At 56.8% G+C, this 57671-nt stretch carries 51 protein-coding genes and 5 pseudogenes; 40 read left to right on the top strand and 16 right to left on the bottom strand.

The genetic code is table 11. The annotated features are described in order from the left end of the window. Positions 1-133: 133 nt before the first annotated feature. Both QSK43_RS24430 and QSK43_RS24425 read right to left on the bottom strand, forming a co-directional pair. Positions 134-640, bottom strand: a complete 507-nt coding sequence (locus QSK43_RS24430; RefSeq protein WP_332305645.1) for an SIR2 family NAD-dependent protein deacylase — start codon at positions 638-640, stop codon at positions 134-136. A 179-nt stretch (positions 641-819) separates the two neighbouring features. Next, complete coding sequence (locus tag QSK43_RS24425) at positions 820-1011, bottom strand: hypothetical protein (RefSeq protein WP_332305644.1); 192 nt, start codon at positions 1009-1011, stop codon at positions 820-822. Positions 1012-2614: 1603 nt separating this feature from the next. Between QSK43_RS24425 and QSK43_RS24420 the strand changes: the two genes are divergently transcribed. The 4 genes from QSK43_RS24420 (at position 2615) to QSK43_RS24405 (ending at position 6262) form a co-directional block, all read left to right on the top strand. Further along, entirely contained in the window at positions 2615-3427 is an 813-nt protein-coding gene (locus QSK43_RS24420; RefSeq protein WP_332305643.1) for a sulfurtransferase/chromate resistance protein, read from the top strand. Continuing rightward, complete coding sequence (gene chrA / locus QSK43_RS24415; protein WP_425965028.1) at positions 3424-4836, top strand: chromate efflux transporter; 1413 nt, start codon at positions 3424-3426, stop codon at positions 4834-4836. The genes QSK43_RS24420 and chrA overlap by 4 nt, the downstream gene beginning before the upstream one ends. Positions 4837-4941: 105 nt before the next feature. Then, positions 4942-5310 carry a hypothetical protein gene (locus QSK43_RS24410; protein ID WP_332305641.1) on the top strand — a complete coding sequence of 123 codons (369 nt, stop codon included), beginning with the start codon at positions 4942-4944 and terminating at the stop codon, positions 5308-5310. Between the two features lies 1 nt (position 5311). Next, positions 5312-6262: an MYG1 family protein gene (locus tag QSK43_RS24405; protein ID WP_332305640.1), complete on the top strand. Its 951-nt coding sequence runs from the start codon at positions 5312-5314 to the stop codon at positions 6260-6262. Between the two features lie 225 nt (positions 6263-6487). Here the strand turns inward: QSK43_RS24405 and QSK43_RS24400 are convergent, their stop codons facing one another. From QSK43_RS24400 to QSK43_RS24390, 3 genes are read right to left on the bottom strand one after another with little or no spacing between them, the layout of a single operon-like run. Beyond that, positions 6488-7987 carry a tripartite tricarboxylate transporter permease gene (locus tag QSK43_RS24400; protein ID WP_332305639.1) on the bottom strand — a complete coding sequence of 500 codons (1500 nt, stop codon included), beginning with the start codon at positions 7985-7987 and terminating at the stop codon, positions 6488-6490. A 38-nt stretch (positions 7988-8025) separates the two neighbouring features. Further along, positions 8026-8505: a tripartite tricarboxylate transporter TctB family protein gene (locus QSK43_RS24395; protein WP_332305638.1), complete on the bottom strand. Its 480-nt coding sequence runs from the start codon at positions 8503-8505 to the stop codon at positions 8026-8028. 60 nt (positions 8506-8565) lie between these two features. After that, on the bottom strand, positions 8566-9546 hold the full coding sequence (locus tag QSK43_RS24390; protein WP_332305637.1) for a Bug family tripartite tricarboxylate transporter substrate binding protein: 981 nt from the start codon (positions 9544-9546) through the stop codon (positions 8566-8568). Between the two features lie 239 nt (positions 9547-9785). Between QSK43_RS24390 and QSK43_RS24385 the strand changes: the two genes are divergently transcribed. Continuing rightward, positions 9786-10811, top strand: a complete 1026-nt coding sequence (locus QSK43_RS24385) for a LacI family DNA-binding transcriptional regulator (protein WP_332305636.1) — start codon at positions 9786-9788, stop codon at positions 10809-10811. An 11-nt stretch (positions 10812-10822) separates the two neighbouring features. On the opposite strand, the gene QSK43_RS24380 is transcribed toward QSK43_RS24385, so the two are convergent. After that, the gene (locus tag QSK43_RS24380) at positions 10823-11995 is read right to left on the bottom strand and encodes an L-talarate/galactarate dehydratase (protein ID WP_332305635.1); all 1173 of its coding nucleotides are present in this window, start codon (positions 11993-11995) and stop codon (positions 10823-10825) included. A 113-nt stretch (positions 11996-12108) separates the two neighbouring features. Here QSK43_RS24380 and QSK43_RS24375 point away from each other — a divergent pair, with 113 nt between their 5' ends. Then, the gene (locus QSK43_RS24375) at positions 12109-12996 is read left to right on the top strand and encodes a LysR family transcriptional regulator (RefSeq protein WP_332305634.1); all 888 of its coding nucleotides are present in this window, start codon (positions 12109-12111) and stop codon (positions 12994-12996) included. Here QSK43_RS24375 and QSK43_RS24370 read toward each other — a convergent pair. The 3 genes and pseudogenes from QSK43_RS24370 to QSK43_RS24360 all read right to left on the bottom strand — a co-directional run. Beyond that, a pseudogene (locus QSK43_RS24370) lies at positions 12974-13282 on the bottom strand (hypothetical protein); the annotation flags it as partial. The gene QSK43_RS24375 and the pseudogene QSK43_RS24370 overlap by 23 nt on opposite strands. A 184-nt stretch (positions 13283-13466) precedes the next feature. After that, a complete protein-coding gene (locus QSK43_RS24365) occupies positions 13467-13967 on the bottom strand; it encodes an RES family NAD+ phosphorylase (RefSeq protein ID WP_332305633.1) in 501 nt (166 codons plus the stop codon). 5 nt (positions 13968-13972) lie between these two features. Further along, positions 13973-14275, bottom strand: coding sequence for an MbcA/ParS/Xre antitoxin family protein (locus QSK43_RS24360; protein WP_332305683.1), 303 nt, complete (start codon positions 14273-14275; stop codon positions 13973-13975). A gap of 171 nt (positions 14276-14446) precedes the next feature. On the opposite strand from QSK43_RS24360, the gene QSK43_RS24355 reads away from it, so the two are divergent. The 12 genes and pseudogenes from QSK43_RS24355 to QSK43_RS24305 all read left to right on the top strand — a co-directional run bounded on the left by QSK43_RS24355 (position 14447) and on the right by QSK43_RS24305 (position 25950). After that, a complete protein-coding gene (locus QSK43_RS24355; RefSeq protein ID WP_332305632.1) occupies positions 14447-14740 on the top strand; it encodes a hypothetical protein in 294 nt (97 codons plus the stop codon). Next, entirely contained in the window at positions 14634-14900 is a 267-nt protein-coding gene (locus QSK43_RS27230; RefSeq protein WP_442967884.1) for a DUF4167 domain-containing protein, read from the top strand. Before QSK43_RS24355 ends, QSK43_RS27230 begins: the two co-directional genes overlap by 107 nt. Further along, positions 14897-15934, top strand: a complete 1038-nt coding sequence (locus QSK43_RS24350; protein WP_332305631.1) for a fatty acid desaturase — start codon at positions 14897-14899, stop codon at positions 15932-15934. The genes QSK43_RS27230 and QSK43_RS24350 overlap by 4 nt, the downstream gene beginning before the upstream one ends. A 458-nt stretch (positions 15935-16392) precedes the next feature. After that, positions 16393-16596 (top strand): cold-shock protein, encoded by a 204-nt coding sequence (locus QSK43_RS24345; protein WP_332305630.1) that lies wholly within the window; start codon positions 16393-16395, stop codon positions 16594-16596. A gap of 849 nt (positions 16597-17445) precedes the next feature. Next, a complete protein-coding gene (locus tag QSK43_RS24340; protein ID WP_332305629.1) occupies positions 17446-18471 on the top strand; it encodes an ABC transporter substrate-binding protein in 1026 nt (341 codons plus the stop codon). A 27-nt stretch (positions 18472-18498) separates the two neighbouring features. After that, on the top strand, positions 18499-19335 hold the full coding sequence (locus tag QSK43_RS24335; RefSeq protein WP_332305628.1) for an ABC transporter permease: 837 nt from the start codon (positions 18499-18501) through the stop codon (positions 19333-19335). A 4-nt stretch (positions 19336-19339) separates the two neighbouring features. Beyond that, positions 19340-20128, top strand: coding sequence for an ABC transporter permease (locus tag QSK43_RS24330; protein ID WP_332305627.1), 789 nt, complete (start codon positions 19340-19342; stop codon positions 20126-20128). Between the two features lie 5 nt (positions 20129-20133). Then, the gene (locus QSK43_RS24325) at positions 20134-21225 is read left to right on the top strand and encodes an ABC transporter ATP-binding protein (protein WP_332305626.1); all 1092 of its coding nucleotides are present in this window, start codon (positions 20134-20136) and stop codon (positions 21223-21225) included. Continuing rightward, a pseudogene (locus tag QSK43_RS24320) lies at positions 21222-22157 on the top strand (N-carbamoyl-D-amino-acid hydrolase). The gene QSK43_RS24325 and the pseudogene QSK43_RS24320 overlap by 4 nt, the downstream one beginning before the upstream one ends. A 17-nt stretch (positions 22158-22174) precedes the next feature. Then, the gene (locus tag QSK43_RS24315) at positions 22175-22822 is read left to right on the top strand and encodes a helix-turn-helix domain-containing protein (protein WP_332305625.1); all 648 of its coding nucleotides are present in this window, start codon (positions 22175-22177) and stop codon (positions 22820-22822) included. A gap of 11 nt (positions 22823-22833) precedes the next feature. After that, on the top strand, positions 22834-24702 hold the full coding sequence (locus QSK43_RS24310; RefSeq protein ID WP_332305624.1) for an adenine deaminase: 1869 nt from the start codon (positions 22834-22836) through the stop codon (positions 24700-24702). A gap of 99 nt (positions 24703-24801) precedes the next feature. Beyond that, positions 24802-25950: an alanine racemase gene (locus QSK43_RS24305; protein ID WP_332305623.1), complete on the top strand. Its 1149-nt coding sequence runs from the start codon at positions 24802-24804 to the stop codon at positions 25948-25950. Between the two features lie 131 nt (positions 25951-26081). Here QSK43_RS24305 and QSK43_RS24300 read toward each other — a convergent pair whose 3' ends face one another. After that, the gene (locus QSK43_RS24300) at positions 26082-27452 is read right to left on the bottom strand and encodes an MmgE/PrpD family protein (protein ID WP_332305622.1); all 1371 of its coding nucleotides are present in this window, start codon (positions 27450-27452) and stop codon (positions 26082-26084) included. A 70-nt stretch (positions 27453-27522) separates the two neighbouring features. Between QSK43_RS24300 and QSK43_RS24295 the strand changes: the two are divergent. The 10 genes and pseudogenes from QSK43_RS24295 (at position 27523) to QSK43_RS24250 (ending at position 39841) form a co-directional block, all read left to right on the top strand. Continuing rightward, positions 27523-28504, top strand: a pseudogene (locus tag QSK43_RS24295) (LysR family transcriptional regulator). Between the two features lie 17 nt (positions 28505-28521). Next, complete coding sequence (locus tag QSK43_RS24290; RefSeq protein ID WP_332305682.1) at positions 28522-29430, top strand: LysR family transcriptional regulator; 909 nt, start codon at positions 28522-28524, stop codon at positions 29428-29430. A gap of 177 nt (positions 29431-29607) precedes the next feature. Further along, positions 29608-30552 (top strand): ABC transporter permease, encoded by a 945-nt coding sequence (locus tag QSK43_RS24285; protein WP_332305621.1) that lies wholly within the window; start codon positions 29608-29610, stop codon positions 30550-30552. Beyond that, entirely contained in the window at positions 30549-31367 is an 819-nt protein-coding gene (locus QSK43_RS24280) for an ABC transporter permease (protein ID WP_332305620.1), read from the top strand. The genes QSK43_RS24285 and QSK43_RS24280 overlap by 4 nt, the downstream gene beginning before the upstream one ends. Further along, positions 31364-32992, top strand: a complete 1629-nt coding sequence (locus QSK43_RS24275) for an ABC transporter ATP-binding protein (RefSeq protein WP_332305619.1) — start codon at positions 31364-31366, stop codon at positions 32990-32992. Before QSK43_RS24280 ends, QSK43_RS24275 begins: the two co-directional genes overlap by 4 nt. A 2-nt stretch (positions 32993-32994) precedes the next feature. Then, a complete protein-coding gene (locus tag QSK43_RS24270) occupies positions 32995-33864 on the top strand; it encodes a serine hydrolase (protein WP_332305618.1) in 870 nt (289 codons plus the stop codon). Positions 33865-33904: 40 nt separating this feature from the next. Next, the gene (locus tag QSK43_RS24265) at positions 33905-35449 is read left to right on the top strand and encodes an ABC transporter substrate-binding protein (RefSeq protein ID WP_332305617.1); all 1545 of its coding nucleotides are present in this window, start codon (positions 33905-33907) and stop codon (positions 35447-35449) included. 116 nt (positions 35450-35565) lie between these two features. Beyond that, the gene (locus tag QSK43_RS24260) at positions 35566-37008 is read left to right on the top strand and encodes a M20 family metallopeptidase (RefSeq protein ID WP_332305616.1); all 1443 of its coding nucleotides are present in this window, start codon (positions 35566-35568) and stop codon (positions 37006-37008) included. A 587-nt stretch (positions 37009-37595) separates the two neighbouring features. After that, positions 37596-38660, top strand: a complete 1065-nt coding sequence (locus QSK43_RS24255) for a transporter substrate-binding domain-containing protein (protein WP_332305681.1) — start codon at positions 37596-37598, stop codon at positions 38658-38660. A 539-nt stretch (positions 38661-39199) separates the two neighbouring features. Further along, the gene (locus QSK43_RS24250; protein ID WP_332305615.1) at positions 39200-39841 is read left to right on the top strand and encodes a trimeric intracellular cation channel family protein; all 642 of its coding nucleotides are present in this window, start codon (positions 39200-39202) and stop codon (positions 39839-39841) included. Positions 39842-40097: 256 nt separating this feature from the next. On the opposite strand, the gene QSK43_RS24245 is transcribed toward QSK43_RS24250, so the two are convergent. Beyond that, complete coding sequence (locus QSK43_RS24245) at positions 40098-40514, bottom strand: hypothetical protein (RefSeq protein ID WP_332305614.1); 417 nt, start codon at positions 40512-40514, stop codon at positions 40098-40100. A 620-nt stretch (positions 40515-41134) separates the two neighbouring features. Here QSK43_RS24245 and QSK43_RS24240 point away from each other — a divergent pair. Continuing rightward, positions 41135-42436, top strand: coding sequence for an alpha/beta hydrolase (locus tag QSK43_RS24240; RefSeq protein ID WP_332305680.1), 1302 nt, complete (start codon positions 41135-41137; stop codon positions 42434-42436). 48 nt (positions 42437-42484) lie between these two features. On the opposite strand, the gene QSK43_RS24235 is transcribed toward QSK43_RS24240, so the two are convergent. After that, entirely contained in the window at positions 42485-43258 is a 774-nt protein-coding gene (locus tag QSK43_RS24235; RefSeq protein WP_332305613.1) for an AraC family transcriptional regulator, read from the bottom strand. A gap of 284 nt (positions 43259-43542) precedes the next feature. On the opposite strand from QSK43_RS24235, the gene leuA reads away from it, so the two are divergent. The 3 genes from leuA to QSK43_RS24225 all read left to right on the top strand — a co-directional run bounded on the left by leuA (position 43543) and on the right by QSK43_RS24225 (position 46050). Next, positions 43543-45213 (top strand): 2-isopropylmalate synthase, encoded by a 1671-nt coding sequence (gene leuA, locus QSK43_RS24230; protein WP_332305612.1) that lies wholly within the window; start codon positions 43543-43545, stop codon positions 45211-45213. 334 nt (positions 45214-45547) lie between these two features. Beyond that, complete coding sequence (locus QSK43_RS27225) at positions 45548-45691, top strand: aminotransferase class I/II-fold pyridoxal phosphate-dependent enzyme (RefSeq protein WP_442967887.1); 144 nt, start codon at positions 45548-45550, stop codon at positions 45689-45691. Next, positions 45667-46050, top strand: a complete 384-nt coding sequence (locus QSK43_RS24225; RefSeq protein WP_442967886.1) for an FCD domain-containing protein — start codon at positions 45667-45669, stop codon at positions 46048-46050. The genes QSK43_RS27225 and QSK43_RS24225 overlap by 25 nt, the downstream gene beginning before the upstream one ends. A gap of 240 nt (positions 46051-46290) precedes the next feature. On the opposite strand, the gene QSK43_RS24220 is transcribed toward QSK43_RS24225, so the two are convergent. From QSK43_RS24220 to QSK43_RS24210, 3 genes are all read right to left on the bottom strand, one after another. Continuing rightward, entirely contained in the window at positions 46291-46596 is a 306-nt protein-coding gene (locus QSK43_RS24220) for an NIPSNAP family protein (RefSeq protein WP_332305611.1), read from the bottom strand. A gap of 130 nt (positions 46597-46726) precedes the next feature. Continuing rightward, positions 46727-47779 (bottom strand): sensor histidine kinase, encoded by a 1053-nt coding sequence (locus tag QSK43_RS24215; RefSeq protein WP_332305610.1) that lies wholly within the window; start codon positions 47777-47779, stop codon positions 46727-46729. Beyond that, positions 47776-49218, bottom strand: a complete 1443-nt coding sequence (locus QSK43_RS24210; RefSeq protein WP_332305609.1) for an ATPase domain-containing protein — start codon at positions 49216-49218, stop codon at positions 47776-47778. The genes QSK43_RS24215 and QSK43_RS24210 overlap by 4 nt, the downstream gene beginning before the upstream one ends. 157 nt (positions 49219-49375) lie before the next feature. Between QSK43_RS24210 and QSK43_RS24205 the strand changes: the two are divergent. From QSK43_RS24205 to QSK43_RS24170, 8 genes and pseudogenes are all read left to right on the top strand, one after another. Then, positions 49376-49526 (top strand): annotated as a pseudogene (locus tag QSK43_RS24205) (ribosome small subunit-dependent GTPase A); the annotation flags it as partial. Positions 49527-49637: 111 nt separating this feature from the next. After that, positions 49638-51233 (top strand): peptide ABC transporter substrate-binding protein, encoded by a 1596-nt coding sequence (locus QSK43_RS24200; protein WP_332305679.1) that lies wholly within the window; start codon positions 49638-49640, stop codon positions 51231-51233. Between the two features lie 54 nt (positions 51234-51287). Beyond that, on the top strand, positions 51288-52211 hold the full coding sequence (gene oppB, locus QSK43_RS24195; RefSeq protein WP_332305608.1) for an oligopeptide ABC transporter permease OppB: 924 nt from the start codon (positions 51288-51290) through the stop codon (positions 52209-52211). Then, the gene (locus QSK43_RS24190) at positions 52204-53334 is read left to right on the top strand and encodes an ABC transporter permease (protein ID WP_332305607.1); all 1131 of its coding nucleotides are present in this window, start codon (positions 52204-52206) and stop codon (positions 53332-53334) included. The genes oppB and QSK43_RS24190 overlap by 8 nt, the downstream gene beginning before the upstream one ends. Position 53335: 1 nt before the next feature. Continuing rightward, a complete protein-coding gene (locus QSK43_RS24185) occupies positions 53336-54946 on the top strand; it encodes an ABC transporter ATP-binding protein (protein WP_332305606.1) in 1611 nt (536 codons plus the stop codon). Positions 54947-55326: 380 nt separating this feature from the next. Next, positions 55327-55749 (top strand): nuclear transport factor 2 family protein, encoded by a 423-nt coding sequence (locus QSK43_RS24180; protein ID WP_332305605.1) that lies wholly within the window; start codon positions 55327-55329, stop codon positions 55747-55749. 30 nt (positions 55750-55779) lie between these two features. Next, positions 55780-56181 carry an SDR family NAD(P)-dependent oxidoreductase gene (locus tag QSK43_RS24175; RefSeq protein ID WP_332305604.1) on the top strand — a complete coding sequence of 134 codons (402 nt, stop codon included), beginning with the start codon at positions 55780-55782 and terminating at the stop codon, positions 56179-56181. A gap of 178 nt (positions 56182-56359) precedes the next feature. Beyond that, positions 56360-56755 (top strand): hypothetical protein, encoded by a 396-nt coding sequence (locus QSK43_RS24170; protein ID WP_332305603.1) that lies wholly within the window; start codon positions 56360-56362, stop codon positions 56753-56755. Positions 56756-57344: 589 nt separating this feature from the next. Here the strand turns inward: QSK43_RS24170 and QSK43_RS24165 are convergent. Next, positions 57345-57671: pseudogene (locus QSK43_RS24165) on the bottom strand (membrane-bound PQQ-dependent dehydrogenase, glucose/quinate/shikimate family); the annotation flags it as partial.

The raw sequence follows: 57671 nt of genomic DNA, 5'->3' as shown, positions 1-57671 counted from the left end.
TGCTAATTTTCGACCCAGTCACGGCTATCTTCTCAGTAGCTTGTCGCTGAGAGCAGAAACGGGATGTGCTCAGAAAATGTCAAGCTCAATCACCTGGAACAAAGACGCCCGTTCCAGATCAAAGCGCATTTTCCTATAACAATCTGGGAGCGATAATGGCCGCTGTCGAGATACGACGGTGTCTGGAGGATCTTCGCCAGTCCGAAACCACCTGCACGACTTCGCGAAGCGACGACAGAAATTTCACAAGCGATTCTTCCGCGTCCTTTCCTTCACCGTCGAGCACGGTACCGCCCCAGTTTTTCAGGACACATCGCTGTACGCCGTCCGGATCGTGCATGAAGAGAAACACGGGTGGACGTCTGCCCGATACCCCGGTTGGCTTCCATATGGACCAGAGGCGGTGAAGCAAAAAACGAATGTTGAGATCCGACATGCTGTATCCAATGAACAGCAAGGTAGATGCAAATGCATCGCCCCGGAACTTGATGTCCATGTGCGCGTCGAAAGCCAGACGATCAAAATAGTCCGACTCCGTCAGTATAAGGGTTTCGGGATCGGAGAAATCACCGTGGTACTTGACGATCTGCGTAACACCCGGGCGGGCAGCGGCCATATCGGCGGCGCTGGCGATCTGCACGAAAGGGTGGTCAAAAGCCTCGTAGGACCTTCGAGGTTGGCGTCGTAGTTGGTGGTATAGACAATCGGGAAGTCGAGTTAGACGATCAATCTATGCAGGTGTGAAGCTCTCAGGCGGGCCTGACGAAATGCGCCATTCCCGGTTCATCCACTCCACAAGAGTGGCAAACGAACCGTGCTTCAGTCGATAGCATTCGGCGATCGACTGATGGTTTGTGGCATGCGGCTCGGACGGCGGCTTGTCACCGCAAGATCTGTCAGCAGATGGTCTATGAAGGTCATCCAGGAAGGCAGCCCTACGCTCATGGAGACGCCTGCACCGACAAATAAAACCGCCTGCCGGTGCTTGAGCGCTTCGGAAATCGTATGCAACTCAGCTTCCTACACTATCGGACCTCTCTTCCTGGTCCGTCTAACAACGCGAAGATGATGAAGTTTCTGTACGCAATTGGACGGTTTTTCCGATGGACGTGACGCGCAAGAGATTACTTCTTTCGCATTCCTCGCCTCTTATCTCTGCTTTGCCGCGCTCCCCGCAGTCGAAGCTTTGACAACCACTGCCTTGACTGAAACCGATGTCCCGCGCTTTCGAGATGCCTAAGGAACATACCATCCGAACCACTCGCTCCGCGTAAGATCACAGCGCGCAAAGTGCCCGCGGCACAACCGGAACACGGTCCGGTGACGGTTGCCCGGTATGTCGTTTTCCTCACCCTGTTGTGACGCCTAACGCTCTCCCTCTTCGCCCCTGTCTTCACGATCACCAGGCTGACCTACAGGCACGGGTGGCGCCCCTTCAGCGTTGTTGGTGATGATATCACTGTCTTTTGGTCTGGGTTTCCATGTCGACCCACGCGTTTTCTTTGGATCGTCCGGGCGCGCCGTGGTGCGTTTATCTATATCTCGCGTCATTGCCTTCTCCTTTCGCAAGGCGAACCATCGCGGCGATGTTCTGTTCCAGAAGTTTGTGCTTACCCCTGCGTTTTCGCCCGATGGGCATGCAGGCGACAACACCGGACGAGGTATCACCAAGAACTGCACACGCAAGTTCTCGCAGAGAGCTGTTTCTGCTTCAGTGCGCGCCGGGCAGGCCTGAGACTTTCCCGACCATTGCGAACACTCACCGGCAGTTCCGGATTAGTAGTACTGCATGTTGGGGTGCGGGCCCCGCGCGTCATATTCAAGGTCCGGATTATTCCGGCACAGCCGTGTTCAGCCAAGCCTTCGAACCGAACAGGCGCCATAAGGTTCCACAGAAATCGCAGGGTCCACGCCTCATCCCTCCTGTGTGATTCCCGCAGGTGATCTCCCCCACGAACAGAACTCAAACTTCCTGTTGAAACGAAACCGCTACCGAAACGGCAACCCAAATCGGCAAGAGGCTGAGATGAGGGAGGCCAGGAACAATGTTCGTTCCCGTTTCGATCCAACGGCATTCATCACCCTCACTCCAACAGATTTCCCTCTGCGCACGCGCTATAAGGTTTTGGCAGAAGCTTATAACGACGGCGGTGTGACTGAGGTGAAGTTATAGCCGAAGCCCGTGTTTTGCAGCTCGCCTCCAATGACGTCAAACGGCCGGCTCCTGGATCCAAATGTCAGTACACGTTGCCACCACTACTTTTAAAAAATGGACCGCGACTGGTTTTCGAAAAAATACCTCTCAAAGCGATGTCAGCAGCCTGGCAACCCTAGAGCCGTCGACCGGTATTTTTGACTACGGTTGAGCGTGGTTCTCCTGGATTGACGGCCGCGGCTTCTCGGGTTCGTTTCGAGGACGCTTGACGCCGCTGCCGGGGTAATACTCGTCGCACAGGCGACCGAGTTGTTGAAATGGCGTGAACGCGATCAGTCCAGCATCAGTCTTGACATCCAGATGTTGCGGTGCAAATTCTAACACATGGGGTTGCGATCACCCCACGAGGCTACGGCCAAAGCATCGCGTCCATGAACCCGCAACAACGGAGGACGCGCTATGCCGTCATTTCTTGAAATCACAGTAGACAAACTCGCCCGCATCGTCGGCACGCCGAACCTGCCGACTATCATCGACGTCCGCACTGACGAAGATTTCGTAGCCGATCCTCGTTTCATTCCAGGATCGGTTCGACGGGACTTCCGCCGTGTTACTGAATGGGGCCCGGATATCTGTGGTCCGTCTATCGTCCTTTGTCAGAAGGGGCAAAAGCTTGGCCACGGCGTCGCCGCACACCTCCGCGTCATGGGAAAGCAAGCAGAGGTTCTGGAGGGCGGCTTTGAGGCATGGCGTGACGCGCGGGGCATGCTTGTACCCGAGGACAGGCTTCCCCGCCGGGACGCACAGGGACGGACCGTCTGGGTAACCCGCTCCCGTCCAAAGATAGACCGGATCGCCTGTCCGTGGCTAATCCGCCGCTTCGTCGATCCGTCCGCAATCTTCCTGTTCGTTCCAGCCACGGAAGTCGCGTTAGTCGGAGACCGCTTCAACGCGATGCCTTTCGACATCGAGGAGGCGTTCTGGAGCCATCGCGGAGAGCTGTGCACTTTTGATGTCATGGTCGAAGAGTTTGGTTTGAAGGACGACGCTCTTCTGCACCTGGCGTCAATCGTGCGCGGCGCGGACACGGCCAAACCCGAACTGGCACCAGAGGTGCAGGGGCTGCTCGCCATCTCGCTTGGCCTTTCGCGCATGTTCAACGACGATCTCGAACAACTTAATGCGGGCATGATGCTCTACGACGCCTTCTATCGCTGGTGCCGAGACGCAACCGACGAGACGCATAACTGGCCCAACCCGAGGAAGGGATGATGACCGTGACCGACCTTACGAAAACCAACGTTGCAAATCCTGGTGAATCCTCCAGCGACGTCGTGCCGTTCTCAGAAGCGATCAAAGTATGGGCGCGCGTTGCCGCCCTCAGCTTCGGTGGTCCAGCCGGGCAGATTGCGGTGATGCACCGGATCGTCGTCGATGAAAAGAAATGGGTAGGCGAGCACCGTTTCCTGCACGCTCTCAATTACTGCATGCTGCTACCTGGTCCCGAAGCCCATCAGCTCGCCATTTACATCGGCTGGCTCCTTAACAAGACGAAAGGCGGCATGATCGCAGGCCTCTTATTCGTGTTGCCTGGGTTCCTTTCCATTCTCACACTCAGCTACATTTATGTGATCTTCGGGGACGTCGCCGCCATTAAAGGCATGTTCTTCGGATTGAAGTGCGCGGTGCTTGCCGTCGTCATTCAGGCCGTCTTCCGCATCGGTAGCCGTGCCATCAAGAACAATGTAATGCTGGCGATTGCTGCGGCAGCCTTCATTGCCATTTTCTTCCTTCATGTGCCATTCCCTCTGATCATCACAGGAGCTGGTCTGATCGGCTATTTCGGCGGTCGCGCAGGGGTGCAGGCATTCAAGGTCGGAGGCAGTCACAAATCTGGTTCAGGGAAAATCCTGGAAGATCGTGACTCCGTGCTCGGCGAAGACATCCCGCACCACGCGAAACCTGACCTTGCATGGTCACTGAAGACGTCCGGTGCCTTGGCCGCACTCTGGCTCTTTCCGGTTACAGCACTCCTGCTCGCGCTCGGATGGGACAGTGTTTTTTCGAAGATTGGAGTGTTTTTTAGCCAGATGGCGGTCGTCACCTTTGGCGGAGCCTATGCGGTTCTCGCGTACGTTGCTCAAGCCGCCGTGGAAAATTATGGCTGGCTCCGTCCGGCTGAAATGCTCGATGGCCTTGGCATGGCAGAGACGACGCCTGGGCCCCTAATTATGGTCACGCAATTCGTCGGCTTCCTGGCTGGGTACAGAAATCCTGGCTCCCTGTCACCTCTGACGGCTGCGACGCTCGGGGCAATTCTGACAACCTGGGTGACTTTCCTACCGAGCTTCCTTTGGATATTCGTCGGAGCCCCATTTATTGAGAGAATGCGAGGGAATGTAGCTTTGAGCGGAGCCATGTCTGCTATCACGGCGGCGGTCGTCGGTGTAATCCTGAACCTGGCAATCTGGTTCGGCCTTCACGTACTGTTCTCCGAGGTAAAGCCCGCTTCGCTGGGTGGCAGGTCAATCGATCTGCCTGTCATCACCTCCATTGTGTGGCCATCCCTGGCACTGACAGTTGTTGCAGCTGTGGCGATCTTCCGGCTCAAATTCTCTGTGATCACGACGCTGCTTCTGAGCGCAGGACTTGGTATCCTCTGGAACTTAACTGGCCTCTAAGTCATCCTGGTGAGCGGCGTCAGAACCGGAGCCGCTTACCTCGAGCAAGTTGTCTGAAGCCTCTCAAGGAGGGCGAATAAGGTTGCCAAATCCGGAGAAATAACCTTGGAGCGCAGTTCTCCTGTGCCTGATAGATGTCAGTTGATGTATCCCGGCTCGCTCATCCTCTGGTTCTTGCTGCCCCGCTGGCAACTCCGTCGCGCGGCGGCGCGGTCGAGCGAGCGGGCGCCCTACGATTTTGGCACCCGTGCCGGTCCCGATATTGCCGAGGATCTTCACCTACGCGCCAATCAGCACGCCGCGTCTCACCTTGAGTTGGCGATCTATCTATGGATTGAAAAAATATCCGGCGACGCACAGCATATCATCGCTTTTGGTCTGTGTGGCGAATGGCGGGTTGAGATGGCGTCCTGCAAAGGGTATCAGTGCCCTAGTCCCCGACGGACCCTCCGCAAACAACAAGGCACATCCTGACATGACCCCGGACTTCCTCGTCACCCATTCCGGTGGCTTCCATGCCGACGAACTTCTGTCGAGCGTTGTGCTGACACGGCTTTTCCCGCAGGCCCGCCTCATCCGCAGCAGGATGCCTGAATGGATCACGCCCGGCGCGGACCGCATCATCTTCGATGTAGGCGGCGCTTATGACGCAGCAGCCGGAGTGTTCGACCACCACCAGCGCGGCGCGCCGTTGCGGGATGACGGCCAGCCCTACAGTTCGTTCGGTCTGATCTGGAAGCACTTCGGCCGTAACTATCTCGCCGCCTTCGGCGTTCCAAAAGACCACATCGAAACCATTCACGCCTCGTTCGATGCCAGCTTTGTACTGCCGGTCGATCTGGTCGACAACGGCACGCTTAACCCCTCCATCGCCGGACCGCTTGCCGGGCTAACCCTGCCTCTTTTGCTGGAAACTCTGAAGCCTGTTTTTGACGAGACAGATCCCGAAGCGGACAATCGCAGTTTCCACGCGGCGCTGGCTATTGCCCGCAGTTTCATTGAGGCGAAGATAGCCAAAAGTGCTGCGAAATTACGCGCCGAAGCGCTTGTGAACCGGGCTATCCTGGATGCCGGCAAAGGGCATATCCTGGAACTGCCGGTAGGAATGCCGTTTCGGCCCGCCATCGTAAAGGCGGGCGCCGACCATTTACTCTTTGTCGTCCATCCCCGCAACAATGACTGGTGCCTGACGGGTATCCGCCGCGCGGACGAGGGCTTTGAACTGCGAGCAGATTTGCCGGCGGCCTGGGCCGGCCTGACGGAGAACGACCTGGAGGCGGCTTGTGGCGTCGAAGGCGCGAGCTTTTGCCACAACGGCCGGTTTGTCGCAGCGGCCAGAACCCGCGATGCTGCACTAGCCATGGCGGAACTGGCAGTAAAGGAGGCCCTGTCCTTCGGCAAGGAAGAAATGGCGGCAAAGCCGTAACCTCCCAGGACTGCGCCGATGACGTGTTCCAGCCCCACCTCAGGGGTGGCAGCCGTGGCACGCGGATTACAAGCGGCGGGGCCGACCGAAACATGCCAAAGGCTGGAAAAGTGAATCAGGTCGATCCTGGACGCGTGACTGCAGGATAGTTTGGGTTTGGGTTCGCGATCTTGCGCCGCCGGCTTTGTGGCCAGACCGGTTCCCGTTGCTTCTGCCCTGCGATTCTTATTCGGTGAATGCCTCTTCGCGTTTGCGACTGATGCCTGGCGACAGTACAAGCGCCAGCACTGCAACGGCAAAGATCAGCAGCGACAGGCTGAGAGGACTACGCAGAAAGATCGTTGGATCACCCTGGCTGATCAGCATCGCACGGCGCAGGTTTTCCTCCAGCATCGGCCCGAGAATGAACCCGAGCAGCAACGGCGCCGGTTCGAAGCGCATCTTACTCAATGCAAATCCCACTGCGCTGAAGCCTGCCATGACGAAGACATCAAAAACGCTGTTGTTGATGCTGTAGGCGCCGATGCAGCAGAAGCCGATGATCGCCGGAAACAGCAGGTGGTACGGTACGGTCAGCATCCGGATCCAAAGCCCGATCAGCGGCAGGTTGAGAATGACGAGCATGAGATTGCCCGACCACATCGAGACAATCATGCCCCAGAACAATCGCGGCTCGTCGGAAATGACATTCGGGCCGGGTGTGATGCCCTGTATTATCATGGCACCGACCATAAGGGCCATGACCGGGTTTCCGGGGATGCCCAGGGTGAGCATGGGAATGAACGACGTCTGCGCGCCGGCATTGTTGGCGGATTCGGGAGCAGCGACCCCTTCAATGGCGCCTTTACCGAATTCGGCCCGATTGGGAGAAACCCGCTTCTCCATCGCATAGGCAGCAAACGAAGCCAGCATGGCCCCACCACCCGGCAAAACGCCGAGAAAGGAGCCGAGCGCGGTACCCCGTAAAACCGGTGCGCGAATCCGGCGGAAATCTTCCTTCGTCAACATCAATCCCGTGACACGCCTGACGCCGACCGAGCGCTCCTGCTCGTTTTCCAGATTACGCAATATCTCGCAAATTCCGAATATGCCCATGCTGACGGCGACAAAATTGAGCCCATCATAAAGTTCGGGTAAACTGAAAATATAGCGCGGTGTACCACTTTCGACATCGGTGCCGACCGTGCCGAGAAGCAGGCCAAAGACAATCATGGCAAAGGCCTTGAGCAGCGAGCCACTGGCGAGCGCGACGGAGGCGACGAGACCGAGAACCATCAATGAAAAATATTCGGCGGGCCCAAAATTGAGCGCGATCGCAGCAAGCGGCGGTGCGGCAACCGCAAGCAGGATGGTCGCTACCGTGCCGGCGAAGAAGGAACCGAGGGCAGCCGTTGCCAGGGCTGCACCCGCGCGGCCATTGCGGGCCATCTGGTAACCGTCGATCACGGTGACGACGGAAGAGCTTTCCCCCGGCAGATTGATGAGAATGGCCGTCGTCGAACCGCCGTATTGCGCCCCATAAAAGATGCCCGCCAGCATAATGAGCGCGGATTCCGGCGGCAGGCCGAAGGTGATCGGCAAGAGCATCGCAATCGTCGCCGTTGGCCCAAGCCCCGGCAACACCCCGATCGCAGTTCCCAGAAGACAGCCGATGAAGCCATAAAGCAGATTCATCGGCAGGAAAGCGGTCGATGCACCGAGCCAGAGGTTAGAGAAGATGTCCATATGCTATCCAATCCGGTTTCGCGGCTGGCTGACGAGCCTTAGAAAAAGTCACCGATGAAGGGGATCCATGGCCCGAAGGCACGGACAGGCAGCGCCAGGAGCTTCGTGAAAAGCAGAGCCGAGCAACCCGCCAGGAACAGGCCCAGCAGAATGGAATGACGCCAGTTGGCATAGCGGCTCGCAGCCGAGGCCCCGACAATGATCAGGAACATGGTTGGCGCAAGGCCAAGCCCTGCCAGCAGGAGACCGAAGCCGATGGGCGTGAGGATCACGAGAAAACAGGCTTTCCAGTTCCAGGTTTCGGCCACCCCCTCTTCAGCGCTGACCATCAGCGACTGGATGAGGATGAGCGCGCCAAGCCCCATGAGAAGCAGGCTCAGCATGGTCGGGAAATAGCCGGGCCCCATCTGAAAGGAATTGCCAACCTGCAGATCCCATCCAAACACGATGAACAGAAGCCCGACACAGATCATCGTCACGCCGCCGACGAAGTCGCGGCTGTTTTTTATCTTCAGCATGGCTAACCCTCGCGTGTGGAAAATGTACCGGCCGGGAATGAAACCCGGCCGGCAGATTGCTTATTGCAGTGGCACGTTGGCAGCCTTGATGACGTCGGCCCACTTGACGGTTTCTTTGTCGATGAAAGCCTGGAACTCGGCCGACGTATTGCCGACAGGCGTTACGCCCATCGCCTCAAGCCTGGCTTTCATCGCCGGATCGGCGATGATCGCCTGGACTTCACTGCTAAGCTTTTCCACAATTTCCGGCGGTGTGCCAGGAGGGGCGAACATGCCGTGCCACGAGGTTGCCTCGAAGCCCGGAATGACACTTGCCATCGTCGGCACGTCGGGCAAAAGAGTAGCCTTTTCGAGGCTTGTTACGGCGAGCGCCTTGACCTTGCCGGCCTTCACCTGCTGGGCAGCCGTCGGAATATTGTCAAACATCATGTCCACATGGCCAGCCACAACGTCGAGAATGGCCTGGCTGCTGCCCTTATAGGGCACGTGCGTGATCTTCAGATCGGCCTTGGTAGCCAGAAGCTCACCCGCGAGATGGATGGATGTGCCGACACCGGAGGAGGCATAAGTGTGCTTGCCCGGCTCCGTCTTCAGAAACGCGATCAGTTCCTCGACGTTGTTCGCCTTTATCTTCTCCGGATTGACGACCAGTACATTGGGCAGGCTTGCAATCAGCGAAATCGGAGAAAAACCCTTTTCCCTGTCGTAAGGCAGGGTCTTGTAGAGCGTCTGGTTGATCGCGTTGGAACTGACCGTGCCCATGCCGATCGTGTAACCGTCCGGCTTTGACCGGGCCAGATCACCAAGGCCGATATTGCCACCGGCGCCGGGCTTGTTTTCAATGATGAAGCGCTGTCCCAGCCTTTTGCCCAGCTCTTCCGCAACAAGACGGCCGAAGGTATCTGTATTGCCTCCTGCGGCAAAGGGAACGATCACGGTCACCGTCCTGGATGGGTATTCGTCTGCGCGGCTCGACTGCAGACCGGCTGCGCATATTACAGCTGTTGCAGCCGCAAACGCCATGAAACGCCTGAGAATCATACTATTTCCTCCACTTTTCTGGCTTCCTGCCAGTGCTGCTTGCCACCCTTCGAAACCCTCCTCCCGAAGAAATGAAAGCGCTTTCATTGTAACTTCAAAACTCTTCACTGCAACCATGGAGAATATTTTTTAAATTGATATAAATCAATAAGTTAACTTTAGCACACCGAATCCCGGCACGACGAGCCTTGATTAAATTCAATATGAAAGCGTAAATCATTTCTGAAGGAATTACAGAGATGTTCGAACACGGCAAGAATAGCCACATCATCACAAACGGCCCAGTGACACTCGCCGACATTGCGAAGCTGGCGGGCGTTTCACCCGTCACGGTTTCCCGGGCGATCAACACACCCGGCATGGTCAAACCCGGGACGCTGGAAGTGATTGAACGTGTGATCGCGAAGACGGGTTACGTGCCCAATCTACTGGCCGGCGGTCTTGCTTCCCGACGATCCCGACTGATCGCCGCCATTGTGCCTTCCGTCTCCAGCACGATTTTTGCTGAGACCATCGAAGGCCTGAACGCCGAGCTGGTTCCCGCCGGCTATCAGCTTCTGCTTGGCCTCTCCGGTTACGACAACACCCGGGAGCTGGAACTGACCCGCGCGATTCTGGCGCGCCGCCCCGACGGTATCATCCTCACTGGCATCACGCATCTGAAGGAAACGCGCGCGATGTTGACGGGCGCCGGCCTGCCGATCGTCGAAATATGGGATTCCACTCCCTCACCGCTAGATACCGCAGTCGGTTTCTCGCACGCAGCAGTTGGTGCTCTGGTAGCGGAACATTTGTTGATCAAAGGCTACGAGCGCTATGCCCAGATTGGCGCCAACGACCCTCGCGCCGTTCAGCGCCGCGACGGCTTCGTCAGTCGCCTCAAAGGGATCGCGGATGTGGAATTGCCGGCACTGGAGATGAACTCCCCCTCCACTTTCCAGGACGGGAGGTTGGCGATGGCGCAGCTTCTGGACCGCGGACAGGGCACGCTTGGCGTGTTCTGCTCGTCGGACGTGGTCGCGCACGGCGCCCTGGCCGAAGCGCATGCCCGCGGCTGCCGTATGCCCGACAAGCTCGCCATTATAGGTTTCGGCGATTTTGACTTCGCTCCCTACACGCACCCGCCCCTTACGACCGTCCGCATCGACCGCCGCGACATTGGCACCAAGGCAGCGCGCTCCATTCTCAGAAAGATAGAAGGCGACGGGAATGTGGAGACCATGATCAACATCGACTTCCACATCGTTGCCCGCGGCACCGCCTGAAGCGCCCCGGTCTACGGCCGTTTGCCAAATTCGGCCGTGCCGCGCGTCCAATGACCGGCCTGCTCTGAAAGAGTGATGCCAAGACCAGGCCGGGTCGGCACCAGCATGCGACCACCCCTGATCTCCAACCGCTCGTTGAACAGCGGATCGAGCCAGTCGAAATGCTCCACCCAGGGCTCAAGTTCGTAGGCTGCAGCCAGATGGAGATGGATTTCCATCGCGAAATGCGGCGCAAGTTGCAGCTTCCTGGCTTCGGCCAGCGCGCAGATTTTCAGAAATTGCGTGATGCCCCCGACGCGCGGGGCATCTGGCTGGATGAAATCGACGGAATTATTCTGGATCAGCGAAACATGTTCGAGAACGCTCGCCAGCATTTCGCCGGTTGCGATCGGGGTATCAAGCTGTGCGGCGAGCGTCGCATGGCCCTCAAAGTCATAGGCGTCCAGCGGCTCTTCAATCCACGTCAGATTATAGGGCTCCATGAGACGGCCGAAACGCATCGCGCCTGGACGATCCCATTGCTGATTCGCATCGACCATCATCGCCACCCGGCCGTCAATGCGCTCGTGCACCGCGGCAACGCGTTTCAGGTCGATATTCATTTCGGGCTGGCCGACTTTGATCTTGACGCCTCCGATCCCCGCGGCAATCGAGCTCTCGACATTTTCGAGAACTTCCTCGATGGGCGACGATAAAAAGCCACCGGACGTGTTATAGCACTGCACGGAATCGCGATGGGCGCCGAGCAATTTCGCCAGAGGCAGGCCTGCGCGTTTGGCCTTGAGATCCCACAAAGCCACGTCGAAGGCGGCGATCGCCTGAACGGCGAGCCCGCTGCGGCCCACCGACGCCCCCGCCCAGCAAAGCTTGTTCCACAGCTTGCCGATGTCGTTCGGGTCCTCGCCGACCAGAACATTGGCGATCTCCTTGGCATGCTCATACTGGCCCGGCCCACCGGCACGCTTGGAATAACTGAAACCAATGCCGCTATGACCGTGCTTCGTCTCTATCTCCGCGAAGAGAAACGCCACTTCGATCAAAGGTTTCTGCCTGCCGGTCAAAACTTTTGCATCGCTGATCGGCGTCTTCAACGGCAGAAAGATGGAGGAGAGCTTTATCCAGGCAATGCTGTCTGCGCCGGAGTTCTGCTGCAGGTGGGCCGTTTTTTTTGGCTGCGCATCCATGTCTTCGCCTCTTTGATTACCCAGTTTGGGCAAGTCTTGCCTTGACTGATATCGCTGCAATCAATTTAAGTCCAAGTTGTTTTCTGTTAGATATCGATACCGGATGTGAATAGATGCTTGACTTGGGACAGGTCCGTTCATTTGTCGCCGTCGCCGCCGAACTGAACTTCAGCCGCGCAGCCCGACGACTGAACATAACCCAGCCTCCGCTCAGCCGGCAGATCAAGCTGCTGGAACAGGAACTCGACGTCACACTCTTCGAGAGGACCAGCCGAAGTGTCGTCCTGACGCCAGCCGGGCTAACCTTCCTGGCCGAAGCGCAAAAATTGCTTGAGCTGGGCGACGCAGCGGTCGTCGCAACGAGAAGGGCAGCTCGCGGTAGCACGGGATCGGTAAAAATAGCCTTTGTCGGCGCCAGCACCTATAGCTTCCTGCCACGATTCATCAGTCAGACTCGCACTACCGCACCCCAGATCGAACTCGAACTGGTGCAGATGGAAACGGCGGAGCAGCTACAATCGATCAATGCCGGCGATATCGATCTGGGCCTGTCTCGCCCGCTCACCGGCCACCATCACCTCGAAAGTCTGTGCGTCGCACGCGAACCCATGATGCTGGCCATCCCCCACACGCATCCGCTCGCCGCCAAACGCCGACCCACGCTGAATGCACTCAATGGTGAGCCTTTTATCATGTTTTCGCCGCCGGCACGCTATCTGCACGACAAGCTGACCAGACTGATAGAGCAGAACGGGCTCACGCCCCGCATCGTCCAGAGCATGACACATTCCCAGGCCATCCTCTCATTGGTCAGCGCCGGAATCGGTCTTGCACTCGTGCCTGCCGGCACCCAAAATGCCTGCTTTGACGACGTGGTATTCCGAGCGCTGGACCTGCAAGAAGAATGCATTGCGGAGCTTCATGCCATCTGGAGTTCCGACAACCGCAATCCTCTGCTCCCGGAAATACGCAACATCGTCACGGTTCGGCATACATTGTAGCTTTGCGCCAGCATGCGGCACCCGGAACCGACGAGGAACCGTGGTGACCGCAAACACTTTGTGATTCCACCTTCTTGCCACCCTTGATGAAGTCGATGAAGGCACGGAGAGGTGCCGGCACCAGCCGGCGGGCCGGGGTAATAGAGATAGGGGCCTGAGAAGCTCAGCCACCACGACTCCAGCAGGGTTCAAGTGCGCCGCTTGCCAGATGCGGCTCCAGCCAATCCTCGAAGAGATAAACGATACCCATGCCGGTAATGGCGGCGCTGACGCCAAGATCGTGCAGCCGCCCGATTGTACAAGGAGCTGGCCCGCCGGCGAACTCATCGAGAAGCACCGCCAATTCGCGGACGTCGAAGACGTCGGCGACGTCAAGGCAATCGCCGCCTGACCGTTTTCGGGCCGGGAGTGCCACCGGGGTGCGGCCGGCCTTTGTTGTGTCGGTCATCACCGACTGCCTCCTTGCGTCGCTACCGTGACAGGGGATCTTCGTCATCGATCAAGGTGAGACGGCAGGGAGCCGCATCGCTCCACTTCCACAGAACAAGATTGAAATCATCACTGGTCGCACCGGGGGCGAAACTTCTGACGAGCAATCCATGATAGCCGGATGAAGCGAGCCTTCGGGCGAAGGCTTGCGTTTCTGCCTCACCGTTCGCTTTCATCTGATCGCGCCACGTCGTATCGGCGAACATCGCCGCATCCGTGCCCTCTACCCGCAGGGCGGCACCTTTCCGGCTGTCGAAAACGCGCTCCATGTCCGCATCGTAGGAAACGAGTGCCGTCGGCTGCAGGTTGCCGACCTGATTGGCTTCCCGCAGCGCTATCATGATCGACAACGATGTATAGAGCGCAGGCACACCCTTCGGGTTGAACCGGCCGCCATAAAGCTCTGCACCACGACCTGACAGCGGCTCACGCGCATAGATCGGGTTCAGTGCCCGGTAGAGTTTTCCCTGATAATGGAGCATGGTGACTATGCGTGAACGCCGGCATCTACCGCATCGATATAGTCGAGCACATCGTCGGCGCGGCCTTCGCGGACCAGTTGCATGGCCGTCTGGCCGGAAAAGCCGGGCAGCGGTTCGGAGCGATACCAGGCGTAGGCCATTAGTGCCGAGCCGAAACGCGGTTCCACCTTATTGACGACTTCGGTCATCTCGCGCAGGCGCCGCTGCGTCCTGGCCGAACGGATACGGTCCTTGCGCTGGATAGCATCTTTCCCGAGGCCCGCCGTACGGGCGATTTCTTCGCTGGTCGTGCGAAAGGCGTCGGCAATCTTGCGCGGCGAGAAAAGTCCGCTCGCGGATCTGGCGACCGATGACGTCTGCGTTCAACCCGCCGTTCGCGATCCCGCCCAATGCACCTCAACGAAATCCCAAGGCCCCGGACATTCAATGGATACCGGTGATCGTCATGTTTTCGGACGGTCGTATCCATAAAATTCGCCATGGCCGGTCGCGCAGATCGCCACCAGACCGGGGAGCGTCTCAATGCCCGGCGTGCGGCACAAACATCAAACGGCCTCAATGAAAGGATATGCAGAGATCAGACCGCGATGCCGCCCTTAACGGTGGCGATACCGTTGGCAGATAGCCTGCATCAGTCGCCGTCGATTATTCCCGATATTATGACCTTTGAGGAGCGAGCCGTTTCAAGGCTTGAAGCGTTTATTGAATTCACCACACCGCATTTCCCGCCCCGCCCGCAGACCCACCCGCCCGGTTATCGCTGCTGCAGCTAACACCACTTCCGAGAGCCTGAAACGGCGATACGCGCAGCATATGCTGCTTGCCTCTGAAAGTGCCCTGGCCGGCGATCAGATCGAGGCAGAAAACCATTATCAACACGCCGAACACTTTTATCGCACGGCAGCTCTACAGAAGGCAGGCCATCAACAATGATCACAGAGACGATTTCCAATACTGCTGAAGGCTCGGATGAAAAAGTCTGGCTGAAGGTTCTCTCCAAATATCGCACACCTCACGCGGGCCGCAGCATCTTCGAACTCGCGGTGACTGCTATCCCCTTCGTTGTATTCTGGGTGTTGACCTGGCTTGCGGTGCACCTGGACATCTGGTGGGGCCTGATCCTGATTATTCCCGCCGCTGGGTTTCTGCTCCGCCTGTTCATGATCCAGCACGACTGTGGCCATGGTTCCTTCTTCGCGCGCCGCCGCTTTGACGACTGGACCGGGCGCGTTCTCGGCGTTCTCACCCTCACCCCCTATGACTATTGGCGCAGGGCGCACGCCACCCATCACGCCTCGGCGGGCAATCTCGATGAGCGCGGGGTTGGCGACATCACCACTCTGACTGTGAGAGAATACCACGACCGCTCCTGGTGGGGACGGGTTGGATATCGTCTTTATCGGCATCCGATGATCATGTTCGGCGTCGGGCCAGCCTGGCTTTTCCTGTTCCAGCAACGCCTGCCATTCGGCATGATGCGCGACGGCGCCCTCCCCTGGATATCAACCATGGCCACCAACGTTGCTGTGACGGCGGTTGCCTCATTGCTGATCTGGGCAATCGGTCCGGTATCGTTTCTTGTCGTTCATCTGCCGATCGTCCTTTTGGCCGGCTCCATCGGCGTCTGGCTCTTCTACGTGCAGCATCAGTTCGAGGAAACGCACTGGTCGAAAGAACCGGAATGGCAATTTCCGAAAGCTGCCTTGCATGGCGCCTCCCATTATGATCTGCCACTTGTCCTGCGCTGGATGACCGGAAATATTGGGGTCCACCATGTGCACCATCTCTCGAGCAGGGTCCCCTATTATCGCCTGCAGGAGGTTCTACGGGACCATCCGGAGCTGGGCGAAATTGGCAGGATCACGCTGTGGCAAAGCATACGATGCGTCAAGCTGGTACTGTGGGACGAGCGGAGCCGGAAGCTGGTTTCGTTTCGCCAAGCCGCCGCAGTCGCTGACGCGCGCTAATGTATCCGTTCAGCTATTTTATGCAGTGGCTCCGGCGTCGACATAAAACGGATGCCGCGCGTTGCGCGTTGACCGGTAAAATGTGGTAGCGATCGGCGAAAGTCGGCCACTGCGTGTGTTTACCCGACCCAAACCCTTTCCCTCCTGAAGACATCAGCCTTGGTATCACCTCGTCCATCGCCTATCAAAGTCGGGAAGAAGAAGGCACGCAGGCCCACTGGGGATCCTCGAACACGAATGGGGCTCTTGCAGGTATTTCGCCGTTCTGTTCGCCGAGGTGGTACGCAGCTTTTGAATTTTCGGAGACTTTCCAGCTGCTTGCAGCGGATCCCGGTCGTCGTCAGCCTGAGAGATGCCGGAGCACAGATTCGGCATTGTGTAACCCATTGAGAGCTTGGCGATTTAGCGATATGTTTCTCTCCGTGGCGAGGGGGTCGAACGACTAACCAGGAGTTTTCATGCCGACCGGTACCGTAAAATTTTTCAACGAAGATAAGGGATTTGGCTTCATCACTCCTGAGAACGGAGGCTCGGATGTCTTTGTGCACGCCTCTGCCCTGGAACGCGGTGGCTCCTTGAGAGAAGGGCAAAAGGTGAGTTACGAGTTGGGGCAGGATCGCAAGACTGGAAAATCAAAGGCCGAAAACGTCAGCGTGCTTTAACACATCCACGGCTTTGGATAGGCCGCAGTTGGTCTGGATCCACGGGCACATTAACCGATTTTGTGCCAGAGACAATGACACGTCCAGCGTCCGGACTACTTCAGCATCCTCTTCAGTTGTGCATTTGCAGCTGAAGCTTGGACGCCAGTTGGTCTCGCAACAGCCTGATCTCTTCATTAAGGCCGAGTGCACCGCCAGAAACCTGTACCGGCAGTCGATCGGCATTCTGCGAAATCTCGACCACCACTACCGCGGCTCGGTTCTTCAAAGACCACCGGCAGGCCACCAATGGAGTCGAAGCTGCATTCTCATCGCGCGCAAGTAAAAACTCACATGTGGCGTTCTGGCCTGCTTCTGCGCAAGGCATGACCGGTGTTGACGGGCGCGTGAAAGCTCCGATTTCAGGAGTGGGGACCGTCCACGCGAACGATAGGGCTGAGGTGGCGCTGAACCGTCTTGATGCAGGTGGGCATATCGATCTCGGGCATAGAGCCAGCGGTTCGCGTTGCTGCCCGCCCGGACGGGTTGAACGGCGTTGCAAAGCAGATCCCAGCTCGACGGTGAGGTACCGCATAGAGAGAAATCGGCGCTGCCCTTTCGGAGCAGTCGTTCTGGGCGTCGATGTCGCCTTGGCCCAAGGGGTCCCCCCGCACCTGCTAGCCTGCCCCCAAGCATCCTCGGTAATACTGGCGATGCGAACAGGAATTCACCCAATCTTGCGCCGCCAAGTTTTCTATCAAGAAAATATTTCTTGAGAAAGAAACCGAATTGCGCATATAATGCGCAAAATTCACAGCCTGATTAAAATCTATACAAAAGTCCATTTTTCAACCAGCTGCAGGTATCTCCATGCGCCATCTTCTTTCGTGTGTTTCATTTGCCGCCGCAGTTCTTGCCGGCGTGTCGTTATCGGTCGCGCAGGATCAGCGCACCCTTGTCGTATCCGAGTGGGGCTACACCCCTAAGGAAAGCCAGGAGTATCTCTACAAGCCGTTCGAAGAGAAATATAACGTCAAGGTCGTCATCGAGACCGGAAACAACGCCGACCGTCTCAACAAGATGAAAATCCGCGGCGGCGTGGACGTGATGTTCATTACCGACGCATTCTCGCAGCAGGGCATCGACGACGGCGTGTTTGCCAGGATGGACCCGAAACTGTTGCCAAACCTCGATGATATCTATGATGTGGCCAAGGCTCCGCAGGGTTCCGAATGGGGACCGGGTTACACGGTTGGTCGTTACGGCATCATCTACGACACGGCCAGGGTCAAGCCAATCACGTCATGGAAGGATCTCTGGCGCGAAGATCTCAAAGGTCATGTCGCGGTTCCCGGCTTCACGACCACGACCGGGCCTGTAACGGTCATCGTTGCCGGTGAACGCGTTGGCGTCGACGCCTTTGCCGATCCGGATGCCGCCTTCAAAAGCCTCGCCGAGATGAAGCCGAATATCCGCAAGACCTATTTGTCCGGCTCCGAGTTGACCAACCTGTTTTCGACCGGCGAAGTCAGTGTTGCTGCCGTTCAGGACTTTGCAGTGCCCGCCATCATGAAAGCAATCCCGACCGCACGGTGGGCTGCGCTTGATGAAGGCGCATTCCTTGTTTTCAATACGCTGAATATCGGCGCCAAGTCGAAGAACAAGGATCTCGCACACGCCTTCATCAACTACCGCCTCAGCGCCGACGTACAGAAGAAATTCGCAACGGTTGGCGATGGCACCGTCAACAGGAAGGTTTCGCTGACCCCGGAAGAGACAAAGACAATGGCATACGGTCCGGAAGAAATTGCCAAGCTGCGCAAGACGGATTTCGGCAGCATCATCAAGGCCAAATCGGACTGGTCGGGTCGCTGGGACGAAGTCTTCGGTCAATAAGCCTTAAAACATGGTCGGAAATACGCAATGAAACTTCAGTTCAGGCGGTCCCTTCCCCTGCTTCTGGTGCTTCCGGGAACGCTGGTTGTACTGGCGTTCCTGGTTCTGCCGGTGGCGGGAACCTTTTCAGGAACCATCGGGCCATCCGGAAACCGGTTTGCGCTGTATGATAGCTTTTTTTCGAACAGCACCAATGTGCGCATCGTAATACGCACGATCCGCATCGCACTGATCTCGACCTTCATATCGCTGGTGTTCGGCTTCGTCGCAGCCACCGTGCTTGTTCGGACCCGGGGCTGGCTGCGACAGATATTGCTGGTCGCCAGCGTGTTCCCGCTGCTGACGGGCGCGATCGTACGCAGCTTCGCCTGGATGGTCATCCTCGGGCGCAACGGCATCATCAATTCATCGCTGGTGTCGATTGGCGCGATCGATGAGCCGCTGACGCTGCTGTTTACCGAATTTTCCCTTATCATCGGCCTTGTCTATCTGTTCACGCCGCTGGCGATCCTGTCTTTGATGGGGGTGCTGGAAGCCATCGATGAAAGCGTGCTCGATGCCTCGGCATCACTGGGTGCCACTCCCTTTGCAGTGTTTCGCCAGGTCACGCTGCCGCTTGCCGTTCCCGGCCTCATTGTCGGTGGCGTGCTGGTGTTCACCGGCAGCCTTGCCGCCTTTGCGACCGCGCGTCTACTGGGCGGTGAGGGTCAGAAGATCCTGCCTGCCCTGCTGCATGAAAAGGCGATGGTTTCGTTTGACTGGGATTCGGCCAACACAATCGCCGTCGTCATGGTCGCCCTGACTGTCGTCGTCATCGTCGGCGCACAATATCTGGCCCGACGCCTCAATCCGGTGACGGGATAATCCGATGCAGCGCAAACCTCACATTGTCGTACAGGTCCTTGCGGCCTTCGTTTTCGCATTCCTTCTGCTGCCGCTGGTGATCATTCTCGGCGCATCGTTGACAGAAGGCACCTTCCTGACGTTCCCGCCACAGGGTCTGTCCCTGCGCTGGTTCAGCTTCGTGCTGCAGCAGGAAAATTTCATCACCAGTTTCCAGACAAGCCTGATCGTCGCCATCTGTGGCACCGGCTTTGCGTTGCTGGTCGGTGTGCCGGTTGCCTATGCGCTGGCAAGGTTCCGTTCCGGGTTACCGAACTGGTACAGCTCGATCTTTTTCCTACCCGTCCTGGTGCCGGAAATCGTCTTCGGATTTTCGCTGCTGAAAAGCATCATCGTCGAATATGAGCTGCCTGTGATAACCGCGCTTCTGATCGGCCACACGATTATCGCCATTCCCTATGCGGTGCGCGTGGTCGGCGCCAGTCTCGCGGCCTTCGATTTCAGCGCCGAAGAGGCGGCCGTCAGTCTCGGCGCTTCACCGCTCAAGACATTTTTCGTCGTGGTTCTGCCCAACATCAGCTCAGGCATTGTCGCCGCGTTCATTCTTGCGTTCATCACATCGCTCAATGATGTTTCCGTTTCGCTGTTCTTGACGGGACCGGGCGTCAGTACGCTGCCCATTGAGTTGTTCACCTATGTCGAACAACATTTCGATCCTTCCGTTGCCGCTGTTTCCGTATTGCTGATGCTGTTGACCATCGCCGTCATCGCCATCATCGAACGAACGCTCGGCCTTTCAAAGGTTATGAGGTAATTGACGTGAGCAGTCCCGCTCTTTCCATTCGTGGTGTTTCCGCCCACTACGGCCAGTCGAAGGTTCTCGATGATCTCAATCTTGAGATCAAATCCGGAGAGCTTATTTCACTGCTTGGCGCTTCCGGCTGTGGCAAGACCACGACGCTGCGACTGATTGCCGGTTTCATGGAACCAAGTTCAGGCACGATCCATCTGGGTGATCGTGAGTTGACTGCACTTCCCACCCACCGTCGCAACATCGGCCTCGTGTTTCAAAACTACGCTCTGCTGCCGCATCTGAGTGTAATCGACAACGTCGGGTTCGGCTTGAAGCAACGCCGCATCGCCTCCGCCGAACGACTGAAAATGGCAAAGGATATGCTGGAGATCGTCGGACTTTCGCATCTTGCTGGTCGTCTGCCCTCGGCATTGTCCGGTGGCCAGAAGCAACGCGTGGCCCTCGCCCGTGCCCTTGTCATCGACCCTCCTTTGATGATGTTCGACGAACCGCTTTCCAACCTCGATGCAAAACTGCGCGTCGACATGCGCGTGCAGATACGCCGCTTGCAGATGGCTGGCCAACGCACGGCCGTCTACGTCACCCACGACCAGGAAGAGGCCTTCTCGATCTCGGATCGCGTGGCGATCATGAATGCAGGTCAGGTTGTGCAACTCGATACGCCCGAGGCGCTTTACCGGCGTCCGGCGAACGCTTTCGTCGCGCGGTTTGTCGGCTTCGAGAACATCATGGCGTTTTCAATCGTCGCCCGGGCTGGCAACAGCAAGGTTACGATCGAGATCGACGGTGGTGTCCGTATCAATATTTCGGAGGCGGATTTCGGCCAGGTCCCTGATCGTGGCCTTATCGCCACGCGCCCCGAGGGCCTGACGGTCAGTGACGTGCAGAGTGGCATTCCTGCCAAGATCAGCCTTCGGACTTTCCTCGGCCGGGCGTATCAGTATCACTGCGAAAGCGCAGTCGGCACGCTCATTGCCCATGGCCGCATAGAAACACCTCAGGAAGCGGGCAGCCCGACCTGGCTCAGCATCAATCCGATGCACAGCGCCGTTCTGCCGTTCGAGATCCTGGGTGGAAACAGGGAGCAGCACGCATGAGCCGTTTTATCAATCTTGCCTGCGCACAGATGGGACCTGTTCAGAGAGGCGATAGCCGTGCCTCTGTCGTCAAACGTCAGGTGGAGCTCCTGCGGGAAGCGAAATCCCGTGGAGCGGAGTTTGTGGTTTTCCCCGAGCTGGCTTTCACGACGTTTTTCCCACGCTGGGTGCTGAACAGCCAGGAAGAAATCGACAGCTTCTTCGAGCGCGAAATGCCCGGGGCGGAAACGGCACCGCTCTTCGAAGAGGCCAGTGCTCTGGGCATCGGGTTTTACATCGGCTACGCCGAAATTGCCGTAGAAAACGGGACGGAGCGGCACTTCAACACGTCTATCATAGTCAACTCCGCGGGCAAGATCGTCGGCAAATACCGAAAAATCCATCTGCCCGGACACGCTGAACCTGTCGAAGGGCGGACCTCGCAGCATCTCGAGAAACGTTACTTCGAACCCGGAAATCTGGGTTTCCCTGTATGGCGCGCGATGGATGGCATCGTCGGCATGTGCATCTGCAACGATCGCCGCTGGCCCGAAACCTACCGCGTGATGGCGTTGCAGGGCGCGGAACTCGTTTGCGTCGGTTATAATACGCCCGACGATCACACCGGTGTTTTCGACTTCGACCAACTGACGGGTTTCCATCACCAGCTGTCGCTACAGGCAGGTGCCTACCAGAACGCTACATGGGTCGCGGCTGCGGCCAAGGCGGGCTGCGAGGAGGGTTCAAACATGATCGGACTTTCGATGATCGTTGCGCCATCGGGGCAGATTGTCGCCATGGCTTAGACGACCGGCGACGAACTCATTGCCGCCAGATGCGATCTCGACATGGGTACGTTGTACAAGAAGACCATTTTCGATTTCGCACGCCATCGCGAGCCATCGCAGTATAAACTGATAGTCGAACGCAAGGGCGCTATTCTGCCGCAATGAGGCCGATGGGAGCGGATATGACGACCGAAGACGCGACATCTGAAACAACAGGCGTCCACGACAGACGCACAAATGACAAGACACCGGGCAAACCGCTTGGTGAGATGCTGTCACGCCTGCGGTTTGAAAACCGCTGGACGCTGGCCGAGGTGTCCCGACGTACAGGGGTCTCGATTTCGTCCCTGTCAAAGATTGAAAACAATCAATCATCTCCCGCCTACAGCGTTCTTGTTCGTCTGGCGGAAGGTCTGGGAATCGACTTCGTCGACCTGATCGGAACACCGACGCAGAAATTTGCCACTGCGGCCCGCGTTATTACCAAGGCCGATAACGGCGCGAAATATTCGACAGAGATGGGGCACTACGAAGCACTCGCTCCGGATCTTGCCGACAAAACGATGCAGCCAATGGTTATCGACATACCGGTACGTTCTGCCAACGCACGCCCGGTACGCAGCACCCATAAGGGTGAAGAGTTTGTCTACGTGCTGGAGGGCGAGGTTATTTTCCATATGGAACCCTATTCACCTGTCGTAATGTCCAAAGGCGATACCGTCTATTTCGATGCCTCTGCCGAACACGGCTTTTCATCCAACACCGACCGCCATTCCCGCATTCTATCCGTCTGTCTGAATCGTCCCGAAACAGTCCCCCCAGTGCCTTAAGGAAATACCCCGTGCCAAGAACCGATATCGAAGACATCAGCCTGAGCGCTGACGATGAAATCGCAATCCGCCAACAACTGACACTGGTGGCACTTGGCAAACTTCCTGCCGACACGGCACTGCGTGTCGGTAGACTACTCGACGTGAGCACCCGGACATGGCGTGATGATCAGGAAATCATCATCAAGGACCGTCGCATTGCCTATGTCGGCGATGCCGGTTCCTACCCCGGCACCGTCAGTCACCGCGTCCATGAGCCTGACCTGTCTGCCATTCCTGGCCTCGGCGAGGTGCACAAACACATTGAAAGCTCACATCTGACCCCGGAATGGGAAGCCGCACTCGTCCTTCCACGTGGCAATACCTGGACCTGCGAAGCAAGCCACGAATTTTCCAACGTCAATGGCGCCAAGACACTTGAATTCTGGCTCAAGGCACGCGCCGCCGGTTCGCCTCTCAAAATCTTTCCCTTACCAGGCTCAGCCGTTCCTCCCACCGGTTACGAACACGGTGGCGGCTGGCTTGGTTACGACGAGCAAAAGGAATTCCTCCAGCAGAGCCTGATGGTGGCCGGTCTGGACGAAGTCATGGACTGGCCTGCCGTGTGGGATGCCAGCAATCCATCCTATGATCGGCTTTGGGGCATGATCCGCGCGACATTCGAAAAACGTGGCGTCGTTGAGGGTCATGCTGCTGGCATTCGTGACATTCCGACAATCAACGCATTCGCGGCTGCCGGGATGGCCTCCGACCACGAGGCATGGACCGTGGAGGAGTTCTGGGACAAGCTTTCACGTGGCCTGTTCATGGAACTGCGCCCGCACAGCCTGCCGGAGGTCATCACCGGGCTTATCGAGAAAGGTCTGGCCGATTGGTCCCAGATTGCTTTGACCACGGATGATCGCAGCGCCTCCGACACGCTGAAACTGGGGGCAACGGATCACAATGTCCGGCTTGCCATTCAGTCCGGTCTCGCTCCGGAAATCGCAATTCAGCTCGTCACCATCAATCCGGCTCGGCACATGCGCTTGACACCATGGGTCGGTACACTGGCCCCGGGCCGGTATGCAGACATCGTCTTGCTATCCGATGTCGCGACATTCGAGATTGCCAAGGTCTGGGCAGACGGCAAACAGGTATCCGATGGCAAGATCTATCTCCCTGACGTGCCGGAGATTGACTGGCCGGAATGGGCGACCAAAACCATCAACATCGGTCGGGCTTTAACTGCGGCTGATTTCCAGATCGCCGCCGAGGCCGGGCGGGAGACCATGAATGCCGCGGTGCTGAGGCCCTTTCACTGGACCGATGACTTTCTCGTTTTCGAATTGCCGGTGATGGGAGGCTTTGTGCAGCGCGACGAAAGTCGCAACATCACGAAATTCTCGATCATCGATCGCTTCTCGGGCAAAGGCAGCGTTTCGAAGATGTTCTGGCTGGGATGCGGCCCCAGAACGGCCGACACAGCATTGGCCTGCTCCATGGCTCATGACAAACACAATATCTGGTGCGTCGGCTCGTCGGATGAAGCAATGGCCATGGCGGTCAATGCCGTTGCCGACAACGACGGTGGATGGGCTCTGGTGCGCGATGGCAAAGTGGTCTCACGCGTGCGTTACGAAATCGCTGGACTGATGAGCTGCCGCCCTGCCGAAACGTTGCACGAGGAAATGCATGCGCTTTACGCTGAGGGCGAAAAGGTCGACTGGATGTACGAACCCAGCTTTCAGCCACGCTGGTTCCCCGGCTTCCCCGAACGCCTGGCATTCGCCACGCTCACCTGCGCGCCATGGCGTTGGGTTCTGGTCGCTCCAAGCGACTATGCACCGCAAGGGCTCGTCAATGTTCAAAACGGCAGGACGCACCCCGTCGTTTTCTGAGCGACGGGTTTATCGATGCCTGTTGCCCAACCGGCCGCCAGGCCATGTCCTCAATAACGGATCCGGATCATCTCGATGTCAAATGTGGAAGTCTCACCCATGGCCTCAGGCCTCGATCTGGCGCGGAGATTTTCGGGCTTCGACAGCTTTAAAACCCCGAAAGTCGTAGTTGATGAGCCAACACTGCTTCGCAACATCGCCGCCATGGCGGAACTTGTGGGTGGCAAGGCGACACTCCATCCGCACATAAAGACCCATAAAAGCCTTGAAATCGCGCATCTGCAACGCGCCCATGGTGCAAAGGGTTTTACCGTCGCTCGTCCTTATGAAGCGAAGATGTTGATCGAAAACGGTCTCACACCGGTGACGCTCGCATATCCGATTATTTGCCCAGCGACGATCGCAGCAATGTTGCGGATCGTGGAGCGTCCGGAAGATATTCGTTTTGTCGCCGATAGCGAACAAACGGTCGAAGCCGTAGCAAAAGCTGCACTGGAGTGCGGCCGAGTTGCTCATGTTTTCCTAAAGGTCAATGTCGGTTTGCATCGTTGCGGGTTTGACCCACGTGGTGTGCTTGGACTCGCCCTCGCACGGAAAATCGATGCCGATCCTCTTTTACATTTCGTGGGCCTGTTGTCGCACGCTGGTCATGCCTATGGAGCCGGGAATGTGGACGGCGTGCGCCGGATCGCGCAAACGGAACTGGAGATTATGACTGATCTTCGCGCATCTTTCGAAAGAAATGGTATTCCCGTTCCCTGCGTGTCGATTGGCAGTACGCCATCGATTCTGGCCAATGCCGGTTTCGAGGGCATCGATGAGGTCAGGCCAGGAAACTATGTTTTTTACGACCTGACCGCAGTCCGTCTTGGACTGGTTAGCCGTGCGGACATCGGCCTTGCAGTGTCAGCCCGAATCATCGCGGTCAATGATCATTTTGCAATTGCCGATGTCGGTTCGAAAACGCTGTCTTCCGACCTTGGTGCCCATGGTACATCCGCAACGACCTCGTTTGGTGAGGCGTGGGCGCAAGGGCGCGACACACCTTTTTCTGTCGCAAAACTTTCCGAAGAACACGCATTCCTGACTTTTGAGCACGAGGCGCCCAAACTGGGCATCCCGGTGCTGATCCTGCCAAATCACTCCTGCCCGGTGGCAAATCTTAGCGGAGGGTTGAGTTTTACCGGTAAGCGCGCGAGACTTGTACCAACCGAAGGGTTCATCCGTCATGACATGCCCTCGCCTTGAAAAGACTCGAACCTTCAGCCCAACATCTGTCGGCCATATCAGTGGAAATACTGTTTCCCTGCGAAGCGCGAAGTTGACTGGCTATGGGGTCAAGCATGGATTTTTGGCCATGTCGGGCAATTTAAGACGTGTCATCTTCCAATATTGCTGCCAACCCCTTTTAACTGCAGCAGTACATGCTCCACAGAGCGGGCCCGCTCCAGACGGGCTAAAGCAGCGTATTGGCCTTCATCAGCCGAGCGCACCCAAGCCAGGCAATCGACAAACTTCGACTGCCGTTCCGCTTCTGTGATGGGGTCCGCGGACGATCCTTTGGCATGAAGGCGCTCTTTCCACAACGTCCGCCCATCCGCCAATCTGACCGTTAACTGATGAGCAATGCGTTCAACCCCGCGCTCCTCCTCAGCACTGTAGGCTTCCATGGTAATCTTGGGCATATGACGCCGGATATCCGGCCTCAAAATTGCATCGCGCGTGAAATCGGTAAGTGTAAGTCTGCCTTGAACCAATGCCGCAGCGAGGCAGTACTGCATTGAGAACCGCGCCTGCATCTCATCGGACGGATCCGGATAGGCAAGATTGTCCACGGCAGACCGGCCTACTTTCGTTTCAATGCACTGGACGTCGTCAGGCGAGAACCCATGCTCGTTCTGCAAATCGAGTGCAGCATCTATAACTCGATGTGTAGAAGCACAGCATGGATGAAGTTTCGTCACCAACCCACGGGTTTCAATGACGTGGATTTTGCCGGGGGAAAATGCGTCCCAACCCGCTGAGTCTGCACCTCCGAACAAATCCAGAAAACCTTGTGGCCGCTCCAGGATGTCCAGCCGTCCGGTTATACCCGCCCTTGCAAGAAATGCCGCCTCGACGGCATTACGGGCTGCAAGACCTGCATGAAACGGTTTCACGGATGTACCAAACTGAGCTTTTGGACCCGAGGCAAGGCTGACCGCGATACTCATCGCTTGCGCAACGCGCAGATTATCAAGCTCAAGGAGCATGGCCACCCCCGCCGCCGTGCCAATGCAACCCACTGTAGAGGTGCCATGCCAACCCCGGTTGTAGTGGGATGGATTTACGCCAAAACCAACGGCGGCCTGCGCTTCGAGACCGGCAAGGTAAGCGCAAAGAAGCTGATCGCCGGAAACCGAACCGTTTGCCGACGCGATTGCCAGCAGAGCAGGCACCAGGACGGCAGAAGCGTGCGCGCGGGCCGGATGGAAATTGTCATCGAAATCCAGACAATGCGCGGCGGTGCCGTTGATCAAGGCTGCAATAGAAGGTGAAGACCGCCCGCCGGTGAACACCATCGAGATGCCCGATACGCCGATCTCCTCAGAAAATGCAGCCGCAACCGAACGGGTTGCCGGGTCACCAGTACCAGCAATCATGCAGCCGATCGTGTCAACGAACGCCTGTTGTGCCCGCGCTTTGGCGAGGGATGAGTATGTGGCTTTCGATGCGACATGCGTTGCGATCTGTTCCAATACTGTTGCCATTACCGTGTACCCCTTCCAGGTCATAGCTCCAGGTTACACATTGGAAGGCCTCGCCAAACTGTGCAATCTTATGCCATTTACGGGTGGTGCTATTCGTTTTGGGAGAGAGAATGTCGCAGCAAGCCAGCGAGATCACAATCAGCATCAAGCACATCCATGCCTATGATGCGATTGCCGCAACCGGCTCCACGATAGCCGCCGCTGCCGATCTGGGTATTTCCCAGTCGAACGCCAGCCGACTGTTGCATCAGCTTGAGCTTTATCTTGGCGTGAGGCTGTTCGAACGGGACAAGAACAGGCTCTCGATGACGCCTGAAGGCTTGGCGCTTGGCCCGGAAATCAGAGCGATTTCCGATCGGCTGACCGCATTGAAAGTAACGGCACAAGAGCTTGAAAACGGCCGCTCAGTGGAAATTCCATTGCGTCTTGCGTTCCCTGCCAGCCTTTCGGTCACGTTGGTACCGCGTTTAATCAAACGGTTTCTGACGGAAAACGGGTCGGTTCGGATAGAAGTCGCATCAGGTAACTATCTGGCAATCGAACGCATGATTGCCGATGGCCAGGCAGACATCGGCTTCACCCGTCTGCCGTCACCAACGCCGGGGCTGCGCGAGGAATATGTGCTGCCCTCCCGCAATATCTGCGTCATGCATCCAGACCACTTGCTTGCGACGTACAAAACACTGGGTGTTCCCGACCTCAAATCGCATGACCTGATCCTGTTGAACCGGGAGCGGCCGGTACGCCATGAACTGGAAGCGCTTCTCTATAAACAGGGGCTGCGGCAGCGCCCCGCCATAGAGGCGCACTCCGTCGGTTGCGCCTGCGCGCTCGCTGGGGAAGGACTGGGCATCGCAATTGTCAGCGAGCTGCTGGCGCGTGAATATAGCAGAATGCCGCTTGTTTTTGTGCCGTTTGAACCCGCGCTTGTCGTCGAATATGCAATCGTCAGTTCCGGTCGGACGCCGCTGCCGAAATCGGCTGCACCATTCCTGGGATATCTCCGGGAATGGTATGAGACGCGGGATTTTGCTGCACGACAGAACGGATGACAGGGCCATCACAGATGATTAATTTCAGACAGCTGGAAGTTCTGAAAACTCTTCTCGCAACGGGATCAACGATTGCAACTGCCAAAAGCATGGGTCTCAGCCAGTCCGGCGTCAGTCGTCTTTTGCAGCAACTCGAGTCCGGCCTTTCGCTGAGGCTTTTCGACCGCGACAAAGGCCGCCTCATTCCAACGCCGGAAGCCACTATTCTCGCGCGTGATGCGGAAACCATTCTCCTTGGGCTGAATCGTTTCTCCGGTCTGGCGGAGGATTTGCGCAGCGGTGCCGCCGGGCCGGAACTGGTGCGCATCGGTCTTCCCAGCTCCATGTGGGAAAATTTTGCACCCGCCATGCTGCTCGAATATTCAAATGAATATCCAACCGTGCGTATCGAAACTTTTTTTGAGACCACATCCAGCATAGCAAGGCTGGTGGAGCAGAAGGTGATCGATTTCGGATTCCTTCGTTATGAGGATCAGATCGGACCGGGTATCGAAATGGAACGGGTGGCGACCGGATCGAGCGTTTGCGTTATTCCCGAAAACCATCCGCTTGCAGCGTTGAGCGAAATCACGCCAAGGGAACTGCGCGGCGTACCTCTCGTTTTGATCGGTCGCCAGAGGCCAAACCGTATGTTGCTTGATCAGGCCTTCAAGCGTGCGGGCGTAAAACAGAACGTCAAGATCGAAACTCACACCAACAGCTCTGCATGCTCCTACGCTGCGCATGGGCTCGGCATTGCTATCCTGAGTAGCTTTTTTGCCAATCTTTATCGGCATCTGCCAATCGTTCAACGCCCTTTCATCCCCATGTCACGGCAGGAGTTCGGATTGGCGACGCCGTCTGGCACATCGTCTTCTCTTGCTGCCAGAGGGCTGATGGACGCGCTCAAACGGCAGATCGTCATTTCCCAAAAAGACGAAGCCTAACAACGTGTTAAATAATATTTTCTTGTGCCGACGCGCCTGGCGTCGTCCGCAGTATATGCATAAACCTATGACAGAAACGCATAATATTGCGCAAAAACATCTCATCGCTCATAGTCCTGTCATAAACAGCCGGTGACTTTGCAGATCCGGCCCCGCCAATCGTGTTCAGGGGAACCGATGATCAGATTTATATTCAACCGCCTGCTCATGGCGCTGCCAACCATGGTTATTGTCGCCGTGACGGTGTTCGCGCTCATCCGTTTTATTCCGGGGGATCCTGCCGCTCTGATGCTGGGCGACATGGCCACTCCCGATCAGATCGCCACGATGCATACCGAACTGGGTCTCGATCGCTCAATGCCAGAACAATTTTTTGTCTGGAGCGGCAATGTGCTGAACTTGGACTTCGGGCGTTCCATCGTCAACGACGAGGCCGTCCTGCCGCTCGTCGTATCGCGTTTCATGGTCTCTGCTGAAATCGTCATCATTGCTGTCATCCTTGCCAGCCTTATTGCGGTTCCCGCAGGCGTGATTGCCGCATGGCGCCAGAACAGCATCACCGATCTGGCGCTGGTCGGCACTGCAACGATCCTCCTGTCCATACCGACCTTCTGGCTCGGTCTGCTGCTGCTTTTGTTCTTTGGTCTGAAGCTCGGCTGGCTGCCGGTACTCGGATACATATCGATCAGCGACAATCTGGCCGGAGGCCTGCTCTATCTGGTTCTGCCGATCATGACACTTGTGATCCATGAGGCGGGTGTTCTGATCCGCATGGCACGCGCTTCGACACTTGAGGTCCTTAGACTGGATTACATTACCCATGCCCGCGCAAAAGGCCTGTCCGAAAGCGCCGTTCTCTGGAAGCACGCCTTCAAGAACGCATTTGGTCCGACCTGGACGATGATTGGCCTTATCCTGGGTAATCTTCTGGGTGGTATCGCTGTCATCGAAACGGTTTTCACCATTCCTGGTCTCGGACGGTTGATGGTCGACAGCATCTTTCAGCGCGACTATCCGGTCATTCAGGGATGCCTGCTGTTCGTCGCCTTCTCCTACGTCGTAGTCAATCTGATCGTCGATCTCCTCTATCCTCTGTTTGATCCGCGCGTGGTGGCAGAATGAAACATTTTACTCTCAATGGCCTGATCGGCGGATTGCTTATTGCCATTCTTCTCATTGTCGCAGCCGTCAGTCTGTTATGGACGCCATTCGATCCTATGAAGCTCAGCTTTACCGCCCGTCTCGCGGCACCAGGGGCACAACATCTGCTCGGTACCGACGAATTCGGCCGGGACGTTGTCAGCCGACTTATGATTGGTGCACGGGCCAGCGTCTGGATCGGATGCCTGACCGTCGGATTTGCTACGATCGCCGGTACGGTGATCGGGCTGATCAGCGGTTATTCCCGCGGCTGGATCGACGGCGTCATCATGGCGGTCAACAACGCACTGCTCGCTTTTCCCGGCATCCTGCTTGCACTCGGTCTGCTCGCAGTGTTCGGGGCCAATCAGTATGGCATCATCTTCGCGCTCGGTATTGCCTACACGCCATCCATGGCGCGTGTGGTGCGCGGTGCCGTTCTGTCGCTGCGTGAGCGTGAATTTATCGAAGCCTCCAAGGTGATGGGCAACAGCGAGATTTTTACCATGCTGCGGCACATTCTTCCCAATTGTCTGGCGCCGATCACCGTCCTCGCCACATCCATGTTCGGCTGGGCCATCCTGTCTGAAAGTGCCCTGAGTTTCCTTGGGCTCGGCGTTCCGCCACCGGCGCCAACCTGGGGCAATATGCTCGCCGCTGGTCGTCCCTTCATCGAACAAGCCGTCTGGCTGGGTCTTTTCCCCGGTCTCTGCATCGCATTGACGCTGCTCGGCATCAATCTGCTCGGAGATGCTCTGCGCGACAAACTCGATCCCCGTATGAGAGGTTTGAAATGACACAGGAAAAACTTCTCAGCGTGCGTAATCTCTCGCTGGAGATTACCCGTCGCGGCGTCGAAGTCGTGAAGAACGTCAGCTTCGATCTCGAGCCTGGCGAAATTTTCGGCATCGTCGGCGAAAGCGGTTCGGGCAAATCGCTGGCAACGCGTGCTCTGATTTCATTGCTGCCACCTGCCATTCATAAAACCGGCGGGCAGGTAATTTACAAAGGGCGTGATGTCACATCGATGAGCGAAGCGGATCTGCGCAGGTTACGGGGCGCAGAAATCGGGCTGGTTTTCCAGGAGCCAATGACCTCCCTCAATCCGTCCATGACCATCGGTCGCCAGCTGGAAGAAGGCCTCACCCTTCACACCAGATACACGCCGGCAGAACGTCGTGTCAAAATACTCGCCATGCTCCAGCAAGTCGGCATCCGTGACCCTGAAGCAGCGCTCACATCTTATCCTCATGAGTTTTCCGGCGGCATGCGCCAGAGGATCATGCTGGCCTCGGTCATGCTCCTCAAACCCGCTTTGCTGATTGCCGACGAACCGACCACTGCGCTCGATGCTGTCATCCAGCGCGATGTCATGGAGCTGATGGTGGAGCTGACAAAGGCTGAAGGAACAGCCGTTCTTCTGATCAGTCACGATTTGCCGATGGTGGCCCGCTATACCAGCCGCATCGTGGTGATGGAAAAAGGGTCGATCGTCGAGGCTGGAACCACAGAACAGATCCTCGAGGCACCACAGCATCCCTATACCCGCAAGCTTTTGTCGTCTTTGCCTGTCCGCGGCGCAGTTCGCACAATCAATACCGCAGCTGCACCGATGGTGTCCGCCAGGAACGTAGTGGTCGATTATCCAGGCCGCAGATCGCTGTTGAAGAAAGGTACTGCCAAGCGTGCTTTGCACGGCGTCTCCGTCGACATCCATGAGGGCGAGGTGGTCGCGCTGGTGGGTGGGTCCGGGTCGGGGAAAACCACGCTTGGCCGGACCATCGCCGGGCTGGTCAGCGAAACGGAAGGAGACATCCTGTTTCAAGGCCGCAAGCGCGATGCTGACTGGCGGGATTACCGCCTCAATTGCCAGATGGTGTTTCAGGATCCCTATTCTTCGCTCGATCCGCGCATGACAATTCTCGCGCTTGTAGAGGAAGCATTGCGGCTCGTGCCGGGTATCGATCGCACCGCCAAGAAAAAGCGCGCCTATGAAACGCTGGAGGAAGTTGGTCTCGGTGCGGAATATGCCCTGCGTTATCCTCACGAACTTTCCGGCGGTCAGCGCCAGCGCGTGGCGATTGCCCGTGCCATTGCGCGCAGACCACGTTTCCTGATCGCCGACGAACCTGTGTCAGCACTCGACGTGACCGTGCGTGCGCAGGTGCTGACGCTCTTTTCAGATCTGCAAAAGCGCTACGGCTTTTCCTGCCTGTTCATCAGCCATGATCTCGGTGTCGTCGAACAGGTGGCGGACCGCGTCGTCGTAATGCAGGACGGACGCATCATCGAAGAAGGTGATCGCGACACAATCTTTGACATGCCCAAAGAGGCCTACACGCGACGCCTGCTTTCGGCCATTCCCGCACTCGATCTGAACGAGACCGGCGGCGTCCAGCTAAAATGGCGTCTGGAGAACTGAACATGACAAACACCAATGCGATTCAAAAGACTTCCGGCAATGTGCAGGAACGCCTCAACGCCATCTGTGACGCTCAGAATTTTGTCACTCGCTTCAGCATCCGCAACCTGTTGACAGGCGAGAGTTTCGACAGACGCGCAGATGAGGAAACACCTTCAGCCAGCACCCGCAAGACATCGATCATGATGGCGGCGCTGAAAGCCGTCCATGAGGGCAGACTCGATCTCGATGAGCCAATCACCTACGAGGCACGCTTTGCCGAAGAGGTGGCCAGCGGCATGCTTCGCCACATGACGCCCGGCCTGGTTATCTCCCTGCGCGACGCCATCACCGGCATGATGGTGTTGAGCGACAATGTCTGCACCAAAATGGTGTTCGAACGGCTGACTCTGGAAGAGGTCGACAGCTATTGCAAGTCTATTGGCATGAGCGGCACGCATCACCGCTTTCTCATTCCACCACTGGCTTTGTCGCCCGATCACGCGCTGAAGTCCGTTACGACGACGACAGCGCGTGACCAGCTGTTTCTGCTCCAGACCATCCTCGATGCGCAGACATCGACGCAAGCCGCCGCCAAACTGGGCTCTTCGCAGGAGCTATGCGCCTACGCGCTCCAGACGCTGAAGAACCAGATCCTGCGTTACGCCATTCCGTCACGGCTTCCATTCGGCACCGTGGTCGCCCACAAGGGCGGCACCGGAAAACGCGGGCGCATGAATGCGGGCATCGTCTATCGCGACGGTTCGCCGTTCTACATCATCACAGCTTTTACCGATCAGGTGCCGCAGGAAATGCCGGATGGCACGCCGGGCTACACCCTGTCGCTCGAAACCATCGGCAGGCTGTCCCGCGTCTGCTGGGACGCATTTTAAGCCTGAGAACAACCATAGACGCCAACAAAAAGAGGGTAACATGAAAAGCATTCTTCTCGCCGGTACGATCCTGATGTCGCTGACCGGCGTTTCAGCCGCACGTGACATCGTCATTGCCCAGAGCTCCGATCTGCGCAGCAACAATCCCGGCGTCAACCGCGACGGCAATACTGATGGCGTCATTCTGCACATCGTCGAAGGCCTTGTCGGCTATGCCAACAACGGCGAGGTCAAACCTCTGCTGGCGCAGTCGGTCAACATGTCCGGCGATGGCCTGACCTATACGTTCAAGCTGCGCCCGGACGTGAAATTCCACAATGGCAAGATACTGACAGCCGAAGACGTGGTGTGGAACTGGAACCGTTATATGGATCCGGTGACGAAATGGACCTGCATCAAGGACTTCGATGGTAGCGGCACCGTGAAGGTCACGGGCATTGAGGCAGTCGATGCACAGACCATGACGATGACGCTTGAAAAGCCGTCAGCCGTTTTCCTCGGTCTGATGTCGCGGCCGGAATGCGGCTACACAGGCATCATTTCACCAGACTCGGTTGGTGCCGACGGCTCGTTCGACAAACCGATCGGCACCGGCCCGTTCAAGTGGGATCAGTGGAAAAAGGGCGAATATATTCACCTTACGAAGTTCGACGGTTACGTTTCACCCACCAATAGCGGCGAGCCGGACGGCATGGTCGGTTCGAAGCGGCCATTGGTCGATGGCATCAAATTCATGGTCATTCCGGACGCCTCGACGGTGAAGGCCGGGCTTCAGTCGGGTGTGCTGGATACGGCGGAAATTTCTCCCGACCTGATCCCCGAATTCGAAAAGAGCGCGAAAGCCAAGGTCATCGTCTCCCAGAACAACGGCAAGAACCTGTTCTACATTCAGACGCGCGATCCGATCATGAGCAAGCCCGGCGTTCGCCGCGCCATTGCCATGGCACTTGATCTGGATGAACTGGTTGCCGCTGCATCCAACGGCACCGGCAAGGCAAACGGTTCCATGGTCGCCTCCGATTCCGTCTACTTCAGCGAAACGCAGAAGACGCGCCTGCCCTATGATCTTGAAGCAGCCAAGAAAGAACTGGCGGATTCGGGCTACAAGGGTGAGCCAATCAGTATCATCGCCAATAAGCGCGGCAACGTCCCCAGTTTCCCGGCAGCCGTTATCGCGCAGGCCATGCTTCAGCAGATCGGTCTCAACGTGCAGATCGAAGTGCTGGACTACGCCACACAGGTGGATCGTCGCCGTTCAGGCAACTACCAGATAATCTCGCAATCTGTCGCACCACGTCTCGATCCGGCTTTGATGTACAGCTTCTATGTCGGCGACAAGGACAAGAATGCATCGCTGATGTGGGACAACCCCAAGGCAATCGCATTGATGAAGGCGGCCTATGCCGAAATCGACACGGCGAAACGCCAGGCCATCTTTGACGAGTTCCACACGCTGATGCTCGATGAGATGCCAGGGATTTTCCTCTATGACATGATCGATGTCTGGGGTGCGACGAAAGCCCTGAAGGGCCAACCCGTCTGGCAGTCAAATGCCCGTCTTTGGGAGGTTTCCCTCGATAGGTAAGACATGATGATGGCCCGGCGCAGCGATGAACCGCGGCGCCGGCTGAACCTGCAGCATGGCTGCTCCGCTCTGCACACCTGATGCAGGACTTCCCAGCATCGCCCCGAGGATAAAAAATGCCCGACACTGCCGCCCTCCGCTCGCTTATTCAGACCATTGAGGCGATGGCGCCCGATTTTACCGATCTCAGTGACAGGATCTGGGAGTTCGCGGAACTGAAATTTCAGGAAGTTCGATCATCGGATCTGCTCGTTGAAACGCTGAAACAGAATGGATTTTCCGTTCGACGAGATATTGCGGGGATGAAGACGGCATTCATCGGCGAGTATGGTCGCGGCAAACCGGTCATCGCATTTCTCGGCGAATACGACGCGCTGGCAGGCATGAGCCAGCGCTCGGGCGTGGATCAGTCAATAGCCATGGAGCCGGACGGAAGCGGCCACGGCTGCGGCCATAATCTTCTCGGCAGCGGTTCACTGCTGGCGGCAATTTCGCTGGCAAAACACCTGGAAGCCAATGGCCTCCCCGGAACCGTGCGTTACTACGGCTGCCCCGGCGAGGAAGGCGGCTCCGGCAAGACATTCATGGTGCGCGCCGGCGTGTTTGCCGATGTCGATGCGGCACTGACCTGGCATCCTGCACCGTTTAACGGTGTCCGTTCGACCAACAATCTCGCCGTTCTGGAATATTATTATCGCTTCAGGGGCGTTGCGGCCCATGCAGCAAATGCCGCACATCTCGGCCGCTCAGCGCTGGACGCGGTTGAGCTGATGAATGTAGGCGTCAATTTTCTGCGCGAGCACATGCCGCAGGACTGCCGTGTCCACTACGCCATTACCGATGCCGGTGGACGTGCGGCCAATGTCGTACAGGCAAAGGCCGAAGTCCTTTATCTCGTGCGGGCACCGGAAATGTCCCAGGCATTGGCACTGGCAGAGCGTGTCGATCAGGTTGCGCGAGGCGCGGCCATGATGACCGGAACGGAGGTCGAGATCATTTTTGACACGGCGGCCACCAATCTGCTGCCCAATCTGACGCTGGAAAATGCAATTCACAAAAATCTGGTCTCAATTGGCCCCGTGCCATTTGATGAAGCTGATATGGACTTCGCACGCAAGATACAGGCGACCTTTACCGACGAAGCCATCAAAAGCAGCGTCCGCCTTTATCAGATCAAGAAGGACGTTTTCTCAAACGAGAAGATTGATGGCTCGACACCACTGCATCTCGGCTTACGGGACTTTGAAGGACAGTCGCATTTCCGTGCAGGCTCAACAGACGTCGGCGACGTAAGCCGGGTCACGCCAACGGCACAATGCTGGGCGCCGGCCTGGGCGATCGGTACCAATCCCCATACATGGCAGGTGGTGGCACAAGGACGCAGCACTGGCGCTCACAAGGCGATGATCCACGCGGCAAAAGCGCTGGCAGCAACTGGACTTGACCTTGTAACCTCCCCCAGATTGTTAGCGCATGTTAAAGCGGAATGGTTTGAGAAAATACAAGAAGAGCCATATGTCTGCCCGATCCCGGATCATATCTCACCCGCTGCCCAATAGTTTTTTGATCACGCCTGGCTCTGGAACCAGAAACGTCCATATTGCCGAGGCCGTTCCGGAACGGCTTGAGGGTGCGCCTAGACAATTTCGGCAGCGCCGTCCGATGAAATTCAAGGGCTGGGCTGGGGGTTGAGGCGATGGCGCCCGGTGCCAGCGATTGCGCATCGAAGGTCTCACAGATGGCAAACTTGGCAAGGATCCTTTTGGAAAGAATTCATATTTAATATGCACACGCCATAGCAGCGAACACTCGCATCGACACGAAATAGAAAAAATATTACCCAAGTTATCGCAATAATTTTATTAATGAAATCCAAGGAAATATTCGCGACACCATTAACCTCTCTGCGCTTCTTCGACAGCACGAGCGCTGATGCTGCTATCAGCCAAACCTACGAGGAGTTTCGAATAGACCCGTCAGTAGCGTCGTGAAGCCGTAATTCGAAGGTTATACATTGACGGTTTCGTGTCTGGCGCCTTCAGTTTTTCAAGGACGAAGAATGTTAGACCCCTGCCCTCGCACCCCCAAAGATTCTGAACGTCACGCCTACCGGTTTCTGACCACCCGTTACGTGGTCGCAATAGCCATGTGGATACTGGGCAACCTGCTGTTCATATCTGAAGTGAACGCGGAATCACCGTCGGAAATGCCGCCTCGCGTGGTAAAGGTAGGAATTTACGTTAGCTCGCCTTTTGTCATAGCGGAGCGTGGGCGGTACGGAGGGATGGCGATAGAACTGTGGGAGTCCGTGAGCGCGAAGCTGAACTTTCGGACGGATTATGTAGCGTATCCGACGTTTCAAAAACTGATAGATGCGACACAGTCAGGCCAGGTTGATGCGGCTGTCACCAATTTAACGATCACACGCCGCCGCGCTGAACTGATCGCGTTCACGCAACCGTGGTACGATGGCGGTCTGCGAATAATGGTAAAGGCTGACGGTTCGGGTGGTTTTACAGCGGTTTTCTCTGGACTTTTGGATGCTGGGCATCTCCATGTTTACGCCTGCTTATTCGCGATTATTGTAGCCGCAACCATCGGAATCACATTATTCGACCGAAAATTTGATCCCGATTTCCCCAAAAGATGGAGAGAAGGAACCGCCGAAAGCTTTTTTCACGTCGTCTCGATTGCCACCGTTGGCCGAACCACGCGTAAGAACCTGTTCGGCTGGCTGGGACGCGTTTGGCAGGCGATCTGGCTGCTCGTGGGAGTGGGAGTTATCGCTTATATAACTTCATCGATAACCAGCGTCATGACTGCCGTCACTCTCGAAAGAGGGATACACTCCTTTGAAGACCTTCAAGGCCACACTGTGGGGGTGTTCACGGGTAGTGTTGCTGAGAATTTCGTCAACGAGCTTGGCATTTCCTCCCACTCCTATCCCAATCTTACTGCCGCAGTTGAAGCCGCAAATGAAGGAGAGGTTGACGCAATAATCGGGGACGCGCCCGTTTTGGAGCATTTCGCTTATACAGCGCCGGAAGAGAATATGATTGTGGTTGGCAAGATCTTTCACCCGGATAAAACAGGTTTTGCATTCCCTCTCAACAGCGACCTCACGAACCCCGCAACGCTGCAAATTCTTGAACTAATTGAAGATGGTACTGTAGAGAGACTTAGAAAACGTTTCTTTGGGAACTCGACTTGATTCAAAAACGCGAACCCTCAATGCCGACTGGATACAATAAATGGCTCGCGAAATAGGGCACGAAAACTCCAAAGCCATCCTTCAATTTAGGTCTGGTTTTACTGTTGAGGAAGATTATCATGATCCGTCTTGTTTACCTGCTGCCTGGCGGGACAGCCCTCAAACCGGCCTGAGGATTGCTGGCTGCAGAAGGTTGTTGGATGCTTATGGGTGTCACCATTCTATTCGATTTGGGCGGCGGCGCGCTGTCAGTCGTTCTCGATACCTTTGCCGTTTTTTTTCGTAGTAGAAGGCCTCGTTGAGTTCGTTGCGGCCACATCAATACTGCAGCTGAAATGGACTACCCGCGATTTGTAGCTTGCCTTCATGAACTGCGGCGGTGAAAAAATGCGGTTTCGGTCGCCGGAGCCAGCGGAATGCCACCACGTTTTTCAAATTGAAATTCCAACACCCCTAGTTTCAGAAGACACTAAAATCGCAACTTCAGCTAGTGTTGCACCCGAAATTGATTTTTCGGGTGAAAAGGAGAGGGTTTCTCTATGATCGATGGACATACCACAAGTGAGATAATTCACTTTCTCTATTTAACCGCAATCGTGGCCGAAGCCATGACCGCGGCTTTAGCAGCAGGTCGTCGAGAGATGGACTGGATCGGCGTCTTTCTGCTCGGCGGCGTTACCGCGCTTGGCGGCGGTTCAATTCGAGATGTTCTCCTTGATCACCATCCGCTCTCCTGGATTGCTCACCCGAGCTATCTTCTGCTGACAGGTGGAGCGGCCTTGGCCACGATACCAGTGGCTCGTTTCATGCATCACCTGCGTGCTGTTTTCCTCTTTCTCGATGCAATCGGCCTTGTAGTTTTCACAGTCATAGGCTGCACTGTAGCGCTTTCGATGAATATGCCTCTCATCATTATCATTACGGCAGGAATGATAACTGGATGCGCAGGTGGCGTTTTGCGTGACGTGCTCTGCAACGACGTTCCTCTGCTGTTCCGCTCAGAATTATATGCCACTGTATCTATCGGAACTGGGGCCATCTTTCTGGGAGGCTCATATCTTGGCTTTTCACAAGAATTGTCAGCCATTGTTGCCATGTTTCTGGGACTGATTTTGCGCTTGTTGGCGCTCCGCTACAATTGGAGTATGCCTAAATTCGTTTATACAAGGGACTTGCACTAGATGCGCGGAGCCGGACATGGGCAAAGTTCTGTTGACTGGATGTCGATCAGCTTGCGCTCGCGGCAGGTCTAGAGCGTTCGGCGGTTGACGTCCTGCAGCATCTCCCGATCCAGCGTCAGATTTCCAAAGCCTTCAGTCGGCGCATCTCGCCGGACCGCAGATCGCTTACTTCTTACTCCAGTTGAAATAGGCGCCTGGCTGATCCCGGCCGCTGGCACACCCTCAAGCGCTTCTCAGGGTTGGCTGCATCACAGTATCAATCAGTCATGACCAGGTGCGAAAAGCACGAGGCAATTTCGTTATTTGCACCTAAGTCGCGTGCCCACTTTGTCAAAACCGGCCCGTCACCGTCGTCAGCGATCCCACCCCACACGCCCTTAAAAACCTGTCCGCCGGATGAACTGTCGAAGAAAAAATAGCCTGGGTCCGCAATTGGGGTGGATGCATAAATTACTGTCCAGGTTCCAGATCGAAGCACAGCGTCTATTTCAACAGACCTTGGCTTCACCTTTTTATTGAGGCTTTTAGCGATGAGGGAACCGTAGTCCGCTTTGTTTTGCTTGGTAAGAGTTCGATCGACGCCGGCGCAAGGATCAGCCGCCGCCGCGGGTTGACTTAAACAGAGTACCCCCAATAGAGCCGTCGCATGAGTGTAGCCGATTAGTTTATGCATCCTGGCAGCTCCGCTGGACCGCTCCTTTGACAACCTATCGTTTTATTTCACGCACTCAGATGTCTCTTCCATTTTCCCGAAACAGGTTGAAATGTAAAGTGACTTTATACGACTCTGGCAATAACCCTTGGCCTCCCACATCTATAGAATGCGTACCTCCATCAAGCGATCGAGAAGTCAGCCGTCCACAGCTGGATCTCCCGCGCAGATGCCAATTTAAGCTCGAAGTGCAAACCCGTCCGCGCTGATGGCGCGAACGGCATCGTCAGCTTAACAAAGCTTGGACCGCGATATCGGATACTCGACCATGAAACCGAGATACTCTCTACCGCCGTTATTGATTTCCCACCTAAATCATTGCCCATCCCGTGTGGCGTTATAGGCCCCGGCGGTGGAAACATATTCTTGCGACTTAGCGCGAACTGCCCCATAAACATTGCTTTTGGTTTTGGTCATCTGGCACCTTTCTGTTCCGTGCATCAGTCCAAACTCACAGAGGAAAAGGCCTTCTAGGTGAAGCGGAAGGCTGGGTGTGTTTAGCAGGAGTAATGTAATTGGAACGACATTTTCCCGGAGTGGCCAAACACGACGCACGTCGTTGGGTGCGTTTGCCGCTTGTCATGACAGTCAGTCTGACGTTGCTCGGTGCGTGCGCGAGTCGCCCAAGAGGCGTTCTTGAGCCGGTGGCAGCCAATCCGTCAGCTGCTCAGGTCGAGATGTTGGTCACGACTACTCGAGATCGAGCGGGAACGCCTGGCGAGATGTTCAGTGGCGAGCGAGCACGCACTCCAACGTTCGCAGACATCACTGTCTCCATTCCACCTGAAACCGCTCGAAAGGCTGGTGAAGTCGCTTGGCCGCGCAGGCTTCCGGCAGATCCGGCGACGAATTTCGCAACGCTGAAAGCCGAGGAGATCGATCGTGGCACGGCGGAGAAATGGTTAGGTAATCATGTGCGTAAGAACCCTGACGGCAGTGTTCTCGTCTTTATACATGGATTCAACAACCATTTCGAGGATGCAGTCTTCCGTTTCGCGCAGATCGTTCACGATTCAGGAACAAGCAGCGTGCCAGTGCTCGCGACGTGGCCGTCGCGCGGGAATCTGCTTGCTTATGGCTACGACCGCGAAAGTACAAACTATACCCGCAATGCAGTGGAACATTTGTTCCAGTATTTGGCCCGGGATCCCGACGTGAAGGAGGTATCGATCCTGGCTCATTCGATGGGAAATTGGCTGGCACTGGAGTCCTTGCGGCAGATGGCCATCCGAAACGATGGTCTACCGAAAAAGTTCAAAAATGTGATGTTGGCAGCGCCGGACGTCGACGTCGACGTTTTCGGCTCGCAGATTGCCGACATGGGTGAGCAACGCCCGCGTTTCACACTTTTTGTCTCCCGTGACGATCGTGCGCTGGCCGTTTCCCGCCACCTCTGGGGAAATGCCTCCCGGTTAGGGGCAATCGATCCGGAGCAGTCACCTTATAGAGAAGAACTGGCGGCAAACGCGATCACCGTCATTGATCTGACCAAGGTTAAGGCCGGCGACAATCTGCACCACTCCAAGTTTGCGGAATCGCCCGAAATCGTTCAGCTGATCGGCCGCCGCCTGTCCGATGGCCAGACTCTCACTGACAATCGTCTTGGACTTGGTGACCATGTCGTCACGGCGACCGCGGGGGCCGCGCACACCTTGGGAACCGCTGCGGGCCTCGTTCTTTCGGCCCCCGTGGCTATCGTCGATCGAAACACACGGGAAAATTATATCCACCACGTCAGGTCTCTGGTCGGTCCCTCCGGCGGAGCAAGGTCGCGTACGACCGCCACGAAGGCCGTCGGCAAAGCAGGACATGCGCACAGCGGTAGATCTGTTCGAAATCGACATCTTCCGGCCGCTGCAGATAGCTTTGAAGGCAGTCTTTGAAAACCTGGTACGGCTTTCTCCACCGCAGTTCTTCATCGGGGGTGCGGCTCAAAAATAAGCACTGGGTGGGCACCCGAGCGACCGGCGGAACATGGCTGAAAAGGCGCTCGGACTGCTATAGCCGCATTCCAGGGCAACATCGAGAATGCTTCGGCCATCGGCCAGCAACACCAAAGCGTCGAGCATCCGCGCCTGCTGCCGCCAGTGACCGAAACTCATGCCTGTTTCACGCCTGAACAGCCGCATAAAGGTCGCGCGGCTCATACGAAGCATCGTGGCTGCCTCCTTGATGGGGATAGACACCGCCAGATCCTCGCGCATCTTCGCACACAGCCGCGCCAGGTCTGGTTGTTTCGGTGTTGGTAAACTGAGCGGCTGGGCGGGCTGGAATGACATTTCCATCAAAAACAGCCGGACGACGGCCTCCGTTCTGTCTCGACTTCCTGGCGTTTCGGCAAGATCAGCAAACTTCAGGATCAATTCCCGCAGGAGAGGTGTGATCTCCACCACCATGCACTCTTCGGGAAGGCCATGGATGCCACTTGTATCGATCAGAAGTGAACGGAACTGGACGCCCGCGCGGCTGGACGTCTCGTGCTCAAGCCTGGGCGGCAGCCAAACGGCTCGGCTTGGCGGGACGATCCACGTCCCCTCCTCCGTTTTGATTGATACGACCCCACTGACCGCATAGAGAAGCTGAGCCTGTTCGTGACTGTGCCTGGCCCCCGAAAAGCGGTGACCGTCATGCGCGAGGACGGCAATCTCGTTGGTAATGCTTACTCCGCTCTTCAAATTGATCCTTTCGCGACGATGAATGATCATCCTGCGTTAGAATATCAGCTTTGCGGCCGCTAGAGTAAGCCGTCCAACAGCAGAAAGTTCTCCTCAGGTGTCCGCCAGCAACAGCCTCATAGACCGCATCGAAGTACCGCATTCTGCGGCATTCGGCATGGTCGGCGCGTGCGCAGGCGCAGCCCATCCGCTTCGCTGCCCGGTGATTTCCCTGGCGCTGCGACTTACCGGCGGTCATCGGGCCTGACGGCTTCCCGATGACCGTAGTCGGCCGTGTCGAATCCTTCACGCATCGCACAGCAACGGATCACATCATGTTGACCAACCCTGAAGTCAAATATCAACCTTTCGTTTCTCCCATTGAACTGCAAGATCGGAAATGGACGTCCAACCGGCTGACGAAAGCGCCCCGCTGGCTGTCAACTGATCTGCGTGATGGCAATCAGGCGCTCGCCGATCCGATGGATGTCGAACGCAAGCTGCGTTTTTACGACATGCTGCTCGCCGTCGGCTTCAAGGAAATCGAGATCGCTTTCCCATCGGCGTCCCAAACCGAATTCGACTTCGTGCGCGCCCTGATCGCAAAAAACCGGATTCCCGATGACGTAACGATCCAGGTACTCACCCAATCCCGCAAGGACCTGATTGCCCGCACCTTTGAATCTCTGGAGGGAGCGCGCCAGGCGATCGTCCATCTCTACAACGCAACGGCTCCGCTGTTCCGTCGCGTCGTCTTCGGGATGGATAGGCATGAGATCGTCGATCTGGCCGTCACCGGCGTTACCGCGATACTGGAGGAAAGCCTGAAGCGACCTGAAACCGACTGGACCCTTGAATACTCGCCGGAAACGTTCTGCTTCACAGAGCCTGAATTCGCGCTCGATATTTGCGAACGGGTGCTGGACACCTGGCAGCCGACGCCGGAACGTCCAGTAATCCTAAACCTGCCGGCGACGGTCGAGGTGGCGACCCCGAATATATATGCTGACCAGATCGAGTGGTTTTGCCACAATATCTCGCGCCGCGATGCGGTAATCATCAGCGTTCATCCGCACAACGACCGGGGAACCGCCGTGGCAGCGGCCGAACAGGCATTGCTTGCCGGCGCGGATCGTGTCGAGGGTTGCCTGTTCGGCAATGGCGAGCGGACCGGCAATGTCGATCTTGTGACGCTGGCATTGAATTTCTACACACAGGGGATCGATCCGAAACTCTATTTCCCTGCGATCCGCGACGTAGTGAAGACCGTTGAGCATTGCAACGGACTGCCGGTGCATCCACGCCATCCCTATGCCGGAGAACTGGTGCATACCGCCTTCTCCGGCTCGCATCAGGACGCAATCCGAAAGGGGTTTACCGCCCACGGGAAGCGCAATGACGGCATTTGGGAGATGCCCTATCTTCCAATCGATCCTGCAGATATCGGCGAGACATATGAGGCAGTAATTCGTATCAACAGCCAGTCCGGCAAAGGAGGCGTCGCCTGGGTGGTTGAGCAGGACAAGGGCCTGAAACTGCCGCGGCCGCTCCAGACAGATCTCAGCCGCCGTGTCCAGGAGTTCGCTGATAATAGCGGTAAGGAAATCACGGCCGCGACGATCTGGTCGATCTTCGAGCAGGCTTACCATCTGAGCGGCCCGCAGGAATTCGAGCTGGTCAGCTATCAGGATGGGAGTGCGCGCAAAGCCGGGAACCAGCGCGTCTTTGCCGGGCGCATCCGTCACAAAGGTCGCGAAATCGCGATCACGGGGCGCGGCAACGGTCTGATCTCCAGCGCCGTCTCAGCACTGGAAGAAGGCTGCGGTGTCGTGCTGGAGGTGCTCGACTATCATGAACATGCTCTGAAACGGGGCACGGATTCGCAGGCAGTCGCCTATCTCGAATGCCGCTCTCGTGACGGCCGCATGATTTTCGGCGTTGGCATCGATGAAGATATCGCCACGGCTTCGGTCAAGGCCGTGCTCAGTGCTGCCAGCAACAGCTAACCCATTTTTACGGCCAGGTTTTCGGAGCCTGGCCGTAATCCCCTCACGAAAGGCGTGCTGCCTGGTTGTGAGCCAGCAATCAAGCATGGCGACCACGCGGGTCGACGTGCACATTTGTACTGCCTTCACCCACCGTTGACACAGCGGCAGTAGCCATGCCTCTGACATCCCTTTACGCCTTGCCTTTGACGAGTACGACTCTGAAAGCCATGCTGCAACCGGGCAACGGGCTTCTGGTGCAGACGTCAGTTTACCGGCCGATCCTCAATACTGTCGGCCACTGGGACCTGATCCGTCGTGATACGCCGTTAAACCGAAGAATGACGGCTGGACCATCGATATTTCCGCCTTCACCGATGAACTTTCCTGTTCCAGAGATTTCCTGTTATGCAATCCGCAGAACCCGACCGGCAAGGTCTTTACGGCGGAAGAGCTGAAGACAATCGTGGGCCTTTGCCAGAAGCAGAACTCCGCATAATCATCGAACCGGACGCAGCGGTTCAGGCTCTGGAGGCAATTCCGGGCCGGCAGCTTGTGGAGATACGCCGCGAAATTGACGATCTGGTGGGCGCGACCGCCTATCATACCGACGCTCACTGGCTCTCCGACTGTTGCGGCAACGACGTCATGGCAGGCGCGCTGCGAGGATTGCGCGCGACCACCCGGTTGTTCGAGATCGGCAACCTAAAGGATCGACTGACACCTGACTCGACCGAACATCTTATCATCATCGACGCCTTGCAGAACAAGGATGCAGACGCCGTGAGGCGCTCGACCTCATCACATGTCGAAAGCCTCATTGGTTTCGCCAGGCGCCACTTGCGAACGTCCGACTAGATCGAGACACACCACGCTCGCGCCCACCCCATAGCTTTGTCTGCGATCAGAACAAGCAGCATGTCAGGCCTTGTGGCGAGGAATACGTCGCTAACACCGGCGCAAATTCCAGTTCATTCCACAAGTCTCATCCTGTGTATCCTTGGGTGTCGGCGACCAATACGGCAGCATGCATCAGCTGGCTTGAACCTGTCTGCGGCGGTCCGCATGCTCCGGCAGTTTCAGGGATGACTCCACCCGCTAACATGGCAGCGGACGCATGAATGACCGCTCATAGCTGACGATGCTGCGGTTGCGCTTGTCCAGTTCATAGGCTGCGACGCACTCCGGGTCGGTGGCCATCCTGATCCGGTAGTCTTCGTAAGCTGCGAGGCTGGGGAAACTGAAGAGCGCCAGCGCGATGTTGTTGGCGCCCTCGCCCGGCAGGAAGTACCCATGATGCGTCCCGCCCATCCGGTTGACGATCGGGATCCAGAGCCGCGCATATTCCTCAAATTCAGGAAGCTTGTACGGGTCAACGACGTATCTGAGGTAGCAGGTAATCAATCAGGAAACTCCTTCGATGGTGATAACGGACCTGGGACCGGAATGATCCGACAAGGGAAACGCCTTGTTCTCAAAATTCAAGGGAGGATGCCGGTGCAAGGCTGATGCGGTGATCGGTAAAGGGGCGAGCCTACCGGTTATCTTCTTGTGACGTGATGCGGGAGAGCGGTCCGCTCACGCTGCACCGAAAGCCCTCCTGAGCAAAGGCTATGTCAGGAACATTGCCCAGCAACGCCCCCAGGGCAGACCGCACATAGCGGGTGCCGTAACCTTGACGCGTCGGTTCACGCACGGTCGGACCGCCTGCCTCGACCCAGTTCAGGGAAAAGACGGAACCGCTCGTCCGGGTAACTGCCCATATGATTTCGACGTTACCGTCAGGATGGGACAACGCGCCATATTTTATCGCGTTTGTTATGAGCTCGTGCAGACACAACGCAATCGTAGTTCCCGCCTCCCGGCTGACCATGACTTCCGGTCCATTCACTTTAACGCGGCTGACGCCATCGCTGTTGTAGGGAGAAACCGTTAAAGCCACGACCGCCGAAAGAGATACCTCCTCGCCACCAGCCTCGAAGACAGCTGTATGCACATTGGAAAGTGCCTGCAGGCGGCCTGTAAAATCGCGAGCCAAATCCTCAACGGTCATCGCGCCACGCTTGGTCATCTGGAAGATTGAGGTAACACTTGCCAGAATGTTCTTCACCCGGTGATTCAACTCCAGGCGGAGCTCTCGTTCACGCTCAAGGGAATCACGAACCTGGCGTTGGCGCAGTCGGACAAGCAGATTCGATTGAATCGCGTTTACCAGTTCCAGCGGCGCGATGGGACGTGTGTGAAACAGGAGCCGCGCGCCCGGCCACGAACGCTGCAAGCGACCGCGAATTCTTTCGAGTGGCACCGTGCGCTCCAAAAGGACGATGATGGGCACTTCTGACCAGTCGGGCTGCTCGGCAAGATGTGTGGCAATTCGCGCGACAACGTCCGGATTGAGCGCCTCGTGGGTGATGACGATGATGCCCGGGAACAAAGCGAGATGCTCGACAAGATCGCCATCCGCCCTGGCGGCCTTTACCCCGACCTTCTGTTCATGGAGGAAAGCGGCGACGTAGTCGGCGTCCTTGCGAAACGGAGCAAGAACGAGCACCCAGTCCAGATTGTTTTCGCCCGGAACGACATTCATTTCGGATCAGGCAGAGGATTATAGGCCACAACACTGACGCTTCCGCTTTCGATCAGCAGTTCGCGAATATTGAGGTCGTGCGGACCGTGGCGCTTTTTAACGACGGTGATGTTTCGACGCAGGCGCCCTTCATGCTCCATGATCCGAAGAAGGAGAACGGTATCGCCGAGAAAGCTGACATCGACATCGATGCCGATATTCTGGCCAATCAGACCGTGCTGAGCCACGATCAGCATGGTCAGGACTCCGGAACGGGCGAGATATTTTAGAAGCGACTGGATATCGCGAACCGCTTTTTCCCGGTGCGGCAAGGAGTTGAGATAACCCGTCAGGCTGTCGATCACGACGACGCGCGACTTGTTTTGTGTCACGGCATCCTGGACGATCTGCCCGAATTCCCCGGGCGAAATTTCATTCGGACTGAAATCGCGCAGGATCAGCTTGCCGTCCTTGTGGAACTGCCTCAGCTCCATGCCCAGACCTTCGGATCGGCGGAAAAATGTTTCAAGCCGCTCTTCAAACAGGAACAGCGCAACATTCTCGCCACGTTCCAGTGCTGCCGTCGCATAGAGCGATGACATTGTCGATTTGCCGGTACCGGACTGCCCGATGACAAGGGTCGTGGTTCCGGCTTCCTGACCGCCGCCAAACATTTCATCGAGTTCGGCGACGCCGGACTTGATCAGGGGCGCTTTCGCGTTCTCGGATGCGGTGCTCGGCATGATGCGGGGGAACACCACGACACCCTCCCCCTCACGAATTGCCATATCATGATAGCCATCGGCGATTGGTACGCCGCGCATCTTGGAAACTTCGATGCGGCGGCGCACTCCGCCGTACTCCTCGAGCGACTTGTCAAACCGGATGACGCCGTGCGCCAGTCCCTCGACCTCTTCGCCGCTGCGGTCGAAACCAGCTGTCTGCGTGTCCAAAAGCAGTGCGACAACGTCCTGCTTTGCAAGAAAGGACTTAAAGCCGATCAGTTCGCGGCGAAAGCGTGGGGAATCCCCGGTGATCAGGCGGATTTCGAGCAGGGAATCGTAGACAAGACGGCGAGGCTTATGCTCCTCAATTGCCGCTTCGACGGCTTTTCGGGTTTCGTCCAGCCGGAGATCCGTAGTGAGGAAGATGCTTTGATCATCGGCCTCGCTCACCGTGCCCGACGTCGACAGCTCCTCGACGCGAATTCCCTCAAGCGTCCACCCATGTGAGAAGGCAATTGCCTCGAGCTCCGCGGCAGTCTGCGACAGTGTAACGTAAATACAGCGTTCGCCCGCCTCGACGCCAGCACGCAGAAACTGCAGCGCGGCTGTCGTCTTACCGGAGCCGGGCGCCCCCTGAAGCATATAGAGGTTCGACGCGGGCAGGCCACCGCGCAGAATCTCGTCAAGTCCAGCAATTCCAGTGCTGACAACCGCGGGTTTTTTCCGTTTGGACATATTCGTCTTCCGCCACAATGCCTGCTGCATATTGAAATCGAAGGCAGCCTCGTCCAGGGAGAAGCCTTATTGTTATATGTGGCTTTTTCAAAACATCAACAACGTGCAGCGCCTTATGAAAAGTCTCGATCCTGATCGTGATGTTGCACGACCACCGCGATCGCTGCATGCAATTGCGGGCGGCGACTGGGTCGTAGATACGCCTGAGACAAGAACACTCCAGGTCAGCGATGTCACCGACGTAATCGACACGCTATTTTCCGACATAAACGGGGCTGACGCCGCTTTGCCACATTCGCGATTGCACCCGCGCATGGACCGGACTGCGGTTTCCGTATCAACTCACAATTTATTGTGGTTGCCCTTCGGAGCAATATGGCCTTGTCTGTAGGCTTACACTCTTCACGGGAGGGAAAATGATGTCCATAAAAACAGCAACTCGCGCCACTCTACTGGCAGGATCGCTTCTGATTGGCGCCAGTTCTGCACTTGCAGAAACAGTACTTCACCGCGGCAATTCCGGAGAGCCGCAAACGCTCGATCAGGCGCAGACCTCGATCAACATCGAAGCCTTTATCCTGAAAGACCTTTATGAAGGTCTCACCATTTACGATGCTGCCGGCAAGATCGTTCCCGGCACGGCGGAAAGCTGGACCCTCTCTGAAGATGGCACCGTCTACACGTTCAAGCTACGTGCAGACGCGAAGTGGTCGGACGGCACCCCGGTAGTGGCTGGAGATTTTGTTTTCTCCTACCAGCGCGTCGAAGACCCAAAGACCGCAGCAAAATATGCGAATATTCTTTACCCGATCAAAAATGCCGAAAAGATAAACAAGGGCGAAACTTCGGTTGAGCAGCTTGGCGTGAAGGCGGTGGACGACAAAACCCTTGAGATCACGCTTGAGCGCCCGACACCTTTCTTCCTTGAGCTCCTTGCACATCAGACGGCTCTGCCAGTCTCCAAGGCAAGCTTTGAGAAGAACGGCACCAACTTCGTAAAGCCGGGTGTCATGGTATCGAACGGAGCTTACAAGCTCGAAGCGCATGTTCCCAATGACAGCCTGACGGTCGTCAAGAACACCAGTTTCTGGGACGCGCCGAACACCAAAATCGACAAGGTCATCTTCTATCCGATCGACGACCAGGCCGCATCCGTTCGTCGTTTCGAAGCAAAGGAAATGGACCTCGCCTACAACTTTTCCGCAGACCAGATTGATCGTCTGCGCAAGACCTACGGTGAACAGGTTCACGTATCGCCCACGCTTGCTACCTACTACTATACTTTCGACACGCGCGAAGCGCCGTATAACGATGTCCGCGTCCGTCAAGCCCTGTCCATGGCAGTCGACCGCGATTTCCTCGCCAAGGAAATCTACAGCGGTTCGCAGGTTCCCGCCTACTCCATGGTTCCTCCGGGCATGGATTCCTACGGCGAGCCTTCAAAAGCCGATTTTGCGACGCTGTCGCAGCTCGATCGTGAAGACGAAGCCGTCAAACTCATGAAGGAGGCCGGTTACGGCGAGGGCGGCAAGCCGCTTTCCGTCGAGATTCGCTACAACACAAACCCGAACCATGAACGCGTTGCCACCGCCATTGCGGATATGTGGAAGAATACCTTTGGCGCCAATGTGTCGTTGGTGAACCTCGACGTTGCCTCGCACTATGGCTACCTCCAGGAAGGCGGCAAATTCAACGTGGCGCGTGCCGGGTGGGTTGCCGACTATGCGGATGCGGAAAACTTCCTCGCCCTTTCGGTATCCTCCAACAAGACCTTCAACTACTCGAAATTCAATAACGCCGAATATGATGCGCTGATGCAGAAATCCTATGCCGAACAGGATCCTGCCTCTCGCTCCAGGCTGCTGCATGAGGCAGAAACCATCCTCATGAAGGAACAGCCGGTTGCTCCGCTTCTGACGCAGGCAGACCTGTGGCTGGTTTCCAACCGCGTGAAGGGTTGGGAAGACAATGCTGCCAACGAACACCTCAGCCGCTTCCTGAGCGTTTCCGAATAAGCAGTGCTGGCACGGTGGCCGAAACCACCGTGCCATGCCGGAGCCTGAAAAATCATGATTTCATTTATCCTGCGCCGTCTGGCGAGCGCCGTGCCGACATTGTTTATCGTTGTCACGATTTCTTTTTTCCTGATGCGTTTCGCACCGGGCGGTCCGTTCAACCTCGAACGCCCCCTGCCTCCGCAGACCATGGAAAACCTGATGAGAACCTATCACCTGGATGAGCCACTGTGGCGCCAGTATTTCATCTATCTCGGCAATGCCGTCACCGGCGATTTCGGTCCGAGCTACATCTACAAGGACAACACCGTCGCCCAGTTGATCGGCAAGGGTCTGCCTTATTCGCTGGAGCTTGGTTCTTACGCTCTTTTGCTTGCGCTGGCCGGCGGCATTCTTGCCGGCACCTTTGCCGCGCTCAGGCAAAATAGTGCCTTAGATTTCTCGATCATGTCCATCTCGACGATCGGTATCACCGTGCCGAACTTCGTCGTCGCACCTGTCCTCACGCTTATCTTCGCGGTGTTGCTTGGCCTTCTGCCTGCAGGTAGCTGGGGTGACGGGTCGCTACGATATCTCATTCTTCCGATGATCGCGCTCGCTCTGCCGCAGCTTGCGGTCATCGCGCGTCTGACGCGAGGTGCGATGATCGAGGCTCTGCGCATGGACCATATCCGCACCGCCAGGGCTTATGGCCTCCCGGCTCGCAGCGTCGTGGTGTTTCACGCGATGCGCGCGGCGATGCTGCCGGTCGTCTCCTATCTGGCGCCTTGCGCCGCAGCGCTGCTGACGGGCTCGGCGGTCATCGAGACGATCTTCACCATTCCGGGGGTCGGCCGCTACTTCGTTCTTGGCGCCATCAACCGTGACTACACGCTGGTCATGGGAACCGTCGTTCTCGTCGCCATTTTTGTCATCCTGTTCAATCTCGTGGTCGATATTCTCTACGGCCTGCTAGATCCGAGGGTGAGACATGACTGATATCTCCGGCAATACCGCCCCTCAACCGTCGGTGAAAAGCCGAAGCCTGTTCCAGCTTGCCGCCCTGCGTTTCAGACGAAACAAGGCCGCCATGGCTGGCTCCATCATGCTGGCTCTGATCACACTTTTCTCATTTATCGGCCCGCATTTCCTCTCACACACCTATGATCAGGTGTTTTCGTCCTATGTCTCCGTCGCGCCAGGTCTCGAGCCACGTCCGGACGTAAACAACCTTCAGGACGTCATGGAAGGTGTGGCAGGCCGCGCACGCGTCGAACTGAAGGAATTTGCCGTCGAAGGGCAGACCTTCACGGCAACCGTCACCTCCAGCGGCCCGATTGACCCGCGCACGACACGCTATTTCGACCGTGCCAACGAATTCGAAAACACGAAGGTCGTTGCAAAGGAAGATGATGGACGAACGCTGAAGCTGGAAGGCGATGTAAATCGCGAGTACTTCTTCTTCGGCACGGATTCCAACGGTCGCGACATGCTGGCCCGCGTAATGCTGGGCGGGCAGATCTCGATCGCCGTAGGCATTCTGGCCAGCCTCGTTTCGCTCGGAATTGGCGTTCTTTACGGCGCAACCGCGGGATACATCGGGGGGCGTGTCGACAATATGATGATGCGTTTCGTCGAAATCCTCTATTCGCTGCCCTTCGTCTTTCTGGTCGTGGTTCTGGTGGTTTTCTTCGGGCGTAGCTTCATCCTGATCTTCCTCGTCATTGGCGCGGTGGAATGGCTGGATATGGCGCGTATCGTGCGTGGCCAGACGCTTGCCCTGAAACGGCGGGAATTTGTGGGGGCAGCCCAGGCTTTGGGTTTGAGCGACTGGCAGATCATCCGCCGTCACATCATCCCCAACACCATCAGTCCTGTGGTCGTCTTCGTGACGGTCGTCGTACCAAAGGTCATTCTTCTGGAAAGCTTTCTCTCCTTCCTGGGTCTCGGCGTTCAGGCGCCACTCACCAGCTGGGGTGCGCTCATTTCCGAAGGCGCCAACAATATTCAGTCGGCCCCTTGGCTGCTGATATTCCCGGCAATCTTCTTCGTACTGACGCTTTTTTCGCTGAATTTCGTAGGCGATGGGTTGCGCGACGCACTCGATCCCAAGGATCGTTGACATGAACACGACATCTGAAAACATTCTCACCGTCCGCAATCTCAAGGTCGATTTCACCACGCCAGACGGCACGGTCAGCGCCGTCAAAGGCATCGATCTCCACGTCAGGCAGGGAGAAACACTTGCTGTCGTTGGAGAATCCGGCTCCGGCAAAAGCCAGACCATGATGGGCATCATGGGCCTGCTGGCTTCCAACGGTGTTATCCAGGGTTCAGCTCAATATCGTGGACGCGAATTGATAGGCCTGCCGGTCAAAGAGCTGAACAATATCCGGGGCGCGAAAATCACCATGATTTTCCAGGAGCCGATGACCTCACTCGATCCGCTCTACAGGATCGGCGCGCAGATCGCCGAACCAATCCTCCACCACCGGGGAGGAAGCAAGAAGGAGGCGAGGGCACGCGTTCTCGAACTTCTGAGGCTTGTCGGTATACCTGACCCGGAACGGCGGATCGACAGCTACCCACATGAGCTTTCCGGCGGCCAGCGCCAGCGCGTCATGATCGCCATGGCGCTGGCAAACGAGCCGGATATTCTGATCGCGGATGAGCCAACCACCGCGCTCGACGTGACAATTCAGGCGCAGATCCTCGATCTCCTGAAGTCGTTGCAGCAGCGCTTCGGCATGGCTGTGGTGCTGATCACGCACGATCTCGGTGTGGTCAGGCATTTTGCCGATCGTGTAGCGGTTATGCGTCGCGGCGAGATCGTTGAATCCGGTGCGACGGAAGACATCTTCGAGCGCCCGCAGGCGGATTATACGAGGATGCTTCTCGATGCCGAACCCAGTGGGCACAAGCTGCCTGTCGGTAAAGAGGCACCGGTCGTTCTCTCCGGCCAGGACGTGACGATTGATTATGTGATTCCGGGCGGCTTTCTGTCGAAGTCGCGGGAGTTTCGGGCCGTGGACAGCGTAAGTGTAAATCTTCATCAAGGGCAGACCATCGGCATCGTCGGTGAATCCGGATCAGGCAAGTCCACGCTTGGCCGCGCGCTTCTGCGTCTTGTAACTGCGAAGGGCCGCATTTTCTTCGGCAGGACAGAAATCAGCAGACTTGGCAGGAAGGCAATGAGACCATTGCGACGACAGTTACAGCTTGTGTTCCAGGATCCCTATGGTTCGCTTTCGCCAAGACAGACCGTGGGGGAGATTATTACTGAGGGTCTCTTTGTGCACGAGCCACAGCTCAGCCGCGCGGAGAGAGACGAGCGGGCAATCGAAGCGCTGAAAGAAGTCGGTCTCGATCCCGCCGCCCGCAATCGATACCCGCACGAGTTTTCAGGCGGGCAGCGCCAGCGTATCGCAATCGCCCGCGCGATCATCCTCAAGCCGGACGTTGTCATTCTCGACGAACCTACATCTGCGCTGGACCGATCCATTCAAGGACAAGTTATCGACCTGCTGCGTAATCTGCAGAAAACGCACGGCCTTTCCTACATTTTCATCAGCCACGATCTCTCTGTCATCAAGGCCATTTCGGATTACGTCATCGTAATGAGAAACGGGAAGATTGAAGAGGAAGGAGAAACGGACGCGATATTTAATCGGCCAGCGGCTGAATATACGAAAACACTGATCAAATCTGCGTTTTCGGCCGAAGTAAAATTATAGGTATATCTAGGTTTATCGAGGCGTTTTCTGGCTATATTATAAAAATCATCGTTTCTGGAGGCATGTTTATATTTTCGCGGCCACGCCTTTCGGCGACGCCAGCTTCCCATGACTAACACCATTCGTCTTTTGTACAGGCAGGTGACAGAGCGATAGGCTTAGAAGGATGACACCGGGGCATCATCTTCAGATTTTAGCCGCGGTGAGCAGGTGAATAAATGCCGACCATGGAGCGGATGTTGGTTATGGGATGGCCTGCCCTTCCGAGAACATAGAGTATGATGTCTCGTCATTGAAGGAAGAGGAGCCAGATCATGACGATTTCGATACTTGGCATCGACATAGGAAAGAAGAGCTGCAGTTCATGATTGGAGGATGAGATGATGAATGCTCTGCCCCCTACCGCCACCGATCTGCTGCGCCGCAGCCTGGACAGGTTTCTGGCCAAGGACATGAAAGGCTGGACCGACCTCTGCGCCGAGGATGTCGTGGCGGAATTTCCGTTCGCCCCGCCGGGCTCGCCGACGTGGATCGAAGGTCGCCCGGCTCTTTATGAATATCTGCGCAACTATCCTGATGCCATCGATGTCCGCTCGCTCCCGACCCTGCGCACCTATGCAACCGATGACGCAAATGTCGCCATCGCCGAATGGGGCGCTTCCGGTCTCGTCGTGAGCAACGCCAATCCTTATGACATGAGCTACGCCACCTCCGTAACGTTCCGCGACGGGCTCATCGTCAACTACCGCGAATACTGGAACCCGCAGGCCTTCCTGAAGGCCATGGGCGGCGCCGGCTTTTGATCCGATCCCCTTGAACTATGGAAAGTCATCATGACCAATCGATTGCAGGACAAGGTCTGTGTCATTACCGGGACCGGCGGCAGCAGAGGCCGCGGGGCGGCCCTTCGATTTGCCGAAGAAGGTGCACTCGTCGTCGGTTGCGACACCGACGCGATCACCGGACAGGAGACCGTCGGTCTGCTTTGGGCCGCGGGCTTCGAGATGATCTCGCTGCATCCCGCGGATCTCGGGACCATGGCTGGTTGTCAGGCGCTCGTTGATCTCGCGGTCGCTGAACACGGTCGCATCGATGTGCTCTTCAACAATGCGGCGATGGCTCATTTCAACTGGATCGAGGACATCACCGAGGAAGAATGGCGTCACAACAACCGCGATGAGTGTCGTTTTGCATTCAATCGTAAGATTCCAGTCCCAACAATTTCAACAAGATAGCCCGGCGCTTAATTTGAGATTCTAGCCTCGTTTTTTGGCAGCTAATGTGAGATTCGCCGCCGGGAAAAATGGCTGCCTACGGCCAGCTTCCGTCCTAAAAGGCCATATCTTACAGAAGCTTATTGCAGAACCGACAGACTCAAGGCGCTGAAAAACGCACCGAATAATCTCAAATTAGGTGCCATCACCAGCCGGAACGGGCGCATTCTTAAAAATAAATGCTAAACGACAACCGGCAGTCGGCAAGGTCCTGATCGGCATCCTGCGGCAGAGGCAGTGGCAAACGCATCTCGATAAAATACCGTCATCCTATCCCAAGGACGCCGCCCAGATCGCGGCGGACTTCAAGAACGCCCAGCGCACCAACCTCGCGGTCGACATGGACGAGGTGAATTTCGGCACGTGCGGCATCGCATCAAGTTTCGAGGCCAACAATGGCCTGCGTGTCGCCTGTTCCATCAATGGTGCGACTGTCTATTTCGGAGGTAACCGGATGGAAGAGCTGGCACCCGTGGTCAAGCGGCTTGCGACAGAACTGAAAGCCCCCCCTAAACCAGCATATGGCCGGCCTTGAGTTCGATCCCCGTTCCATTCAAGGGCTGCGGTAACGGGCCCTGGCTTTCGCTGCTGGTCCGATCTGGGTGGACCAGCCAAGCCGTTCACCGTGACGCAAACTCATCCGGTCGCCGGTGTTTTTGCACGGTTCGCCGCGAAATGGCGGTCCAAAGCTGCTCATCTGGAACGAAAGATTTGCGGAACCAGTCAGTGGCCGATCGAGTTGATCCATGCGACCATGGAATCGATGCCCTTTAGCCGCACTTGGCCCCAACACTCCGTCCGGTCTCAGGATCGGTCTCGACCGTCACGCAGTCCTCTCTGAAGTCCTGGTCCACCACCTGACCCAGTTCGATCTGGAGAACGGTCTTCGAGTTTGTGACCCGCATCGCCTCCGCGTCTGTGGTCTCTGGCTTGCACAGCAGACATTGGGCGGCATCAAAGTTGCATGGCGCATTGGCTTGTCGAAGCATTATCGCCGCTGCATGATCGCCAGCACTGGAACGCCAAGAATCACAGCGAGCTTGAGCACGGGTTCGATCACATCGGGAATGGTGAACCGCGCCAGTTTCCCCGGCGCGATTTTTATCTCTGAGTATCCTATACGCTCAGTCCAGCCGGTATGCGATCACCGAATCGCCTGGTGTGGTGCCGAGCGAGCCGTGGCCGCCGACAGCAACGACGATATACTGCTTGCCATCCTTGCCGCGATAGGTCATCGGCGTTGCCTGGCCACCGGCCGGAAGCGCCATTTTCCACAACACTTCACCAGTCTGCATGTCGTAGCCCCGGATCGCGTCGTCGAGGGCTGCAGCCGTGAAGGCCACGCCGCCGGCGGTCGTCAGCGTGCCGCCATGAGCAAGCATGCCCATTTCGAACGGGATCGGAAACTTCACGCCGGCGAACTTCTGTCCGGCGACGGTACCGTTCCTGTA

The sequence above is a fragment of the Rhizobium sp. GR12 genome (assembly GCF_036596185.1).
In the GTDB taxonomy this organism is placed as follows: domain Bacteria; phylum Pseudomonadota; class Alphaproteobacteria; order Rhizobiales; family Rhizobiaceae; genus Agrobacterium; species Agrobacterium nepotum.
Note: the sequence above shows the minus strand (reverse complement) of the source record. Positions and strands in the feature narration are given on the sequence as shown.

Bases quoted from the DNA above. Each gene is read 5' to 3' on its own strand.
- QSK43_RS24420 (WP_332305643.1), top strand. From the start codon at position 2,615: ATGCCGTCATTTCTTGAAATCACAGTAGACAAACTCGCCCGCATCGTC.
- chrA (WP_425965028.1), top strand. From the start codon at position 3,424: ATGATGACCGTGACCGACCTTACGAAAACCAACGTTGCAAATCCTGGT.
- QSK43_RS24405 (WP_332305640.1), top strand. From the start codon at position 5,312: ATGACCCCGGACTTCCTCGTCACCCATTCCGGTGGCTTCCATGCCGAC.
- QSK43_RS24400 (WP_332305639.1), bottom strand. From the start codon at position 7,987: ATGGACATCTTCTCTAACCTCTGGCTCGGTGCATCGACCGCTTTCCTG.
- QSK43_RS24395 (WP_332305638.1), bottom strand. From the start codon at position 8,505: ATGCTGAAGATAAAAAACAGCCGCGACTTCGTCGGCGGCGTGACGATG.
- QSK43_RS24390 (WP_332305637.1), bottom strand. From the start codon at position 9,546: ATGATTCTCAGGCGTTTCATGGCGTTTGCGGCTGCAACAGCTGTAATA.
- QSK43_RS24385 (WP_332305636.1), top strand. From the start codon at position 9,786: ATGTTCGAACACGGCAAGAATAGCCACATCATCACAAACGGCCCAGTG.
- QSK43_RS24380 (WP_332305635.1), bottom strand. From the start codon at position 11,995: ATGGATGCGCAGCCAAAAAAAACGGCCCACCTGCAGCAGAACTCCGGC.
- QSK43_RS24375 (WP_332305634.1), top strand. From the start codon at position 12,109: ATGCTTGACTTGGGACAGGTCCGTTCATTTGTCGCCGTCGCCGCCGAA.
- QSK43_RS24365 (WP_332305633.1), bottom strand. From the start codon at position 13,967: ATGCTCCATTATCAGGGAAAACTCTACCGGGCACTGAACCCGATCTAT.
- QSK43_RS24355 (WP_332305632.1), top strand. From the start codon at position 14,447: ATGGCCGGTCGCGCAGATCGCCACCAGACCGGGGAGCGTCTCAATGCC.
- QSK43_RS24350 (WP_332305631.1), top strand. From the start codon at position 14,897: ATGATCACAGAGACGATTTCCAATACTGCTGAAGGCTCGGATGAAAAA.
- QSK43_RS24345 (WP_332305630.1), top strand. From the start codon at position 16,393: ATGCCGACCGGTACCGTAAAATTTTTCAACGAAGATAAGGGATTTGGC.
- QSK43_RS24340 (WP_332305629.1), top strand. From the start codon at position 17,446: ATGCGCCATCTTCTTTCGTGTGTTTCATTTGCCGCCGCAGTTCTTGCC.
- QSK43_RS24335 (WP_332305628.1), top strand. From the start codon at position 18,499: ATGAAACTTCAGTTCAGGCGGTCCCTTCCCCTGCTTCTGGTGCTTCCG.
- QSK43_RS24330 (WP_332305627.1), top strand. From the start codon at position 19,340: ATGCAGCGCAAACCTCACATTGTCGTACAGGTCCTTGCGGCCTTCGTT.
- QSK43_RS24315 (WP_332305625.1), top strand. From the start codon at position 22,175: ATGACGACCGAAGACGCGACATCTGAAACAACAGGCGTCCACGACAGA.
- QSK43_RS24305 (WP_332305623.1), top strand. From the start codon at position 24,802: ATGGCCTCAGGCCTCGATCTGGCGCGGAGATTTTCGGGCTTCGACAGC.
- QSK43_RS24300 (WP_332305622.1), bottom strand. From the start codon at position 27,452: ATGGCAACAGTATTGGAACAGATCGCAACGCATGTCGCATCGAAAGCC.
- QSK43_RS24285 (WP_332305621.1), top strand. From the start codon at position 29,608: ATGATCAGATTTATATTCAACCGCCTGCTCATGGCGCTGCCAACCATG.
- QSK43_RS24280 (WP_332305620.1), top strand. From the start codon at position 30,549: ATGAAACATTTTACTCTCAATGGCCTGATCGGCGGATTGCTTATTGCC.
- QSK43_RS24275 (WP_332305619.1), top strand. From the start codon at position 31,364: ATGACACAGGAAAAACTTCTCAGCGTGCGTAATCTCTCGCTGGAGATT.
- QSK43_RS24270 (WP_332305618.1), top strand. From the start codon at position 32,995: ATGACAAACACCAATGCGATTCAAAAGACTTCCGGCAATGTGCAGGAA.
- QSK43_RS24265 (WP_332305617.1), top strand. From the start codon at position 33,905: ATGAAAAGCATTCTTCTCGCCGGTACGATCCTGATGTCGCTGACCGGC.
- QSK43_RS24260 (WP_332305616.1), top strand. From the start codon at position 35,566: ATGCCCGACACTGCCGCCCTCCGCTCGCTTATTCAGACCATTGAGGCG.
- QSK43_RS24255 (WP_332305681.1), top strand. From the start codon at position 37,596: ATGTGGATACTGGGCAACCTGCTGTTCATATCTGAAGTGAACGCGGAA.
- QSK43_RS24250 (WP_332305615.1), top strand. From the start codon at position 39,200: ATGATCGATGGACATACCACAAGTGAGATAATTCACTTTCTCTATTTA.
- QSK43_RS24245 (WP_332305614.1), bottom strand. From the start codon at position 40,514: ATGCATAAACTAATCGGCTACACTCATGCGACGGCTCTATTGGGGGTA.
- QSK43_RS24240 (WP_332305680.1), top strand. From the start codon at position 41,135: ATGACAGTCAGTCTGACGTTGCTCGGTGCGTGCGCGAGTCGCCCAAGA.
- QSK43_RS24235 (WP_332305613.1), bottom strand. From the start codon at position 43,258: ATGATCATTCATCGTCGCGAAAGGATCAATTTGAAGAGCGGAGTAAGC.
- leuA (WP_332305612.1), top strand. From the start codon at position 43,543: ATGTTGACCAACCCTGAAGTCAAATATCAACCTTTCGTTTCTCCCATT.
- QSK43_RS24215 (WP_332305610.1), bottom strand. From the start codon at position 47,779: ATGAATGTCGTTCCGGGCGAAAACAATCTGGACTGGGTGCTCGTTCTT.
- QSK43_RS24210 (WP_332305609.1), bottom strand. From the start codon at position 49,218: ATGTCCAAACGGAAAAAACCCGCGGTTGTCAGCACTGGAATTGCTGGA.
- QSK43_RS24200 (WP_332305679.1), top strand. From the start codon at position 49,638: ATGTCCATAAAAACAGCAACTCGCGCCACTCTACTGGCAGGATCGCTT.
- oppB (WP_332305608.1), top strand. From the start codon at position 51,288: ATGATTTCATTTATCCTGCGCCGTCTGGCGAGCGCCGTGCCGACATTG.
- QSK43_RS24190 (WP_332305607.1), top strand. From the start codon at position 52,204: ATGACTGATATCTCCGGCAATACCGCCCCTCAACCGTCGGTGAAAAGC.
- QSK43_RS24185 (WP_332305606.1), top strand. From the start codon at position 53,336: ATGAACACGACATCTGAAAACATTCTCACCGTCCGCAATCTCAAGGTC.
- QSK43_RS24180 (WP_332305605.1), top strand. From the start codon at position 55,327: ATGATGAATGCTCTGCCCCCTACCGCCACCGATCTGCTGCGCCGCAGC.
- QSK43_RS24175 (WP_332305604.1), top strand. From the start codon at position 55,780: ATGACCAATCGATTGCAGGACAAGGTCTGTGTCATTACCGGGACCGGC.